This window comes from Pseudomonas sp. 2FE (genome assembly GCF_005503735.1).
GTDB lineage: Bacteria > Pseudomonadota > Gammaproteobacteria > Pseudomonadales > Pseudomonadaceae > Aquipseudomonas.
The window spans coordinates 114,140-168,412 of record NZ_SCMO01000002.1 but is presented as its reverse complement, the minus strand read 5'-3'; the positions used below and the strand labels follow the sequence as shown (position 1 = coordinate 168,412).

Below are 54,273 nucleotides of genomic sequence, written 5' to 3'. Positions count from 1 at the left end.
GACGACCCCGAGCGCGATGCCGGCTTGTTCGTCCGAGACCTGTCCAGTCTCGACTTCGACCAGCGCAGCGGCCATCTGCTAGCGCTGTCCGATGAGTCGCGGCTGGTGCTGGAGCTGAATGCCGACGGCCGGCCGATCAGCAGCCTGTCGCTGCTGCGCGGTCAGCACGGGCTGAAGAAATCCGTGCCGCAGGCCGAAGGCATTGCCAGCGACGATGCCGGTACTATCTACCTGGTCAGCGAGCCGAACCTGTTTTACCTGTTCAAGAAGAAGCCCGAGTGATCGGCTGCGGTCGATCAGCGGCGCAGGGTTCTTACCCCGTCCGCGGTGCCCAGCAGCAGCAAGTCGGCTGGGCGTGCGGCGAATAAGCCATTGCAGACCACGCCGACTATGGCGTTGATCTGCGCTTCCAGCTCGCGGGGGTTGCCGATCTGCAGGTTGAACACGTCGAGGATGATATTGCCGTTGTCGGTGGTCACCCCTTCGCGATACACCGGATCGCCGCCGAGCTTGACCAGTTCGCGGGCGACATGGCTGCGGGCCATGGGGATGACTTCCACCGGCAGCGGGAAGGTCCCGAGCAGCGGCACCAGTTTGCTTCCGTCGGCGATGCAGACGAAGGTCTTGGCCACCGCGGCGACGATTTTCTCGCGAGTCAGTGCCGCGCCGCCGCCCTTGATCAGTTCCAGGCGCTCGTTGCTCTCGTCGCAGCCATCCACGTAGAACTCCAGGTCGCTAACGGTGTTCAGCTCGTAGACTGGAATGCCGTGGCCTTTCAGGCGCTGTGCGGTGGCTTCCGAGCTGGCCACGGCGCCGTCGAAGGCGGCTTTGTGCTGGGCCAGGGCGTCGATAAAGCAGTTGGCGGTGGAGCCGGTGCCGACCCCGACGATGCTCTTGTCATCGAGTTGCGCAAGGATGAAGTCGACAGCGGCCTGCGCCACTGCTTGTTTGAGCTGATCCTGAGTCATGCGGGCTCCACGGCGAACGGAAAAACTGAAGGCGCGGATTATAGCGGCATGGCGCGGCAAAACCCCGGGATTCGTATGGTCGTTCGGCGGACGCCTGGGGTAGACTCCGTGATCCCTGCAAGCCTGCCTGCGATGCCTCCCGATGCTCGAACAGTACGTCAAAAAAATCCTTACCTCGCGGGTCTATGACATCGCGGTGGAAACCCCCCTGCAATCTGCTCATCAGCTGTCCGAGCGCCTCGGCAACCAGGTTCTGCTCAAGCGCGAAGACCTGCAGCCGGTGTTCTCCTTCAAGATTCGCGGCGCTTACAATAAGCTGGCGCAATTGACCGCGGTGGAGCTGGCGCGCGGCGTGGTGACGGCCTCGGCGGGTAATCACGCCCAGGGCGTGGCCCTGGCGGCGAAGGAGCTGGGCATCAAGGCGACTATCGTCATGCCCAAGACCACGCCGGAGATCAAGGTGCATGGCGTGCGTTCGCGCGGCGGCAAAGTGGTGCTGCATGGCGATTCCTTCCCCGAGGCGCTGGCCTATTCGCTGAAGCTGGTCGAGGAAAAGGGCTACGTCTACATCCACCCCTACGACGACCCGCACACCATCGCCGGCCAGGGCACGGTGGCCATGGAAATCCTGCGCCAGCATCCCGGCCAACTGGACGCGATCTTCGTGCCGGTCGGCGGCGGTGGGCTGATCGCCGGGATCGCCGCCTACGTCAAATACCTGCGCCCGGAGATCAAGGTGATCGGCGTCGAGCCGGACGACTCCAACTGCCTGCAAGCGGCGATGGCCGCCGGCGAGCGCGTGGTGCTGAGCCAGGTCGGCTTGTTCGCCGATGGCGTGGCGGTGGCGCAAATCGGCAAGCACACCTTCGATATCTGCCGCGACTATGTCGACGAGGTGCTGACGGTTAGCACCGACGAGATCTGTGCGGCGATCAAGGACATCTACGACGACACTCGCTCGATCACCGAGCCGGCCGGCGCCCTGGGCGTGGCCGGGATCAAGAAATACGTCGAGCGTGAAGGCTGCAGCGGCCAGGTGCTGGTGGCCATCGATTCGGGCGCCAACGTCAACTTCGACCGCCTGCGGCATGTCGCCGAGCGCGCCGAGCTGGGCGAGGGCCGCGAGGCGATCATCGCCGTGACCATCGCGGAGAAGCCGGGCAGTTTCAAGGCGTTCTGCGAGGCCATCGGCAAGCGCCAGATCACCGAGTTCAATTACCGCTACCACAGCGACAAAGAGGCGCACATCTTCGTCGGTGTGCAGACCCACCCGGAGACCGACCCGCGGGAGGCGCTGGTGAAAAACCTGCAGGTGCAGGGTTTCCCGGTGCTCGACCTGACCGACAACGAACTGGCCAAGCTGCATATCCGCCACATGGTCGGCGGCCATGCGGTGCGGGTCAGCGATGAGGTGGTGTATCGCTTCGAGTTCCCCGAGCGGCCGGGTGCGCTGTTCAACTTCCTGCACAAGCTCGGCGGGCGCTGGAACATCTCGATGTTCCACTACCGCAACCACGGCGCCGCCGATGGGCGTGTGGTGGTCGGCCTGCAAGTGCCGACGGGCGAGCGCCATCTGGTGCCGACGGCGCTGGGGGAGATCGGCTATCCGTACTGGGATGAGAGCGATAACCCGGCCTATCAACTGTTTCTCGGTTAAGCACCTGCGGGCGGCCTTCTAGGCTCAATAAGATTATTGACAGGGATGCAATGATGGATCACTACCTGCTGCTGAAGATTCTCCACAGTCTGCCCGCCGCCCTGCTGCCGCTCGGTGTGATTGCCCATCTCGTGCTGCTGTGGAAGGCCCGTCAGCGTGCCGAGCCGGGCGTGCTGCCCCGCAAGCTGCGCCGCACTCGCCTGATCAGCCTGCCGGTCATGGGCGTATTGGCCCTGACGCTGCCCGTCAGCGGCTGGCAGTTGGTGCATGGGGTCGGCTGGCCGCTGGGCCAGTTCTGGCTGCTCGGCAGTGCCGTGCTGTTTGGCCTGCTGATCCTCTTCGGCCTGCTGCTGGCCGGTCGCCTGGCCGCCTGGGAAGCGCTGGGCGATACGCCGGCGCCGCAGCGGCTGCTGCGTTTCAATCTGGCTTACGCCGCGGTGATCCTGCTGCTCCTGCTGGCGATTCTCGGCCTGATGGGGGCGAAACCGGCCTGATCTAGCGCAGGGAGATCACCGGCCAGCCACGGCGCTCGGCCTCGGCCCGCAGCTTCGGGTCGGGGTCGACGGCGATCGGCCGGCTGACTTGCTCCAAGAGCGCCAAATCGTTCATCGAATCGCTATAGAAGCAGCTGCCTTCCAGGTCAAAGCCGTTTTCCTGCAGCCAACGGTTGAGGCGGGTGACCTTGCCTTCGCGAAAGCACGGCACGTCAGTCATGCGCCCGGTATAGCGACCGTCGGCCAGCTCGCACTCGGTCGCCAGCAGGGTGTCGACGCCCAGGCGCGCGGCGATCGGCGCGGTGACGAAGCGGTTGGTGGCGGTGATGATCAGCAGCTGGTCGCCGGCCGCGCGGTGTTCGGCCAGCAGCGCTTCGCCCTTGGCCAGGATGATCGGCTCGATGCAGTCGCGCATGAACTCGCGATGCCACTGCTCGAGTTGCGCCATGTCGCTACGGCCAAGAATCTCCAGGCTGAAGTTCAGGTAATCGGTGATATTCAGGCGCCCGGCCAGGTAGTCCTGATAAAACGCATCGTTGCGCGCTTTATAGGCCACGCCGTCGAGAATCCCGCGCGCGCACAGGTAATCGCCCCAGGCGTGGTCGCTGTCGCCGGCCAACAAGGTGTTATCAAGATCGAATAAAGCCAGGCGCATGTTAGATTCTCGCTGCACTAGTTGAAGCCGGGGGCTGGAAAAGGCCCACAGAATACGAGCTTTCGCCCAGCCTGCCCATAAGGTGGGCAGTCGCGTTGCTGCTGTCACGACCTTTGTGAAAGAATGCCGAAACAAGCGTTTACGAGGTCGTGTGCCGTGATCGATTCTGATGGTTTTCGCCCGAATGTCGGCATCATTCTGACCAATGATGTCGGTCAGGTGCTGTGGGCGCGTCGTATTAATCAGGATGCCTGGCAGTTTCCGCAAGGCGGGATCAATGATCACGAGTCGCCGGAAGAGGCGCTGTATCGCGAATTGAACGAAGAAGTCGGCCTGGAACAGCACGATGTGCAGATTCTTGCCTGCACCCGCGGCTGGTTGCGTTATCGTCTGCCGCAACGTTTAGTCCGTACCCATAGTCAGCCGTTGTGCATCGGGCAGAAACAGAAGTGGTTCCTCCTGCGCCTGAAGTCCGCCGAAGAGCGGGTGCGCATGGATCTGACCAGCAAGCCGGAGTTCGATGGCTGGAAGTGGGTCAGTTACTGGTACCCGCTGGGCCAGGTGGTGACATTCAAGCGCGAGGTCTACCGCCGCGCGCTCAAGGAACTAGCGCCGCGCCTGTTGGCGCGCGACTGACTACGACGCACTACTGACTAAGGAGCCGACCCCGAGCCATGCTCAACACGCTGCGCAAGATCGTCCAGGAAGTAAACTCCGCCAAGGATCTCAAGGCGGCGCTGACGATCATTGTGCAGCGGGTCAAGGAGGCCATGGGCAGCCAGGTCTGCTCGGTTTACCTGCTCGACCCGGAAACCAATCGCTTCGTGCTGATGGCCACCGAGGGTTTGAACAAGCGCTCGATCGGCAAGGTCAGCATGGCTCCGAGCGAAGGCCTGGTCGGCCTGGTCGGCACCCGCGAGGAGCCGCTCAACCTGGAAGACGCCGCCAGCCACCCGCGCTTCCGCTACTTCGCCGAAACCGGCGAGGAACGCTACGCCTCCTTCCTCGGCGCGCCGATCATCCACCATCGGCGGGTGGTGGGCGTGTTGGTGATCCAGCAAAAGGAGCGCCGGCAGTTCGACGAGGGCGAAGAAGCCTTCCTGGTGACCATGAGCGCCCAGCTCGCCGGGGTCATCGCGCACGCCGAGGCCACCGGCTCGATCCGCGGCTTGGGCAAGCAGGGCAAGGGTATCCAGGAAGCCAAGTTCATCGGCGTCGCGGGCTCGCCGGGTGCGGCCGTGGGGACTGCGGTGGTCATGTTGCCGCCGGCCGATCTGGAAGTGGTGCCGGACAAAACCGTCGAGGATATCGCAGCCGAGCTGCTGCTGTTCAACAACGCCCTCGAAGCGGTGCGCGCGGACATGCGGGCGCTGTCGGCCAAGCTGGCGACCCAGCTGCGCCCGGAAGAGCGCGCGCTGTTCGACGTCTACCTGATGATGCTCGACGATGCCGCCCTGGGTAGCGAAGTGACCACGGTGATCAAGACCGGTCAGTGGGCGCAGGGCGCATTGCGCCAGGTGGTCGGCGAGCACGTCAGCCGCTTTGAGTTGATGGACGACGCCTACCTGCGCGAGCGCGCCTCGGACGTCAAGGACCTCGGCCGCCGGCTGTTGGCCTATCTGCAACAGGCGCGGCAGCAGACCCTGGTCTACCCGGATAACACCATTCTGGTCAGCGAGGAGCTGTCGCCGGCGATGCTTGGCGAAGTGCCGGAAGGCAAGCTGGTCGGCCTGGTCTCGGTGCTCGGTTCGGGTAACTCGCATGTGGCGATTTTCGCCCGTGCCATGGGTATTCCCACGGTCATGGGCGCGGTCGACCTGCCGTATTCGAAAATCGATGGCATTCAACTGATCATCGATGGTTACCACGGTGAAGTCTTCACCAACCCCAGCGAAGTGCTGCGCAAGCAATACGCCGAGGTGGTCGAGGAAGAACGCCAGCTGACCCAGGGCCTGAGTGCGCTGCGCGCGCTGCCGTGCGAGACCCTGGATGGCCACCGCATGCCGTTGTGGGTGAATACCGGCCTGCTCGCCGATGTGGTGCGTGCCCAGGAGCGGGGTGCCGAAGGCGTGGGGCTGTATCGCACCGAAGTGCCGTTTATGATCAAGGACCGCTTTCCCAGCGAGAAAGAGCAGCTAGCGATCTATCGCGAGCAGCTGGCGGCTTTCCATCCGCTGCCGGTGACCATGCGCAGCCTGGATATCGGCGGTGACAAGGCACTGTCGTATTTCCCGATCAAGGAAGACAACCCTTTCCTCGGCTGGCGCGGCATTCGTGTGACCCTCGACCACCCGGAAATCTTCCTGGTGCAGACCCGCGCGATGCTCAAGGCCAGCGAGGGGCTGAATAACCTGCGCATCCTGCTGCCGATGATCTCCGGCACCCATGAGCTGGAAGAGGCGCTGCACCTGATCCACCGCGCCTGGGGCGAGGTACGCGACGAAGGCACCGATGTGCCGCTGCCACCGGTCGGGGTGATGATCGAAATTCCCGCGGCGGTCTATCAGGTGCGCGAACTGGCGCGCCAGGTCGACTTCCTTTCGGTCGGCTCGAATGACCTGACGCAATATTTATTGGCGGTGGACCGCAACAACCCGCGGGTCGCCGATCTCTACGATTTCCTGCATCCGGCGGTGCTGCAGGCGCTGCAGTTGGTGGTCGATGGCGCCCATGCCGAAGGCAAACCGGTGAGCATCTGCGGCGAGATGGCCGGCGACCCGTCGTCGGCAGTGCTGCTGATGGCCATGGGGTTTGACAGCCTGTCGATGAACGCCACCAACCTGCCCAAGGTGAAATGGCTGCTGCGGCAGATCAGCCTGAGCAAAGCCAAGGAACTGCTGGCACAGCTGATGAGCATCGACAATCCGCAGGTCACCCACAGCGCCCTGAACCTGGCCTTGCGCAATCTCGGCCTGAGCCGAGTACTCAATCCCGCGGCGATGATTCAGGCTTAAGCGGCGTACTGTCTTGATGGAACAATCGGTTTTGCTGGGGCAGTCGGCTTTGCTGGCGCAAGCGGCTCAGCCGTTGCCGCTGTGCTTGCTGGCCAAGCTGCGGCTGTCGGCGGCCAGCGCGCTGGTCTGTCAGGGGCCGAGCCTCTGGCTGGTGGCCGACGATGCGTTGAGCCTGCAGCGCTACAGCCTGACCGGTGACTGGTTGGCTGAGCAGGCGCTGCTACCGGGCGAGCTGCCCGAAGACGCCAAGCTGCGCAAAAAACTCAAAGCGGATTTCGAGGCGTTGCTGCTGTTGCCCGATGGCGCCTTGCTGGCGCTCGGCTCTGGTTCGACCAAGCGGCGCCGTCGCGGTTGTTTGATCCGGGGCGGAGTCGTTCGCGTCATCGACCTCGGCCCGCTGTACCTGAAGCTCGCCGAGCATTTCCACGAGCTGAATCTGGAAGGCGCCGTGGTGCACGGCGGGCAGTTGCTGTTGGCGCAGCGCGGCAATGGGGTGGGTGGGGAAAATGCCCTGGTGTTTCTCGACCTGCAACAAGCCCTGGACGACCTCGACAGTGGCCAGTTAAGCGCGAGCGCTCTGTTGCGCATCCTGCCGTTGCAGCTGGCGGAATTGGACGGCGTGCCATTGAGCCTGACCGACCTCAGCGTGGATCCCGCCGGACGCCTGTATTTCAGCGCCGCAGCCGAAGCCACCGACTCCAGCTACCTGGACGGCGCCTGCGTCGGCAGTGTGCTCGGACGTTTCGATCAGGACTTCAACATCGTGCAGCTGGCTCGACTAACGCCGCGGGTGAAGATCGAAGGCTTGGCCTTCCAGGCCGACGGCCGTTTGCTGCTGGTAGCCGATGCCGACGACCCGAGGATTGCGGCGCCGCTGTTTGCCCTGGATGGCCTTGGCGACAGGCTGCTCTAACACTCCAGGCTGACCTCGCCCAGATGCGCGCCATAAGGCCCAAAACTCCGCTCGACCAGCTGCCGCCGGCCATCGGCCTGGACGATCAGCGCGCTGCTGGCGCGCGTGCCGTAGTTGGGGCCGGCGATGAAAATGCTCGAGAGCAGTCGTTCGGTGGCCAAGCCGAGGCCGGTGTCCGGTAGGGAGGCTTCCGGTGCCTGCTGCGGATCGCCCAGAATCTCCAGTAATGTCGGCGCTTGCGGCGGGTCGAGGCATTCGGCGAGCGCCGCCTTGGCGCGCCGCACCTTCGGCCAGGGCGTATTCAGATTGGCATTGGACAGCCCGTAGATACCGCTGCCCAGGCGCAGTGGCGCGCCTTCCCGGGAGTTGAAATGCCAGAGTTCGTGGGTGCTACCGACCAGCAGATTGAACCCGGCGTAGTCGCTCGCCCGTTGGGCGAGCTCGGCTAAAAAGGCTTCAGGCGATTGCGGGCCGCGAAGAAACTGTGCCACCAACTCTCCCCGCGAGCGGCCGATCTGTGGCTGGCGCGCGACGCGGATATTGGTCAGCGCGGCGAAACGGCCTTGCGGACCGATGCCCAGCCAGGTGCCGCCGGCCTCCAGGTCGCGCCCGGCGATCACCCCGAGGGCATCCTCCCAGGCGCCGAGCGGCAGGCTCGGACGGGCATAGAATTCGTCACGGTTGGCGGCGAGCACCAGGGGGATGGCATGCCCCGGGCGCCAGGCGAATACGATCAAACACATAAAGACTCCTTGAACGCACCCCACTGTACGAGAAGCGCGTCGTGGCATCCATAGTCGCGGTGGAGGGGTGGGGGCGCATCCGTTACCATGCCGCATGGTTTTTCGGGGGTGCCGATGGAATTTCTGCTCTATTTGCTGCTGGGGGCCGGCGCTGGCGTGCTCGCCGGGCTGTTCGGCGTGGGTGGCGGGCTGATCATAGTGCCGGTGCTGGTGTTTAGCTTCACCGCCCAGGGCTTCGATGCGTCGATCCTCACCCACCTGGCGGTCGGTACCTCCTTGGCGACCATCATCTTCACCTCGATCAACGCGGTGTTGGAACATCAGCGCAAGGGCGCGGTGCGCTGGCCGATCTTCGCCTGGATGACCCTCGGGATTCTGCTCGGCGCCGGTTTCGGTGCGCTGACGGCGACGGCGATCAAAGGCCCGCTGCTGCAGAAAATCATTGGTGTGTTCGCGATCATCATCGCGCTGCAGATGGCCCTGGAGCTGAAACCTCAAGCCAGTCGCGGTGTCCCGGGCAAGCTCGGTTTGAGTGCAGCCGGTGTGCTGATCGGTTGGGCCTCGGCAATTTTCGGCATCGGCGGCGGCTCCTTGACCGTGCCCTTCCTGAGCTGGCGCAGCGTGCCGATGCAGCAGGCGGTGGCCACCTCGTCCGCCTGTGGCTTGCCGATCGCCGCGGCCAGTGCACTGAGTTTTATGCTGTTGGGCTGGCACGATCCGCTGCTGCCGCCGTGGAGCCTGGGCTTCGTCTATCTGCCGGCGCTGGCCGGGATTGCCATCACCAGTATGCTGTTTGCCCGCTTTGGCGCGCGCCTGGCGCATAAATTGTCGCCGCGCTTGCTCAAGCGTTTGTTCGCCCTGCTGCTGTTCTGCGTGGGCACGAGTTTCTTGATTTAAGGAGTCCACATGCTGGCTTACCCGCAAATCGACCCGGTGGCGCTGGCCATCGGCCCGCTGAAAATCCACTGGTACGGGTTGATGTACCTGGTCGGCATCGGCGGCGCCTGGCTGCTGGCTTCGTACCGGTTGCAGCGTTTCGACCCGGGCTGGAGCAAGGAGAAACTCTCCGACCTGGTGTTCTGGGTGGCCATGGGCGTGATCGTCGGCGGGCGGTTGGGCTATGTGTTGTTCTACGACTTGCAGGCCTATATCGCCAATCCGCTGCTGATCTTCGAGGTCTGGAAGGGCGGCATGTCGTTCCACGGTGGCTTTATCGGCGTAATGCTGGCGACTTGGTGGTTCGGTAAGCGCAACGGCAAGAGCTTCTTCGAGCTGATGGACTTTATCGCGCCGCTGGTGCCGATTGGGCTGGGCGCCGGGCGGATCGGCAACTTCATCAATGCCGAGCTGTGGGGCAAGGCCACCGATGTACCCTGGGCGATGATCTTCCCGACCGACCCGGCGCAGCTGCCGCGCCATCCGTCGCAGCTCTATCAATTCGCCCTCGAAGGCGTGGCGCTGTTCCTGGTGCTCTGGGCGTTCTCGCGCAAACCGCGGCCGACCATGGCGGTCTCCGGCATGTTCGCGCTGTGCTACGGCTTGTTCCGCTTTATCGTCGAGTTCGTCCGAGTGCCGGATGCCCAGTTGGGTTACCTGGCCTTTGGCTGGCTGACCATGGGCCAGGTGCTCTGTGTGCCGATGATTCTCGCTGGCATAGGCCTGCTGGTCTGGGCCTATCGCCGAGGCCGTCCGCAATAGCTGCGGCGCTCGGTCATACGGCGTTGGAAGTAGGCTCAAAATGCTCATTTACTAAAGTAAACTGCGCTTTTGACTCGCTACGCTCGCCCTGCGGGCCAGCCTACGGCTGTTACTCCGCTTTGCTGCGTTGCGCCTCCTTCCGCCTTGTCTGGCCTTCGCTCGCGACGCTCTTGGGGTCGCCCTGATTACTTGGAGTTGGAATGAAACAGTACCTCGAGCTGATGCGCCTGGTGCGCGAGACCGGCACCTTCAAGCCCGACCGCACCGGCACCGGCACCTACAGCCTGTTCGCCCACCAGATGCGCTTCAACCTGGCCGATGGCTTTCCGCTGGTGACTACCAAGAAGTGCCACCTGAAATCCATCATCCATGAGCTGCTGTGGTTCCTCCAGGGCGACACCAATATCAAGTACCTGCAGGACCACGGCGTGCGCATCTGGGACGAATGGGCCGACGAGAACGGCGACCTCGGCCCGGTGTACGGCTACCAGTGGCGCAACTGGCCGGCGCCGAACGGCGGCTCGATCGACCAGATCAGCACGCTGATCGAAATGCTCAAGACGAACCCGGACTCGCGTCGGCTGATCGTCTCCGCCTGGAACCCGGCGCTGGTCGAGCAGATGGCCCTGCCGCCGTGTCATGCGCTGTTCCAATTCTACGTCGCCGACGGCAAGCTCAGCTGCCAGCTGTACCAGCGCTCGGCGGATATCTTCCTCGGCGTGCCCTTCAATATCGCCAGCTACGCGCTGCTGACGCTGATGGTGGCGCAGGTCTGCGACCTTAAGCCGGGCGAGTTCATCTGGACCGGCGGCGACTGCCACCTGTACGCCAACCATCTCGAGCAGACCGATCTGCAGCTGTCGCGCGAGCCGCTGCCGCTGCCGAGCATGCGGCTGAATCCGGCGGTGAAGGACCTGTTCGCCTTCAGGTTCGACGACTTCGAACTGCAGGGCTACCAGGCTCATCCGCACATCGCCGCGCCGGTCGCGGTCTGACATAGTGCTGGCGGCCGAGCTCAAGGCTTTCCACAGGGTCGCCCGCCTGGGCAGCAGCACCTAGGCGGCGAAGACGCTCGGTCTCAGCCAGCCTGCGGTTACCACATAGATCCGCAACTACGGCGTCGAGCCGTTCTAGCGCGCCGGCCGCAACCGGTCAGCGGCGAGCGCCCTCACGGCTTGCCGGAATGCCGTTGCCGATAGAGGTTCGCGCTCTGTCCCGTCCAGCGGCGAAAGGCATGGCGAAAACTCGAGCTGTCCGCGTAGCCGAGTAGCGCCCCGATCTGCTCGATGCTCAGCTGGGCATTGGCCAGCAGCCGCTGGGCCCGCGCCTGGCGTGCCTGGTCGATGATCTCCCGGTAGCTGCAGTTCTCCTCCGCCAGGCGGCGGCGCAGGGTGCGCTCGGTCATCTTCAGGTGCTGCGCGGTCCAACGGATATCCGGGTAACGCTCCGGCAGCGAATCGAGCAGGGCGACGACGCGCTGCTTCAGCCCGCCCATTTCCCGCTCCAGCAGGTCGTTGAAGCTTTCGCCGGCGAGCGCCAGGGCCGTCTGGAACACCGCCGGGTTGGCCGTTGGAATGGGTGTCTTCAGCAGTTGCGCGGGCAGGTGGAAGACTATGCCGCTACCGCGAAAGCGCACCGGCTGACGGAAGTACTCCTGATAGGGGCGGACGTCGCCTGGGTTGGCTGGCAGTGTTAGGGCCAGCAGCTCGAAGTCGTCACGCAGCAGATCCTTGAACAGTTTGAACGAGGCGGAGGCCAGCACGTTGGCGTGAAACAGCCGCGCCTGTTCTGACCAGCCTGGCCGGGAGTTGAGACCGATGGCGATCCGTACTTCGTCCGGGGTGGACTGTTCGATGCGGATTTCGGCTATGTCCTTGTTGAACAGCAGCATGTAGGTCTTGACGACCTTGAGCGCGTCGTCCACGCACTCGGCGCTGAGCAGCGCCAGGCCGGCCACACCGTAGTCGGAGATACGGTAGTGCTCGCCCAGGCGCAGCCCGTCGGTGGCGTCCCGGCTGTTCAACACCATCCAGTCATAGAGCGTTTCGCTGGGTAACTGCGGGGTTCCCTCGCCCGCCACCTGGGGCAGCGCGGGTGGCGCTATGCCCTGGGCCTTCAGGTAGTTGTGCAGCGGCCGCCACTCGAAGTCGAACTCGATGATGGAGGCGGCCTGCATCTCTCAACCCTCGCGGCCGGCCACTTGCCGGGCGATGGCGCGGAACGCCGCCAGGGACTCGTACTCCATGCGGGTGCCGTCGTGGTGGTAGTCGGCATAGGCCGAGCTCTTGGCGATCACCACTTGGCGGGCCGGGTTCACGTAGATGAACTGCCCGTAGACGCCTATAGCCATGAACTCGCCCTCCTCGCTCTGCGGAATCCACCACTGATAGCCGTAGCCCAGGTTCGGCTGGCCTTCCTCCTGGAAACGGCCGGGTTGCAGATACGCCTGCCTTGGCCGCACCGAATCCTCGACCCATTGCTCGGGCAGCAACTGCTCGCCGGCCAGGTTACTCCCGCCGTGCAGATAGAGTAGGCCAAAACGGGCGTAATCGCGCAGCCGCAGGTTGAGGCCGCCGAAGGCCAGTTCCATGCCTTGGGCATCGGTCAGCCAGCGGCCGTCACCCTCGACGCCCAGACGTGACCAGAGCTTCTCCTGCATGTACTCGGTCAGGCTCTTGCCGGTGGCGCCCTTGAGCACCATGCCGAGCACCTGGGTGTCGACGCTGAGGTAGTCGTGTTTGCGGCCAGCGGGCTGGTCGCGTTGCAGTTGGGCGATCCAGTCGTCGGTCGAGCGGCCGAGGGCGATGGTGCGGCCGAGCTGGTTGATGCCCGCCTCGGGGTCGGCGTAGTCCTCGCTGAAGTCGATGCCGGAGGCCATCTCCAGCACATCCTGCAGGGCGACCCCCTCGTAGCCGCTGCCTTTCAGCACCGGGGCGTAGTCGCTGACCGGATCGCGCAGGCTGCGGATCGAGCCGTCCGCCAGCGCCATGCCGACCAGCGCCGAGACGAAGGATTTGCCCACCGACCAGGAGATCACCTGGGTCTCGGCGCTGTTGCCCTGGAAGTAGTCCTCGTAGGCGACCTGGTCGTCGGCCAGTACCAGCAGCCCGGTGGTGCCGGTGCGCTCCAGCCACTCGTTCAGCACGACCCGCTGGCCCTGGAACTCGAAGCCGCTCGGCAACGCCTGTGGCGCCGCGGCGAGCGGCAGCACCGGGCCGCTGCGGTGGATGTCGTGGAAGTCGAACAGCGCTGGCAGCGAGCGGAAGTTCTCGACTATCCGCTCGGGGGCGAACAGCGTCTGCAGCTGCCACAGGCGCAGGGCCTTGTGGCCGGCGAACAGCAGGCACAGGCAGGCCAGGGCGGCGGCACCGACCTGCAGCAGGCGGCGCAGGGAAGGGTGTTTCATGTGGTTAACCTCGATGAACTCAGTTGGTGCCCATGCGGCGCAGGTTGGCGGGTTTCCAATAGCTTTCCGGCGGTACCGACAGGTGGAACTGGCGCGGTGACTTCTCTTGGCTGCGCAGGCCGAGGGCGCTGTAATCGCGGTTGATCAGGTCGTGGTAGACGGTCATCTCGGTGGTCAGGGTCGGCACCTGGTAGGCCTGCTTGGCCAAGGCCAGGTTGACCCGCCAGAGCTGACCGCGGCTGTCGTAACTCTCCGCCATCAGCACGCTCCAGCTGTCCTCGTCCAGATAGAAGCGGCGCTTGGCGTAGACGTGCCGCTCGCCCGGCTTGAGCTGCGCCTCGACCACCCAGACCCGGTGCATCTCCCAGCGGGTCAGGTCCGGGTTGATGTGTCCCTTGTGCAGGATCTCGTCATGCGCGGTGCCCGGCTGGCCGAGGCGGTAGTTGTTGTAGGGCACGTACAGTGCCCGGCGGCCGAGCAGCTTCCAGTCGTAGCGATTGGGCGAGCCGTTGTACATGTCGGCTTCGTCGCTGACGTAGCCGTCGGCCGGGTTGTCGTAGGCCACCGTCGGCGCGCGGCGCACGCGGCGCTGGCCGGGGAAGTAATTCCAGGCCATGCGCGGCATCGCCACCTGGTTGATGGGCTCGTGCACCAGCAAGGTCTCGCCGGCGGAACGCGACGGCGGCAGCTGTTTGTTGACGTAGCGGAAGAGGATGTTGTCGAGGCTGTCGGCGTCCTTGCCCGCTGCGTAGTAGTTGGAGAACAGCTGGTTCTCCTCGCGGAAGCCGGAGTAGCTGCCGTTGGCCTGCACCCTGGCGGTGCTGGAGACCTCCTCGAAGTAGCGGCCCTGCCAGCGTGCGATGTGGTTCCAGATGGCCTCCAGGCCGTTCTGCGGGATAGGGAAGGGAATCCCCGCGTAGGCCTGCGCGAAACCGTTGCCGTCCTCGACCAGCTCGGCGCTCAGGGCATTGCGGTAGGTATTGGCGTAGATCTCTTCGGGCGCGGCGAAACTGCGTTGGCTGGGGTAGACCGGCATCTTGAAACTGTCCGGATAGGTGGCGAACAGCGCCTGCACGCCTTCGCCGAGGTGGGCGGCGTATTGGCTGCGATTGCCGGCATCGATCACCAGCAGTGGCGCCTGGTCGGCATAGGGATCGACCTCGAAGTTGCCCGGCCCACCATAGCCGGCAGGCGCGCTGTGCAGACCGCCGTTCCAGGCCGGAATGCCGTTGGCGGCATCGCCCTCGCGGAGGGCGCCGAAAGGCGTGAGATCGGTGTTGAGGCGAGCGGCCTGTTCGGTCGGTACCTTGGCCTGGGCGCCTAGTGAAAGCAGTGTGCAGAGCAAGGCGCCGGTCGCGCACCGGCCTGTTGAGTGAAGTTTCATAGCAGAGCTCCCGGTCAGAAGGAGTAGGAAAGGTTCAGTGCGAGGTTGTCGCGGTCGACCAGCGGGTTGTTCTTGCGGGCGCCCCAGAACGCCGTGTAGCTGAGCTTGGCGCCGAGGTTCTCGCCGTACCTCGCCCCCAGTTCGAGGGTCGACGACTTGCGCCCCTCGATGAAGTTCTGGTTCAGCGCGGGCGAGGTGCCGTAGACGTCTTGACGGAAGGTCAGGCCGGGCAGCAGGTCGATGCCGGACCAGACGTTCTCGTAGCTGCCTGACAGGTTGAGGGTGTAGCCCCAGGAGAACGACGACAGGTACTGGTAGTTGGCCGTATCGAGCAGGCTGCCGGGCACATGGTTGGCCGCCACCTCGGCGACCAGCAGCAGACCGTCGAGGCCGAGCGCCGGGCCGAAGCTGTGCACCGCCGAGAGCGAGCCGGTGTACAGCTCGTGGCGGCGGTACAGGTCGATGGCGCGGCCGTCCACCGTGCCGAATTCGCCCAGGTCGATGGGCTGGCCACTGGCTCCACCGCCGAGTAACGCACCGCTAGCCAGCTGCTCCAGCTCGTGGGTCATCGACGGCTCCAGGGGCGCGTTGGGCCTATAGGTCAGCTCCAGCGCCAGGTTGCTGTCGCCGACGTTGCCGGAGACGGTGAAACCGAACAGGCGGATGTCCTCTGGATAGATCAGGTCGTAGTCAGTGCCATCGAGCAGTGCGAGGCCATCGACCAGCGGTACCGCCGTGGGATCGAACACCTTCGCCAGGCCGCAGAGATCGGCGAAGCGCCCGCCGTCGCCCGCGCTGCAACCGAAGGAGCTGCCGGGACGCAGGCTGAGGAACGGCACCTTGCTGTGGTAGTTGAGGTAGTAGAGGCTGAACTCGGTGCTGTTCCACTGTTCGGCCATGTAGCGCAGGGCGAAGCCGAACTGGCCGTTGTCACTGGCGTCGCGGTCTCGCCCGTAGCGGGCGCCGGCCACCACCCCGTCGACGCCGTTCACTCCGGGCACCAGGGCCTCGGGAACGCCCAGCTCGGCCAACTGCGAACGCAGGTCGATGATCACGCCGTTGGTGCCCTTGCCGAAGATGTCGTTGTCGCTGAGGAAGGCGCCGGTCGGCATCAGCTGGTTGCGCTGCCATTCCAGGCCATAGAAGCTCTCCAGGTTCAGGCTGTCGCTCAGGCCGAGCTGCAGGGCGACCATGTTGGTCGGCAGCAGCGCTTCCTTGAGGCTGGCGCTGGGCAGCACCAGGCGGCCGACGTCGACCGGGTTCACCACGTTGAGGCCGTCGCCGTAGTAGATGCCCTCGCCCCAGTTGATCACCTGCCGCCCCAGGCGCAGGTTGACCGGCATCCCGCCCAGCTCGCGATTGCCGTAGAGGTAGGCGTCGAGCAGGCGCGTGCCGTGGCCTACGCGGTTTTCCAGATCGGACGGATAGCGCCGGTCGCTGTCGGTGTTGTGCAGCGGGTTGTCGCCGCCCGTGGGGTTGTGATCCATCAATCGGGTGTCGTACCAGGCGCTGCCGCGCACGAACAGGCCATCTTCATGGAGCTTGAGGTGCAGCTCCGAGCTGAGCTTGTACTCGTTGGCGACCAGCCCGCGGCTGTAGTATTCGCTGCCATCGTTGGCGTTGGCGAAGATGTTCTGACCATCGCGGACGATCCGCTCGGTCTCGCTGGTGCGGTATATCGCGTTGTATTCGACGAGGTTGTCGAGGGAGGCGCTGAAGCCGTCGGCTTCGGTATCGAATTGAAACGCGCCAGCCTGGTGCGAGGCGGCTAGGATGCCCCAGGTCAAAAGCCGTACAGTCTGTTTTCTCATTGTTATCTACCAGTTTAGGGTGGTTTTCCCCTGAGCGGCATGACAACAGTGGCAGTACGTCTACACGAGCGTAGTTGCGGACAAAAAACGGCTGGTTCCGGCCAGCCTGCCGAGCGGCCTCGCCATCGAGTGCTCCCCCGGCGCAAGATAAGTTGCGGTTATCTACGGGGTGGCCTTTTAGTCTAGCCATCTGCAGGCGGTGCGGCCCTTGAGTCCCAGGCTCACCCCTCAAGCCCGTCGCAGGCCGCGCCCTGGTAGGCGCCGGTGTAGCGCCAGTCGGGCAGCACCTGCAGCAGCCGGCCCTCGGCCAATGCCTGTGCGGCGGTGAAGTGCGCAGGCCGGCGATGCTCGGGTCATGCAGTGCGCCGTGCGGGCGCAACGAGGTGCTGCTGTTGCCGACTCAGCAGAATGACATTTCGCTGTTCTTCTGCGCTCGTACAGACAAGGGCCAATGGCAGGTGGCCGGGCGCTTCGAGCAGGCCTATTCCACCGAGGAACTGATCGAGGCTGCGCGGATGGGTAGGGTGCAGAAGGTGATGCCGCGCTACCAGAGCCTGCAGGTCGGTCAGCAGCTGTTCGTGCCGCTGCCGCCCGAGGATTGAACGCCCGCCTGCTGCGAGCAGCAGCTCGGCGATCCGTCGTGTGCCGCCATTGCGGCGGGGCTGACGCTACGCCTAGTGGTCGTCGATCAAGGGTTGCAACTGCGGACGGGCTTGCTCCTGCAGCAGCGCCGGGTTGTCTTACAGGCGGGCTCGCCACCCACAGGCGGCGCCGCGCTGTCGAACCGCACCAGGCATGCAGGCCCGGGCGGGCTAGGGCCCAGGCGCGCACCGTCCAGCGCCTCGCACAGCCACAGGCGCTGCAGGCGATTGCTTGAGGTTTTGTCAGTCGGGGGCACGCGCTGTTCCGCTGGCGGCTGGAGTACAGAGCATAACCGCAGTGCGGCCGGCAGGGCTAAACCCTGGATAGGTGTATGGACTCGGCTGTGCGGGCTAGGCTGCAAGGCAGAACAAGAATAAAGCGAGCGGTCATAGTGAAATTACCCCATCTGGATTGGGTCAATCAGGACTCCCCTTACCTGCGTCAGCACCTGCAGGGGTTCCGCCTGCTGAATTTCGCCGGGGAGCTGGAACAGGCCTTCAAGCGTTATCACATCGATGTCTTCCTCCTGCGCATGCGCTGGGCCCTGCATGGTGGCCATGCTGCTGATTCTGCTGTTTGCCGTGCTGGATGCGCTCAGCCTGCCGCCGACTATTCGCAGCAAGGTATTGGCCCTGCGCCTGGGGCTGATCCTGCCGATGCTGTCGATCACCTGGCTGGCCACCTACAGGCGCGAGCTGCGCCCTTACTTGCAGCTGATCGGCGGCGTGGCGGCGCTGTTTGCCGGGCTGGGCGTGGTGGGCATCATCTGGATCGCCCGCAGCCATGCCTTCCCGCTGCCCTACGAGGGCATCATCCTGGTCACGGTGTTCTTCTACTTTCTCACCGGGCTACGTTTCACCACCGCCGCGCTATGCGGCTGGCTGACCTTTCTCGCCTACCTGGCGATCGAAGTGATCAGCGGCTCGCCGGGGGCAGTGCTGCTGTATACCGCCTTCTTTCTCGGTTCGGCCAAGGTGATCGGCTCGGTGGGTTGCTACTTTCTGGAGTACGCCACGCGGCAGAACTTCCTCGCCCAGGGACTGCTGCAGGATATGGCGGAGAAGGACTTCCTCACCGGCCTGCTCAACCGCCGCGCCTTCAGCTGGCGCCAGGCCCTGCGCGAGAAGCATGGGCTGGGCGTGGTGATGATGGATGTGGATTTCTTCAAGTGCTACAACGACCACTATGGCCATGCCGCCGGCGATGAGGCCCTGCGCAGGATCGCCCAGGTGCTTGGCGAACACGCGCGGCGACCGCTGGACATAGTCGCGCGCTATGGCGGCGAAGAGTTCGTCGGCCTCTGGTACAACCTCAGCGAGGAGCCTATGCAGGGGATACTCGAGAGGCTGCGCAGCGACATCATCGCCTTGCAGCTGCCCCATGCGCAGTCCGACGCGGCCGCGGTGGTCAGTATCAGCATCGGCCTGGCTTATCTGGTGCCGCAGGCGCACCAGCGCCTGGAAGACACCCTGCGCCTGGCCGATGTCGCCCTCTACCTGGCCAAGGAGCAGGGGCGTGACCGCGTGGTCTGCAAGAAGCCCTGAACGGATAGAAGACTTCATTCATAACCGCTGAGCCGTTATCCTCGCGGCCATGAAAAAATCACTCCCCCTCTGCCTCATCGCCGCCCTCGCGGAAAACCGCGTGATCGGCCGTGATAATCAATTGCCCTGGCATCTGCCGGCGGACCTCAAACACTTCAAGGCGCTGACCCTGGGCAAGCCGATCATCATGGGCCGCAAGACCTGGGACTCCCTCGGTCGGCCTTTGTCGGGGCGGCTCAATCTGGTGGTCAGCCGCCAGCCGGGCTTGCAGCTGGAGGGCGCGGAAGTCTTCGCCAGCCTGGAAGCGGCGCTCGAACGGGCCGAAGCCTGGGCCCGCGCGGAAGACGCCGAAGAGCTGATGCTGATCGGCGGTGCGCAGCTGTATGAATTGGGCCTAGCCATGGCGGATCGCCTGTACCTGACCCGCGTCGCGCTGAGCCCGGAGGGTGACGCCTGGTTCCCGCAAGTGGCGGAAGCCGATTGGCAGCTGTCCTCGGCCATCGAGCATCCGGCGGGGATGGAGACGCCGGGCTATGTGTTCGAGGTATGGAACAGGCGCTGATCCTGCCCACGCATAACGAAAAAGCCCGGCATCTGCGCCGGGCTTTTTCGTTGCAGCTAAGGCTTAGTCATCCAGCAGCGCCTTGTCGCGTACCGCACCCTTGTCGGCGCTGGTGGCGAGCAGGGCGTAGGCCTTCAGCGCGGTGGTCACCTTGCGTGGGCGTTTTTCCACCGGCTTCCAGCCCAGCTTGTCCTGCTCGTGACGGCGGTGGGCCAGTTCCTCGTCGCTGACCAGCAGGTTGATCGAGCGGTTGTGGATGTCGATCAGGATCTTGTCGCCTTCACGCACCAGGCCGATGGCGCCGCCGGCTGCCGCTTCCGGCGAGGCGTGGCCGATGGACAGGCCCGAGGTGCCGCCGGAGAAGCGCCCGTCGGTCAGCAGTGCGCAGGCTTTGCCCAGGCCCTTGGATTTCAGGTAGCTGGTCGGATAGAGCATTTCCTGCATGCCCGGGCCGCCTTTCGGGCCTTCGTAACGGATGATGACGATATCGCCGGCTTTCACCTCGTCGGCGAGGATGCCGCGTACGGCGCTGTCCTGGCTCTCGAAGATCTTGGCGTTGCCTTCGAAGACGTGGATCGACTCGTCGACGCCGGCGGTCTTCACCACGCAGCCGTCGCGGGCGATGTTGCCGTAGAGCACAGCCAGGCCACCTTCTTGCGAGTAAGCGTGCTCGACGCTGCGGATGCAGCCTTCGGCGCGGTCGTCGTCGAGGGTTTCCCAGCGGGTCGACTGGCTGAACGCGGTCTGGGTCGGGATGCCCGCCGGGCCGGCCTTGAAGAAGGTATGCACGGCTTCATCGGCGGTCTGGGTGATGTCCCACTGGGCGATGGCATCGGCCATGCTCTTGCTGTGCACGGTCGGCAGCTCGGTGTGCAGCAGGCCGCCGCGGGCCAGTTCGCCGAGGATGCTCATGATGCCGCCGGCGCGGTGCACGTCTTCCATATGGTACTTCTGGATGTTCGGCGCCACCTTGCACAGCTGCGGGACTTGGCGCGACAGCCGGTCGATGTCGCGCAGGTCGAAGTCGATCTCGGCCTCCTGGGCGGCGGCCAGCAGGTGCAGGATGGTGTTGGTCGAGCCGCCCATGGCGATATCCAGGGTCATGGCGTTTTCGAACGCCTTGAAGCTGGCGATATTGCGCGGCAGGGCCGACTCGTCGCCGTCCTGGTAATAGCGTTTGCACAGCTCGACTATGGTGCGGCCGGCTTGCAGGAACAGCTGTTCGCGGTCGCTATGGGTGGCCAGGGTCGAACCGTTGCCGGGCAGGGCCAGGCCGAGGGCTTCAACCAGGCAGTTCATCGAGTTGGCGGTGAACATGCCGGAGCAGGAACCGCAGGTCGGGCAGGCGCTGCGCTCGTACTCGGCGACCTTTTCGTCGGAGGCGCTGCTGTCGGCGGCGATCACCATGGCATCGACCAGGTCCAGGCCATGGCTGGCCAGTTTGGTCTTGCCGGCTTCCATCGGCCCGCCGGAGACGAAGATCACCGGGATGTTCAGGCGCAGGGAGGCCATCAACATGCCGGGGGTGATCTTGTCGCAGTTGGAGATGCAGACGATGGCGTCGGCGCAGTGGGCGTTGACCATGTATTCGACGGAGTCGGCGATGATCTCGCGGCTCGGCAGCGAATAGAGCATGCCGTCGTGGCCCATGGCGATGCCGTCGTCGACGGCTATGGTGTTGAATTCCTTGGCGACGCCGCCGGCCCGCTCGATCTCGCGGGCGACCAGCTGGCCGAGGTCCTTCAGGTGCACGTGGCCGGGCACGAACTGGGTGAAGGAGTTGGCGATGGCGATGATCGGCTTCTTGAAGTCCTCGTCCTTCATCCCGGTGGCACGCCAAAGGGCTCGGGCGCCGGCCATGTTGCGGCCGTGGGTGGAGGTTTTCGAGCGATAGTCAGGCATGGTGGATTCCTGGAGCTAAGCAGGTGCGGTTATAGGCCTATGGTGAGCGTCGCTTGGATCGGAAGCAAACAGCAGTCGCTGTGTGGTCGGATTAAGGCCGGGAGACGTAGCGGGATCACCGCATGCTGGGCCTGGGCTCACATGCCCGCCGGGGATAGCTGGCGAGAGATGCCCGGATTCTACCCCTCACGCCTTCGCCGAGGAAAGGCTGGCGGTCGGCCGGGAGGGCGTAGGGTGCGTTACCCGTAGGGCAACGCACCGGCAGAAGGTTAATGGTGCGTTGCAACGCACCCTACAAGAGCGGCTTAGCTCGGCAGCAAACGGCAGGTCAGGCTCTTGATATAGCGGGTCTCGACTATCGCCGGGTGCACCGGGTGATCCGGGCCTTGGCCGCCACGTTCGAGCAGCTGCATATTGCGATCCAGGTGACGGGCGCTGCTGAGCAGGATGTTCTGCAGGTCATCTTCCGGCAGGTGCATGGAGCAGGAAGCGCTGACCAGGATGCCGTCCTTGTTCAGCAGGCGCATGGCTTGTTCGTTGAGGCGACGGTAGGCGGCCTCGCCGTTTTTCAGGTCTTTCTTGCGCTTGATGAAGGCCGGTGGGTCGGCGACTATCACGTCGAAGCGCTCTTCGGCGGCTTTCAGTTCCTTGAGCGCTTCGAAGACATCGCCTTCCACGCAGGCCACTCGCTCGGACAGGCCGTTCAGCGTGGCATTGCGCTCGACGCCGTCGAGGGCAAAACCGGAGGCGTCTACGCACATCACTTCGCTGGCGCCAAACGCCGCCGCCTGCACGCCCCAGCCGCCGATATAGCTGAACAGGTCGAGCACGCGCTTGCCTTTGACGTAGGGTGCCAGGCGCGCGCGGTTCATCCGGTGGTCGTAGAACCAGCCGGTTTTCTGGCCTTCCATGACCGGCGCTTCGAACTTCACGCCGTTCTCTTCCAGGGCCACCCACTCCGGCACCGTACCGAACGCGGTGTCGACGTAGCGGCTCAGGCCTTCGGCGTCACGGGCGGCGGAGTCGTTCTTCCACAGTACGCCGCTGGGTTTGAGCACTTGGATCAGCGCGGCGAGCACGTCGTCCTTATGTCGCTCCATGGTGGCGGAGGCCAGCTGGACCACAACGATATCGCCGAAACGGTCGACCACCAGACCCGGCAGCAGGTCGGAATCGCCATAGACCAGGCGGTAGTAAGGCTTGTCGAACAGACGCTCGCGCAGCGACAACGCCACATTGATCCGGTGCACCAGCAGGGACTTGTCCAGCACATGCTTGGTATCGCGGGAGATCAGGCGGGCGCAGATCAGGTTGTTCGGGCTCAGCGCGACTATGCCCAGCGGTTTGCCGCCCGCCGCTTCGAGGATGGCCTGGTCGCCGGCATTGAAGCCGTTCAGCGGGGTGGCGACGACATCGACTTCGTTGCTGTAGACCCACAGGTGTCCGGCGCGCAGGCGGCGATCGGCATTGGCTTTGAGGCGCAGGCTGGGCAGGGACATGGGTCGCTCTCCGGAAAAAGAGCGGGATTATAGCCCAGGCGACACGCTAGCTGGTTGCAGCGGGTGACCGTGCAGCGGCGAGTATGTGGCTAGGCCGTGGCGGGTTGCGCTCGGCGCGACTCGTGGGCGTTGGCCTTTCCTGCTAAGGTGGCCGTCTGCTCTTCAATTTGCCGTTGCCGTGCCCGCCTTTTATGCCTGAGCTACCCGAAGTCGAAACCACCCGCCGCGGCATCGCGCCCTATCTCGAGGGCCAGCGCGTCAGCCGGGTGATAGTGCGTGAGCGGCGTCTACGTTGGCCGATCCCCGAGGATCTCGACGTGCGCCTGTCGGGGCAGCGCATCGAGTGCGTCGAGCGGCGCGCCAAGTACCTGCTGATCAAGGCCGAGGCGGGGACGTTGATCAGCCACCTGGGCATGTCCGGCAGTTTGCGCCTGGTGCCTGCCGATACGCCGGTGGCCAAGCACGAGCATGTGGATATCGTCCTGGAGTGCGGGCTGGCGCTGCGTTACACCGATCCGCGGCGCTTCGGTGCGCTGCTCTGGAGTACGGACCCGCTTAACCACGAGCTGCTGCGGCGCCTGGGGCCTGAGCCGTTGACCGAGCTGTTTGACGGCGAGCGGCTGTATCAGCTGTCGCGCGGCAAAAGCATGGCGGTCAAGCCGTTCATCATGGATAACGCGGTGGTGGTCGGGGTCGGCAACATCTACGCGACCGAGGCGCTATTCGCCGCCGGTATCGACCCGCGCCGCGAGGCCGGCTCGATCTCGCGGGCGCGTTATCTGAAGTTGGCGCAGGAGATCAAACGCATCCTCGCCGCCGCCATCGAATGTGGCGGCACCACATTGCGGGATTTCGTCGGCGGCGATGGTCAGCCGGGTTACTTCCAGCAGGAGTTGTTCGTGTACGGGCGCGGCGGTGAGTTCTGCAAGACCTGCGGCAGCACCTTGCGCGAGATTCGTCTGGGCCAGCGCGCCAGTGTCTATTGTCCGCGTTGCCAACGCTGAAGTTATCGGCCGGCTTTCTGGCCCAGTGGCAATGAGCGCTTCCATTCGCCTTATCTGCCGAAAAAGCCGCAATGCGCGTTCTACGGCGATTGACGGCCGTCACGCTGACAATCGCCCGAGCGCTGTTATAGTTAGAGCCACCGCACCCTGAATAGCTGAAGGATCGCACTCATGAACCTGTTTCGCTCAACCGCTGTTGTCTTGGCGCTGACCACTGGCCTCCTGGCGCTGCCGGCACAGGCGGAAATGGTGCAGCAGAATGCCAGTGGTGATCCGACGTACGTCGTCGAGGCCCCTCCGGCCTATTCGATGATCGGTGATTTGCTGATTGCCCGCCCATTGCTGATAGGCGCCACGGCGATTGGCGTAGTGGCCTTTGTCGTCAGCCTGCCGTTCACGGCGTTGGGTGGCAATGTCGGTGAAGCCGCGCAAGAGCTGATTGCAGTACCGGGTAAGGAGGCGTTTGTGCGCTGCCTGGGTTGCACCACCAGCGGCTACAAACAAGACTGATCAGGTAGTACTGAACAGGTAGTAACGCTGAAGAAGCCGGTCAATCGACCGGCTTTTTGGTCTCTGCGTTTGGCGTGAAGAGTGCAGCCTGGCCAATCCCGCGTGGATCGCTGGCGGCCTCGACGCTAGCGCTGTCCTTGTTCCACAACAGCACCTGCTGATTCCCGTAACGGCGCTCCACGGCTTTGAGCCGATAGCCGCGGGCTTGCAGGGCGGTGAGTTCTGCCGGGGTGAAGGCCGCGGGCTCGTACTCGATCTGGTCTGGCAGGTATTGATGGTGATAGCGCGGTACGGCCGGCCAGCTCGCCAGCGGCTGACCGTCCAGGTACTCGAGAATCGACAGCAACACCATGCTGGGGATGCGGCTACCGCCCGGGGTGCCGAACGCGCTGAACTGGCTGGGGCTCTCGATAAAGCTCGGGCTCATGCTCGACAGTGGGCGTTTACCGGCGGCGATGGCATTGGCCTGGCTAGCGCTCAGGCCGTAGGCATTGGCGCCTTGGAGATTGGCGGCGAAGTCGTCCATCTCATCGTTGAGCAGCACACCGGTGCCCGGCACGGTGAAGGCGGCGCCAAATGGCAGGTTGACCGAGAGGGTGGCGGCGACGGCGTTGCCGGCGCTGTCGAGCACCGCGAAATGGGTGGTGTGCTCGCCTTCGCGCCACGCCGGAGCCGGCGGCAGGCGGCTGCTGGGTGTGGCTTGCAGCGGGTCGATGCCGCGCGCCAGCTGCTGCAGGTAGCGACTGTCGAGCAACTTGGCGATGGGGTTGGCGATAAAGTCCGGGTCACCGAGCAGGCCGCGGTCGCGATAGGCGCGGCGTAGCACTTCCACCACATAGTGACTGCGCTGCAGCTTGTCGGCCTGGCGCCAGGGCAGCTGTTGCAGCATGGCCAGGCTTTGCGCCAGGGCGATGCCACCGGCGGAGGGCGGCGGCGCGCTGATCAACTCACGTCCCTCGGCCAGCGGGTAGCGCAACGGCGCGCGCTCCACCACGCGGTATTGCTCCAGGTCAGCGAGGCTCCAAATCCCGCCGGCCGCCCTGACTCCGCTCACCAGTTTCTGCGCCGTTTCGCCGGCATAGAAGCCGGCCTTACCGTAGCGGGCCAGGCGTTCCAGGGTGGCGGCGAGTTCCGGCTGACACAGCAGGCTCCATTGCTCGGGGACGGCGCCCTTATCGAGGAAGATCCGCGCGCTTTCCGCATCGTCGCGCAAGGCCGCCAGGCGCCAGGTGGCGCGCTCGCGGTAGACGCGGTCGATGGACACGCCGTCGCGCGCCAGGCGGATCGCCGGAGCCAGGGAGTCGATCAGGCGTAAGCGCCCGAAGCGCTGGGCCAACTCCACCAGGGCCGCGGGCAAGCCAGGAATGGCCGCCGCCAGGCCGCCCTCCAGGGATAAGGCCGGCTGCACCTGGCCGCCGCGCCGGTACAGGTCGGGGTGGGCGGCCAGCGGTGCCCGTTCGCGGGCGTCGAGAAAACGGTAGGTCGGCGGTTCGCCCGCCTCGCGCAGCAGAAAGAAGCCGCCACCGCCGAGGCCCGAACCATAGGGCTCGACCACGGCGAGGGCGGCGCTGACCGCCACGGCGGCGTCGAAGGCGTTACCGCCCGCCGCCAGAGTTTCCAAACCCGCTACTGTGGCGGCGGGATGGGCGCTGGCGATGGCGGCTTGCTTGGGGGTTGGCGCGGCCTGGGCGAGCAGGGCACAAAACAGCAGCAGGGCGCCGAACAGCGCCCTGGCCGGCGAGCTGCCGCGGATCAGGCGGCTCACGGGTTCAGGCTTTGCCGGTGAGGATCAGGTATTTCTGCATCAGCTCGTCTTTGCTCTCGACATGGGCCGCGTCGAGCGGGATGCAGTCGACCGGACAGACCTGCTGACATTGCGGCTCGTTGTAGTGGCCGACGCATTCGGTGCACAGGTTGGGATCGATGACGTAGATCTCTTCGCCCTGCGAGATGGCGCCGTTCGGGCACTCCGGTTCGCAGACGTCGCAGTTGATGCAGTCGTCGGTGATGATCAGGGACATGGAACAACTCCTGCCGTGGCGGTTGCCGCGACATTGGGGAACTATGCGGTGAATTGTGCCGCATCGGCGCCCGCAGTGCACGCGCCCGCCACGGATGGTGGAAATGCCGAAAATGCAGGGAGCATTTTTCGGCCGGGCGCCTTACCGGCGGGCGGACTTAGCGCTTGAAGCGTTCGGTCAGGGCCTCGGCCACTATCGGGTGGACGAACTTGGTGATATCGCCACCCAAGGCGGCGATTTCACGCACCAGCGTGGAGGAAATAAACGAATACTTCTCCGATGGCGTGAGGAACAGGCTTTCCACGTCCGGCACCAGTTGCCGGTTCATATTGGCCAGCTGGAACTCGTACTCGAAGTCGGAGACGGCGCGCAGGCCGCGCAGGAAGACATTAGCGTTCTGCTCCTTGGCGAAGTGCGCGAGCAGGGTGGAGAAGCCCACTACCTCGACGTTCGGCAGATGTTTGGTGACCTCGCGGGCCAGCTCTACGCGTTGTTCCAGAGGAAACAACGGGTTCTTCTTCGGGCTGGCGGCTACCGCGATGACCACTTGATCGAACAGGCGCGAAGCGCGCTCGACGAGATCGCCATGGCCCTTGGTGATGGGGTCAAAGGTACCTGGGTACAACACTCGATTCATCGCGACGTCCTGGCGGAGTCCGTAGGGGATTCGGATGGTAGCGCAGCAGGGTCCCGCCGGCCAAGTCAGGAGGTGCAGGCGCGCATCTTGGTGGCCAGGGTGAAACCCAGCTGGGTTTCACCCTGGCGGCTTCCAGTCAGGCGTAGGGTGGATTCAGCGAAGCAATCCACCAATGCCGGCGCAGGCTATACCTCGGGTGCCGATGGCGGGTTACGCCGTTACGCGGCTAACCCGCCCTACGCTTTGCCGAGCCGCTCGGCGAGGCCCGTGGCCAGCTTGGCGGTGAGGCCATAGACCGACAGCTGCGGGTTGGCGCCGATGCTGGTGGGGAACAGCGAGCCGTCGTGGATCGACAGGTTGCTCAGTTGGTGGTGGCGGCCGAGGCTGTCGGTAACGGCCTGCTGCGGGTCTTCGCCCATGGCGCAGCCGCCCATCACGTGGGCGCTGCCGAGGCGGGTGCGATACAGCTCCAGGCTCAGATTGTCGATCAACGCATGGGCTTGCTTGGTCGTTTTCACGTAGTCGGCGTCGGCGTGCATCGGCAACACTGCCTTGGCCCCCGCGGCGAACTGGATCTCGGCCATGGTGTGAAAGGCGCGGCGCACGCCGTCCCAGGTGTAGTCGGTCATTCGGTAGTCGAGTACCGGGCTGCCGTCGCCGCGCAGCTCCACCCTGCCTTCGGCGCTGTCCGGGTGGAAGCCGTCGCGCAGCAGCGCCAGCATCATGTTGGTGTGCGGTAGCTGTTCCATGCGCAAGGCGTTGTCGACGCCGAAGCGGCCGAGCAGGGTGGCGGTCAGCGCCGGGTGCAAGGGCGGAACTTCCAGTTTGTAGGACATGCGCCCGGTCGGGCCCTCGTCCCACTGGAAGTGGTCGGAATAGATCGACTGCGGTGCGCCGTAGAACGGGTTGATCACCTGCTCGAACTGCGCGGCGGAGAAGTTCACCAGGTGCAGGAAGGTGCGCTTGCCGGCCCGCTGGTGCGGGTCCGGCGCCTTGGAGCGCAGCAGGATCGCCGGGCTGTTGATGCCGCCACCAGCCAGCACGTAATGCTTGGCCTTGACCCTGATGGTGCGGCCGTTCGGCGCCACGCAGCGCTCGTCCATGCCCACGCATTCGATGCCGCTGACCCGCTCGCCGTCGAGCAGCAGACGCTCGGCGCGCGCCAGATAGAGCAGCTCGCCGCCTTTCTCCAGGGTCGCCGGAATGCTGGTGACCAGCATCGATTGCTTGGCGTTGGTCGGGCAGCCCAGGCCGCAGTAACCGAGGTTCCAGCAGCCGCGGACGTTACGCGGGATGACCTTCCAGTGGTAACCGAGCTTGTCGCAGCCGGCGCGGATCACCTCGTTGTTGGCATTGGGCGGCAGCAGCCAGGGCGCGACGCCCAGGCGCTGTTCCATCTGCTCGAACCAGGGGGCCATCTGCGCCGGACTATGGCCTTTGACGCCGTGCTCCTTGGCCCAGTGTTCCAGGGTCGGGTCGGGGGTGCGGAAGCTCGAGGTCCAGTTGACCAGCGTGGTGCCGCCGACTGCGCGACCCTGCAGGATGGTGATGGCGCCGTCCTTGCTCATCCGCCCTATGCCTTCCTGATACAGGCTGGGATAGGCCTCGGCCTCCTGCATCTTGAAGTCGCTGCTGGTCTTCAGCGGCCCTTCTTCGATCAGCAGCACCTTGAGCCCGGCGGCGCTGAGAATTTCCGCGGTGGTGCCGCCGCCGGCGCCCGTGCCGATGATGGCGACGTCGGCTTCCAGGTTCAGGTCATGCTCCAGGCGCGAGCCGTTATGGGTTTTCCAGCCGCGGGCCAGGCCTTCGGCGAACAAATCGGGGACGGGCATAGGTCATTCCTCGGAGTCACTGAAACCTACTGCGCGACTCGATTGCGGCGTCAGGTTCTCGTCCGCAACTCGGCGTACTTCGAGTACTGCCTCGCTGCGTGCTGCGATCCTTCCTTGCACTCAAGCCGCTCGCTACGGTTTCAGAGGACTCTTGATGATTTTTTGTTGTAAAGGCGGCGCGCTCAGACCGTCGGCGGCCCTGGATAGCCGCAATGCGCCCAGGATTCCGGGCGCCCGTACCAGGCCATCATCACCAGTTGCAGTAGCGAGCTGTGGCCCATCTTCAGCAGGCCGATGGAGCTGTTTTGCCAGCGGTTGAGGAAGTTGCGCACCTCTGCGCCAGACGCGTTTTCCCAGCTACCCCAGACCCCGGTCAGCGGCCCGCGGGTGATCGGCAGGGCGAGTACATCGAACAGCTGCACGGTGAGCTTGAGCAGCTCCGGCGACAACCGATTGAGGCTGTAGTCGAGGCTCTGCAGCGTGCCGTCGATGGCGTTCGGCATCTGCTCCGGGGCGACGGCGCCTTCGAGCAGTACCGGGATCAGGGCCTTAAGGAACGGCAGGTCGGAGGCCCGCAGGACGCTCAAGCCGCTGGCCGGAGTACTGGCCGAGCAACCGCTGAGGGTCGCGGTGATCCCGGCGGTGGCGAGCAAGGCTGTGCCGAACAGGCCAACCTTGAGCAGGCCGCGGCGGGACAGGCCCGGCGCGTCGAAGCTGGTGTCAGTCATTGTGGTTATGCACCTCGCTCTAATGGTGACTTAACGGATAAACAGCTTGTACACCAGCTTCTGCAGCGCCTTGCCGTAGGGGGGGTAGATCAGCTTGGCGGCGTTGAAACGCTGTTTGATAAACACACCTTTGGCCTTGCTGAAGGTCAGGAAGCCTTCGTGGCCGTGGTAGTGGCCCATGCCGGACGGGCCGACACCGCCAAACGGCATGTCGTCTTGGGCCACATGCAGCAAGGTGTCGTTCAGGCACACACCGCCGGCGTGGGTTTCGTGCAGCACGCGTTGCTGTTCGCCCTTGTTGTAGCCGAAGTAGTAGAGCGCCAGCGGCCGTGGGCGGTGGTTGATGTAGGCGAAGGCCTCCTCGATGCGCTCGTACGGCACGATCGGCAGCAGCGGGCCGAAGATCTCGTCCTGCATGATCTTCATCTCGTCGCTGACGTTCAGCAGCAGGGTCTGCGGCATGCGTCGGCCCTGGCCTTCGGCGAACAGGGGGATCAGCTCGGCGCCTTTGCTTTCGGCGTCGCTCAGGTAGCTCTGCAGGCGCTGTAGCTGCCGCTCGTTGATGATCGCGGTGTAGTCCGGGTTGTCCTTCAGGCTCGGGTAGAAACCCTGCACCGCCTGGCGATAGGCGGCGACGAAGCCGTCCACGCGATCTTTCGGCACCAGCACGTAGTCAGGCGCCACGCAGGTCTGCCCGGCGTTCATGGTCTTGCCGAAGGCGATGCGTTCGGCGGCATCCTGCAGCGGCACTTCGGCCGAGACGATCGCCGGCGACTTGCCGCCCAATTCCAGGGTGACCGGGGTCAGGTTTTCCGCGGCGGCGCGCATCACGTGCCGGCCTATGCTGGTGGCGCCGGTGAACAGCAGGTGGTCGAAGGGCAGTTTGGAGAAGGCCATGCCGACCTCCGCTTCGCCCAGCACCACGGCGACCAGGTCTTCCGGAAAGATTCGCGCCAGCAGGTCTTTGAACAATTGCGAGGTGACCGGCGTCGACTCGCTCATCTTGATCATGACCCGGTTGCCGGCCGCGAGGGCACCGACCAGCGGGCCGACGGCGAGAAATAGCGGGTAGTTCCACGGCACTATGACGCCGACCACGCCCAGTGGCTGGTACACCACCTTGGCGCTGGCCGGTTGGAAGGCCAGGCCGACCGCGCGCCGCGAGGGTTTCATCCACTTCTTGATGCGCTTGTGGGCGTAATGGATGCCTTGCACGCTGGGCATGATCTCCGCCAGCAAGGTTTCCTCGGCGGCGCGGTTGCTGAAGTCCTGAGAAATCGCCTGGATCAACGCCTCCTGCTCGCCGAGCAACAACTCACGCAGGGCGTTCAGCCACTGCCTACGCTGCTCTGCCGCGGGCATCGGGTTGGCGCGGAAGGCCTCGCGCTGGCGGCTGAACAGGTCATCCAGTTGGGCGATCTGTTGCTGGCTCTGTTGTAGGTAAGCGATGTCGGCGACCATGCTGCGGCTCCTCGGCGATCCGGCGGGGGAAACCCGGAAACCGTTTGCATAGCGGTTTGGGGCTTCATGGAAAGTGCGTGCTGGATTTTTAGAGCAATTACTCTAATCTGTCAAATGGCATGCTGCTCGACGCGCAGTACGTAGGCTGGGTTAGGCCGCAGGCCGTAACCCACCGTCCCAGCGTGGCCAACTCGGGCTACAGCGCTGTGGCGGCCGGAACAGCCAACGAATAGCTAGCCAGTGCCATAGCACCGTGCGGGGGGTAACACTTGCGCCGTTTCCCCGTGTACCTTTGCCGGGCGCCGCTCCGCTCGGTGCCCTCCGCAAGCCAATCGAGGCGAGTCATGGCCGCGCCGATCAAAACCCGCGAACGCATCATCCAAGCCAGCCTGGAGCTGTTCAACGCCCAGGGCGAGCGCAACGTGACGACCAATCATATTGCCGCGCACCTGGGGATTTCCCCGGGCAACCTGTATTACTACTTCCGCAACAAGCAGGCGATCATCGCCGAGCTGTTCAGCCAGTATGAGCGGCAGGTGGACGTCTTCTTGCGCCGCCCGCAAGGCCGTGCCATGACGGTGGAAGACAAGACCTTCTACCTGGAGGCGCTGCTGGCGGCCATGTGGTACTACCGCTTCCTGCATCGCGATCTCGAGCATCTGCTGGAATCCGATGCTGAGCTGGCGGCGCAGTATCGGCTGTTCTCCCAGCGCTGCCTGAGCCATGCGCAGGCGATCTATCAGGGTTTCGTCGAGGCGGGGATTCTGCTGATGGATCGTCAGCAGATCGAGGCGCTGACCCTCAACAGCTGGATCATCATGACGTCCTGGGTGCGCTTTCTCTGCACTTCACGCGGGGATCCGGGCGATCTCAGCGAGGACATGCTGCGGCGTGGCATCTATCAGGTCTTGGCGCTGGAGGGCGGCTATGTCGCGCCGGATGCGCAGGCGGCCGTGCAGGCGCTGTACCGGAAGCTCTATGTGCCGCTGGAGCTGGTGATTCCGAGCTAGACGCGCCGGGCGTGATTTATTCGCCCGACGCCTGTTCCGCCAGCCAGTCTGGAATGCGCCGCTCCAGGTAATAGCCGGGACGTACTAAGGAGCCTTCGATAAAACCAACGTGGCCACCGCGCGGGTGCAGCTCGAGCGTGGTGTTGGCGGCCAGCTCCGAGGCTTCCGGCAGGCTGTGGCGGAATACGAAGGGGTCGTCGGTCGATTGGATCAGCAGAGTCGGGATCGTGATCGTGCCGAGGTAGTAGCGGCTCGACGCGCGCCGGTAATAATCCTCGGCATCGGCAAAACCGTGCAGCGGCGCGGTGATGCGGCCATCGAAATCCCAGAAGGTGCGGATGCCGTCCAGTGGCCCGAGCTGCTCCAGGGTGGCCAGGCGCTCGGCTTGGCCGTCCTGCTTGAAGCGCTTCTGCTTGTCGCGCACATAGGCGAGCATTTCGCGCATAAAGTGCGTTTGGTAGACCTTGGAAAAGCCGATGCCGATGCGGTCGGCGCATTGATCCAGGCGAAACGGCACCGATACCGCCACCGCCGCCTGTAGCGCGCAAGCCGCGCCGGTTTCGCCGAGGTGTTTGAGCAGCACATTGCCGCCCAGCGAATAGCCGACGGCATACAGCGGCGCCAGCGGCCGCTGGCTGCGCAGGTGCTCGATGGCGGCGGCGAGGTCTTCGCTGACCCCGGAGTGATAGCCGCGGGGTAACAGGTTCGGCTCGCCGGAACAGCCGCGCCAATTCAGTGCCGCACTGGCCCAGCCCTGGGCGGCCAGGCTTTGCTGCAAGCCGAGGACGTAGAGCGAACTGGAGGAACCGGTCAGCCCGTGCAGGATCAGCACCAGCGGCGCCTCGGCAGCATGGGGGCCGTGCCAGTCCAGATCGAGAAAGTCGCCGTCGGCCAGCCACAGGCGCTCGCGCCGCCGCTCAAGCACGGGTGGCCGCCGGCACATGGCGCTCCACAGGGTTTGCAGGTGGGCGCCGGGCAGCCACCAGGCGGGTTTGAAGGGGGTGCTCATAGCCTTGTTTATAAACCAGTCGTAGGTTGGTTAACCTAGGTGTTTGGCCCGGACACATGGGTAACGCCAGTCTGGGTTACGCCGCTGCGCGGCTAACCCGCCCTACGACGTGCGTTGCCATAGCGCGTAGTAGACCTGGCCGGCCTTGTTCTCCCGGTGCAGTCGCCAGTTGCCCGGCAGGCCAAGCCCCGAGGGTGCGGTTTCGCTTTCGGTGTAGACCCAGGCGTCGTCGGCCAGCCAGCCTTTTTCTTCCAGTAGGGTGCAGGCCGGCAGCAGCAGGCTCTGGCCGAACGGCGGGTCGAGAAACACCAGGTCGAAGGCGCTGCTCGGCTGAGTTTCCAGGTAACGCAGGGCATCGCCGTGCAGCAACTGGCCGTTGCCGCATTTGAGGGTGTCCAGCGCCTGACGCAGGCTGGCGATGGCCGCCGCATTCAGGTCCAGCGCCAAGGCCATGCTGGCGCCGCGCGACAAGGCTTCCAGGTACAGCGCGCCGCTGCCGGCGAACAGGTCGAGCACGCGGGCGCCGGCGACATAGGCGGCAAGCCAGTTGAACAGGGTCTCGCGCACCCGGTTCGGGGTGGGCCGCAGGCCATGCGCCATCGGGAAGCTGAACTGGCGACTACGCCACTCGCCAGCGATGATCCGCAGCTGGCCTTGGCCGCCGTGGGCTGGAACGTTGCTGGGTTTCACGGGACGGCTCATCAGTGCTCCGGTACGCCGAGCGGTGGCTCGACGGGATGCTCGGTGGGTGGCGGCAGTGGTTTCTGTGGCACGTTCGGGCCGGCGCTGACGATCACCAGGGCGTCCGGCTGCAGATGCTTGGCCATCGCGGTTTTGACCTGCGCGACGTCGAGCGCCTGGATCTGCCGCATAAAGTCTTCCAGATGGGTGAGCGGGAGGTCGTAGAAGCCAATGGCGCCCAGCTGACCGACTATGTCGGCATTGCTCGCGGTGGACAGCGGGAAGCTGCCGGCCAGTTCGCGCTTGGCGTCATCCAACTCCTTCTGCGTCGGGCCGCTGACCAGGTAGTCGCGGAGGATGTCCTGCACCAGTTTCAGGGTGCCTTCACTGAGTTCGGCGCGGGTCTGCAGGCTGATCATAAACGGCCCGCGCGCCTGCATGGCACTGAAGCCGGAGGATATGCCGTAGGTCAGTCCGCGTTTTTCCCGTACTTCCTCCATCAGGCGGGTACCAAAACCGCCACCGCCGAGGATCTGATTACCCAGGTACAGCGCCGCGTAATCCGGGTCGCGGCGGTCGATACCCAGTTGGGCCAGCAATAGGGTGGTTTGTTTCGAGGGGAACTCGATACGGCTGGGGCCGGCTTTCGGCTCCTGCGGCTGGGCCACTTTGGCCAGCGCCGGACCTTTCGGCAGTGCGGCGGAAACCTGCGCCGTCAGGGCTTCGGCTTCGGCGCGCGAAAGGTCGCCCACCAGCGCGATCACCACATTCCCGGCGGCGTAGGCCTTGCGGTGGAAGGCACGCAGCTGCGCGACGCCGATAGCTGGAATCGACTGCGCGTTGCCTTCGCTGGAATAGGCATAGGGATGCTCGCCATAGAGCCGCTTGAACAGCTCCAGGCTGGCCAGCTTGCCGGGGTTCTGCTTCTGATATTCGAAGCCGACCAGCATTTGGTTCTTGATCCGCGCCAGGGAGTCGGCGGGGAAGCTCGGCTGGCCGATGACCTGGGCGAACAGTTGCAGCGCCGCTTCGCGTTTGTCGCCGGCGGTCAGGCTGCGCAGGCTGGCGACGGCCATGTCGCGATAGGCGCCGTTGCCGAAGCCGGCACCCAGGTTTTCAAAGCCTTCGGCGATGGCGCTGACGTCCTTGCCGGCCACGCCTTCGTTGAGCATGGCGTTGGTCAGCATGGCCAGGCCGGGGGTGTCGGCGTCCTGGCTGCTGCCGGCGGCGAAGGTCAGACGCAGATCGAACATCGGTAATTGGTGCGCCTCGACGAACAGCACCTTGGCGCCCTCGGCGGTCTGCCAGGTCTGAATCTCCAGGTCACGGTGGCTGGGCGCCTGGCCGTTGAGGGTGGCCAGCGATTGCAATTGAGTGCTAGGCGCCGCTGCCGGGGCGGTCGGGCCTTGGGCTGGGCGGCTGATAAGGAAGGCCAGCATTGCCAGCAGCACCATCAAGGCCAGGCCGAGCAGGCCGTAACGCAGACCGTTGCGTTCACTCATGGGAAGCTTCCTTCGGCAGAATCTCGGCGACGCTCAGGCGCTCGCGGGTGAAGTAGGTGCGGGCCGCTTGCTGGATGTCGGCGGCGGTCACCGCCTCCAGGCTGGCAAGATCTTCATCCATCAGCTTCCAGGACAGGCCGACGGTTTCCAGTTCGCCGATGGTGGTGGCCTGGCTGGTGATGGAGTCGCGCTCGTAGACCAGCCCGGCAATCACCTGGGCGCGCACGCGCTGCAGTTCCTCGGCGGACGGCGGGTTCTGCTTGAGGTCGTCGAGTTGCCGCCAGAGGCCGGCTTCGGTGTCTTGCAGGGTTTTGCCGGTTTGCCCATTCGGGGTGGCGGACAGCACGAACAGGCTGTCGCCGCGGGTATAGGCGTCGTAATAGGCCGAGGCGCCGGACACCAGCTCTTCGCCGCGTTCCAGGCGGGCCGGTAAGCGCGCACTGTAGCCGCCGTCGAGCAGCGCGGAGATCAGCCGCAGGGCATGCACAGCGCGGGCATTCTTGGCGCTCGCCAGGCCCGGCACGTTAAAGCCCATCAGCAGGCTCGGCAACTGGGTCTGCAGGTGCAGGCGAATGCGCCGCTCGCCCGGTTTGGCCAGCTCTACCGGCGGCTTCGCACTCGGCACTGCGCGGCGGGGGATGGGGCCGAAATAGCGTTCGGCGAGGGTCTTCACCTCGTCGCGGGTGACGTCGCCGACCACCACCAGGGTGGCGTTATTCGGCGCGTACCAGGTTTCGTACCAGGCGCGCAGTTCCTCCACCGTCATGCGCTTGAGGTCGGCCATCCAGCCGATGGTCGGCGTGTGATAACCGCTGGCGGGGTAAGCCAGGGCCTTGAAACGTTCATAGGCCAGCGCGCTGGGCTTGTCGTCGGTGCGCAGGCGCCGCTCTTCCTTTATGACCTCGATCTCGCGGCTGAACTCCTCCGGTGGCAGGCGCAGGCTGGCCAGGCGGTCGGCCTCCAGCTCGAAGGCCACGCTCAGGCGGTCGCGCGCCAGCACCTGGTAATAGGCGGTGTAGTCGTCGCTGGTAAAGGCGTTCTCCTCGGCACCCAGCTCGCGCAGCACGCGCGAGGCTTCACCGGGGCCGAGCTTGCGGCTGCCCTTGAACATCATGTGTTCGAGGGCATGGGAAAGGCCGGTCTGGCCCGGCGTTTCGTAGCTGGAGCCGACCTTGTACCAGATCTGCGAAACCACCACCGGGGCGCGGTGATCCTCGCGGACTATGACCTTGAGGCCATTCTCCAGGCTGAATTCGTGAGTCGGCTGAGGTTCTGCGGCCAGTGTCGTCAGCGGCACGCAGAGGACCGCGAGCAGCAGACCGGCGGCGCGGCGGGCAAGCATTTTCATGTAAGAGGTCGACCTGTCGGGCGGCCCGCGTGGTCTTAGCGTCGGCGGGCGCGGAGGTGCTAGGATACTCATCCGTTTTACTGGCGGCCACGGCTGTTGGGTTTTTGCCCTGTCGGCGCGTCGCTCCTTTGAGATAGCCGTCCTCCATGTTTGGTTCCCACGACGATAAGAAGACTCCAGCCGCGGCTGGAGAGCAAGCTCCGGCCGAAGCCGGAGAGAAGAAGAGCCTGTTCGGCTGGCTGCGTAAAAAACCGCAGGAGACTGCTGCCGAGGCGGCGGCCCAGCCACGGCCCGCCACGCCCGAGCCGGTTGTAGTGGTGCCTGCCAGCAGCCCGGTTGCGCCGACCTTGACGGCCGAGTCGCCGCCAGCGGCTGAACCGAGCCTGGCGCCAGAGCCGCCGGCCAGCCCGCCGCCGCTTAGCCCTGCCGAGCCGCCCGCCGCCGCTCCAGTGGTGCCCGACAGTCGCGTGCCAACGCCGGCCCAGCCCGCTCTCGCAACCGCAGAAGAGGCCGCCAAGCCAGGCTTTTTCGCCCGCTTCAAGGCGCCCGAGAGCCAGGCACCGAGCCCGGCAGCAGCGCCGGCAACAACTGCGCCGGCAATGCTCGCAACGCTCGAAACTGCTCCGCCGGTTGCGCCGCCGGTGCCGCTAACGCCCGCACCGGCTAGCGTCACCAGCCCGGCCGCCAGTGTCGAGGAAACTAAAGCCGGCTTCTTCGCGCGTCTGAAACAGGGGCTGTCGAAGACCAGCGCCAACCTCGGCGAGGGCATGGCCAGCCTGTTCCTCGGCAAGAAAGCCATCGATGACGAGCTGCTCGACGAGATCGAAACCCATCTGCTGATCGCCGACGTGGGCGTCGAAGCCACCACCGCGATCATCCAGAGCCTGACGCAAAGGGTCGCGCGCAAGCAGCTGACCGACAGTGGCGCTCTGTATAAAGCCTTGCAGGAAGAGTTGACGGCCTTGCTCAAGCCGGTCGAACAGCCGCTGCGGATCAATCCGCAGCAGAAGCCATTCGTGATTCTGGTGGTCGGCGTGAACGGTGCCGGGAAAACCACCACCATCGGCAAGTTGGCGAAAAAACTGCAGCTGGAAGGCAAGAAAGTCATGCTCGCCGCCGGCGATACCTTCCGCGCCGCCGCCGTCGAGCAATTGCAGGTCTGGGGCGAGCGCAACCAGATCGCGGTGATCGCCCAGCACACCGGCGCGGACTCCGCGTCGGTGATCTTCGATGCGGTGCAGGCCGCCACGGCACGCGGCATGGATGTGCTGATCGCCGATACCGCCGGGCGCCTGCACACCAAAGACAATTTGATGGAAGAGCTGAAGAAGGTCCGCCGAGTGATCGGCAAGCTCGATGAGGCGGCCCCGCACGAAGTGCTGCTGGTGCTGGACGCCGGCACCGGGCAGAACGCCATCAACCAGGCCAAGCAGTTCAACCAGACCGTGAGCTTGACCGGTCTGGCGCTGACCAAGCTGGATGGCACGGCCAAGGGCGGGGTGATCTTCGCCCTGGCCAAGCAGTTTGGCCTGCCGATTCGCTATATCGGCGTCGGTGAAAGCATCGACGATCTCCGTACCTTTGAAGCCGAGGCCTTCGTGCAGGCCTTGTTCGCCGAGCGGGAGCACGCATGATTCGCTTTGAGCAGGTCGGTAAACGCTATGCCAATAGCCATGTCGGCCTGCACGAGCTGAGTTTCCGCGTGCGGCGTGGCGAGTTTCTGTTCGTCACCGGGCACTCCGGTGCCGGCAAAAGTACCTTGCTGCGGCTGATCCTGGCGATGGAGCGGCCGACCACCGGCAAGCTGCTGCTGGCCGGACAGGATCTGGCGCAGATCACCACCGCGCAGATTCCCTTCCTGCGTCGGCAGATAGGCGTCGTATTCCAGAACCATCAACTGCTGTTCGACCGTACCGTGTTCAACAACGTCGCCTTGCCGCTGCAGATTCTCGGCCTGTCCAAGCCGGAGATCGCCAAGCGGGTCGATGCGGCGCTGGAGCGCGTGGCGCTGTCGGACAAGACGGATTTGTTTCCCGGTGATCTATCCACCGGCCAGCAACAGCGGGTCGGTATCGCCCGTGCGGTAGTCCATCGCCCGGCCTTGCTGCTGGCGGACGAACCCACCGGTAACCTCGACCCGCGGCTGGCGGCGGAGATCATGGGCGTATTCGAAGACATCAATCGCTTGGGCACCAGCGTACTGATCGCCAGTCACGATCTGGCGTTGATCGCCCGCATGCGCCATCGCATGCTGACCTTGCAGCGCGGCCGTTTGATTGGCGATGGGGAGGCCGGCTAATGAGTGCGACTCGCAACCCACAAGAGCCGTCGTCCGCGGCCGAGCGCGTAGGCGCTGCGCCGAAGAAAGCCGATAGGAAACACGACGGCGGCCCGGACTTCCGCACCCTGCTGCACGCCTGGTTGGAAAGCCATCGTTTCAGCCTGGTCGATAGCCTGCGCCGGTTGGGCAAGCAGCCGATCGGCAGTTTCTTCACCTGCTTGGTGATGGCCATCGCCCTGAGCCTGCCGATGGGGCTTTCCCTGCTGCTGAATAACGTCGAGCGCCTCGGTGGCTCCTGGCAGCGCGCCGCGCAGATTTCCCTGTTCATGCAGATCGATGCCAGCGATGCCGAAGGCGAACAGCTGCGGGCGCAGATCGCCGAGATGGCGGATGTCGCCGAGTCCGAGTGGATCAGCCGCGAGCAGGCGCTGGCGGAGTTTCAGCAGCAGTCGGGCCTCGGCGAGGCGCTCAAGGAGTTGCCGCAAAATCCGCTGCCGGGGGTGATTCTGGTCACGCCGAAGGAAGTCGATAAAGCCGGGTTGGAGGCCTTGCGTCTGCGTCTGGCGGAGTTGCCGAAGGTGCAGCAGGCGCAGCTCGATCTGCTCTGGGTGGAGCGCCTGAGCGCGATCCTCAAGCTCGGTGAGCGCTTCGTCTTCGGTCTGACCCTGTTGCTGGTGATGGCGCTGCTGTTGGTCATAGGTAACACCATTCGTCTGCATATCGAGAACCGCCGCACGGAGATCGAGGTGATCAAGCTGGTCGGCGGTACCGACAGCTATGTGCGCCGGCCCTTCCTCTATATGGGCGCGCTCTATGGTTTGGGCGCCGGGTTGCTCGCCTGGGCGGTGCTGGCCTTCGGCCTGGACTGGCTGAATGGCGCCGTGGTGCGGCTGGCAGGGCTCTACGGCAGTGATTTTGCCCTCGGCGGGGTGCCATTCGCCGATGGTCTATCTCTGCTGCTGGGCGCACTATTGTTGGGGTATATTGGCGCCTGGCTAGCGGTCGCTCGGCACTTGAACGAGCTCGCGCCAAAGTAGTAAGAGTTTGTTTCTATTTGTGTTTTCGTGCTTTTTGAACTTTTGAGTCAACTGTATAGTCTTACTCGCAGTGCTTGAAAGGCACACGTTTTTCGTGAGTCGGAGGATTCGCATGAGCAATTCTTTGCAACCTGTCTATGCCTTGGTTCCGGGTGCCAACCTGGAGGCCTACGTGCATGCGGTTAACAGCATTCCGCTGTTGAGCGCCGAGCAGGAGCGCGAACTGGGCGAGAGTCTCTATTACCATCAAGACCTCGAGGCGGCCCGGCAAATGGTGCTGGCGCACCTGCGTTTTGTCGTACATATCGCCAGAAGTTATTCCGGTTACGGTCTGGCCCAGGCCGACCTGATCCAGGAAGGCAACGTCGGCCTGATGAAGGCGGTCAAGCGCTTCAACCCGGAGATGGGTGTGCGCCTGGTGTCGTTCGCCGTGCATTGGATCAAGGCCGAGATCCACGAATTCATCCTGCGTAACTGGCGCATCGTCAAAGTCGCCACCACCAAGGCGCAGCGCAAATTGTTCTTCAACCTGCGCAGCCAGAAGAAGCGTCTGGCCTGGCTGAATAACGACGAAGTGCAGGCGGTGGCCGAGAGCCTGGGTGTGGAGCCGCGTGAAGTGCGCGAGATGGAAAGCCGTCTGACTGGCCACGACATGGCCTTCGATCCGGCGGCCGAAGCCGACGACGACAGTGCGTTCCAGTCGCCGGCGAACTACCTGGAAGACCATCGCTACGATCCGGCCCGGCAGTTGGAAGATTCGGATTGGAGCGACAGCGCCACCGCCAATCTGCACGAGGCGCTGGAAGCTCTGGACGAGCGCAGCCGCGACATCCTGCACCAGCGTTGGCTGGCCGAGGAGAAGGCAACCCTGCATGAGCTGGCGGCCAAGTACAACGTCTCCGCCGAGCGTATCCGCCAGTTGGAGAAGAACGCCATGAATAAGCTGAAAGGTTCGATTGCGGCCTAAGAGCCTGTCAGTCACCCTCGAAAAGCCGCACCCTGGTGCGGCTTTTTTCTGTCCGATCTTTTTGCCTGGAGTAAGCCTATGTCCATGCCGCCGCTGCGTCTGCAGCATTGGCTGTTGTTTGCCCTGGTGGCGCTGCTGTTCTTTGCCTGGGGCGGCTGGTTGATGCGCGCGCCGGACAAGGTCGCGCCACTGGCCGGTTTGGCCGAGTGGCAGAGTCAGCTGCTGACGCCTTTGGCCGAGGATCGACTGACCTTGACTCGTTTGAGCGCGGCGGCCGCGGGCGAGCTGTGGCTGCAGCCGCGTGTGGACGGGCCGCGCCTGCTCTATCGCGCGCAACTGGCGGCTGCCGGTGAAGCTTGGCGGCTGGAGGCCGAGCTGGCGTTGACTGACAGCGAACGCGCCAGCCTGATGGCGGCGACGAGGTTGGGGCTGAAGGATGCCGAGCAGCCGCTCGGTCAGCAGTTGCTGGCGCAGTTAGGCCAGCATGCGCTGACGACCTTGACCCTGACGCCGCTACAGCCAGTGAGCGGCGAGCGAGTCGCCGCGAGTCTGGGCCAACCGCGGTTGCGGCTGGAGTTGGCCGAAGGGGAGGCCTGGGTCTATCCGCAGCAAGGCTTGACCGCGCATGTGCAGGGCGATCAGTTGCAGCTGTTGCGCGTCGTGCCGCGGCGGGTGCTGGAGCAGCACTGAGCGCTACTCCGCTGGGGGCAGCCTTCAACCCGTTCGCTCACCAGGCGGAGCGCTACGCTTACATCTGGTTGAGGTAGTGGCTGCCGCCCAACTGGCGCATTTGTCGGCGAATCCAGCCGGCACGGCGGCTGACGTAACCACCCGGGTGGCCGGCGCTCCATCCCCGTGGGTTGGGCAGCACGGCGGCGAGCAGGCTGGCCTGTTGACTCGACAGATAGGGTGCGGCGATCCCGAAGTGCTTGTGCGCGGCAGCTTCGGCGCCGAACACACCATCGCCCCATTCGACACTGTTCAGGTACACCTCGAGAATCCGCTGTTTCGGCCAGAGCAGCTCGATCAGCCCGGTAAACCAGGCCTCCAGCCCCTTGCGCAGCCAACTGCGGCCGGACCAGAGGAACAGGTTTTTCGCCACCTGCTGGCTGAGGGTGCTGGCCCCGCGCAGCGAACCGCCGCGTTCGTTATGGGCCAGGGCGGCCTGGATGGCGTTGAGGTCGAAGCCCCAGTGCTCGGCAAATTTCTGATCTTCGCCGGCAATCACGGCGATCTTCAGGTCGTCCGGTAGTTCGCTCCAGGGGCGCCAGTCGCGCTTGAGGTCGATTGGCTTGCCGGCGACCCAGGACTCGATCTTGCGCTCGACCATCAGCGCCGTGCCGGGCGGCGGAATCCAGCGCAAGAGCAGCACCAGCAGCGCCGAGCCGGCCGCGAACCAGAACAGCGGTTTGAACAGGCGGGGAAACAGTGATCTAAGCATGCGCGGCTGGGCCTGGCAGTTGAGGCGGCCATTATAGCCAGGGGGATGGCCAGTCGCGGATATCTGTCGGGGATGAGCCATGCCGCGCTGCCACCGTTATCGCCAAGCGGCGGCAGCGCGAGTGCCGAGGATCAGGCAAACACAAAGTACTTCCTGACGGTTTCTACTACTTGCCAGGTGCCGCGCATGCCGGCTTCGACGATGAAAATATCGCCGGCCTTGAGGTGGATCGGCTCTTTGCCTTCCGGGGTGATGATGCAGTAGCCCTCCTGGAAGTGGCAGTACTCCCAGCGGTCATAGTTCACTTCCCAGGTGCCCGGCGTGCAGATCCAGGTGCCCATGATCTTTTTGCCGTCTTCCGAGGTGTAGGCATTCAGGTTCACGGTGTGCGGGTCGCCGGCGATTTTCTTCCACTTGCAGGCATCCAGAACGGGGAGTGGCTGGGTGTCTCTGAGTACGGTGATCGGATTCGGCATGGGGCATTCCACTGGCAGTTAATGGGCGCGGTTTGGGTCTTCACTATAGGGCGCCGGGTGGCGGCGGGGTTGTCTGCAGCCGACCTGGTATGGCCTGGTTCCCGCCACTATTTTTGCCGCTGCGGGTTTCTGCGGGCATGATGCTCGGTACCAACTGCGAATTGGTCATTCTGGAGCTCTGCGCATGCTGCGTGTATTTGTCCTGCTGGCCGCGTTGTTCGGCTTCAGCGGCGTAGCCCTCGGTGCCTTCGCCGCCCACGGCCTGAAAAACCGTTTGTCCGCCGAGTACCTGGCGGTGTTTCAGACCGGTGCGCATTACCAGTTGATTCATGCCCTGGCGCTGCTGGCGGTGGCGGTGCTGACGCTGCACCTGCCGGGGCGCTGGCTGACGGCGGCGGGCAGCCTGTTCACGCTGGGCATCCTGCTGTTTTCCGGCAGTCTCTATCTGTTGACGCTGACCGGCGTCAGCAAGCTCGGCATCCTCACGCCATTCGGTGGCCTGGCGTTTCTCGCCGGTTGGGCCTGCCTCGGTGTCGCGGCCTGGCGTTTAACCTGACTTTGGCGTCAACTGTAAGACGAATGGCGCGCCTTTGCCTTGGTCATCGCCAGCGATAGGGCTAGAATGCCGGCCCCCCTCAAATTGTGAGTGCCCCGTCATGCGCATTCAGTTGAACGGTGAATCTTTCGAGCTGCCCGCTGGCCAGACGGTCGCCGACTTGCTGGTTCGCCTCGAGCTGACTGGCCGCCGTGTTGCGGTCGAGCTCAATCTGGATATCGTGCCGCGCAGCCAGCACGCCGCCACGACCCTGCGCGAGGGCGACCAGCTGGAAGTGGTGCACGCCATCGGTGGCGGCTAGCGTTTAGCCGCGACAGTGCAGCCCCGACAGCAACAGAACTGGCGGCAACAGCGCCAAAGCCCAAGAGGATTTCCGATGAGCCAAGTTCGCAGCGATAAGCCCTTTACCCTGGCCGGTCGTACTTACCAGTCACGTCTGTTGGTCGGTACCGGCAAGTATCAGGATCTCGACGAAACCCGGCGTGCCATCGAGGCCTCGGGCGCGGAGATCGTCACGGTCGCGGTACGCCGCACCAATATCGGCCAGAACCCGGATGAGCCGAATCTGCTCGATGTGATTTCGCCTTCGCGTTACACCATTCTGCCGAACACCGCTGGCTGCTATGACGCCATCGAGGCGGTGCGCACCTGCCGCCTGGCGCGCGAGCTGCTGGATGGGCACAAGCTGGTCAAGCTAGAAGTGCTGGCCGATCAGAAGACCCTGTTCCCCAACGTGATCGAGACCCTCAAGGCCGCAGAGGTATTGGTGCGGGACGGTTTTGACGTGATGGTGTACACCAGCGACGACCCGATCATCGCCCGGCAACTGGCCGAGATGGGCTGCATCGCGGTGATGCCGCTGGCCGGCTTGATCGGCACCGGGCTGGGCATCTGCAACCCGTACAACCTGCGCATCATCCTCGAAGAGGCGAAGGTTCCGGTGTTGGTGGATGCCGGTGTCGGCACCGCGTCCGACGCGACCATCGCCATGGAGCTGGGCTGTGAGGCGGTGCTGATGAACAGCGCCATCGCCCACGCGCAGAACCCGGTGCTGATGGCCGAAGCGATGAAGCACGCGATCATTGCCGGGCGCCTGGCCTATCTGGCCGGTCGGATGCCGAAGAAGCTGTATGCCAGCGCCTCTTCGCCCCTGGATGGTCTGATCCGCTAAAAAGCTGCGGGAAAACCTGTTGCCGTCGCTCCCGCGCCGGTGGGAGCCCGGGTGCCAGGGTGTATCTGGATAGCCGCCTACGCGGGTATGACGATGACTGCAGCGCAGCGTTAATTAAGTTAAGAGTTCGCCATGATCGAATCGCAACAGCCGTCCGCCCCGGCCGACGAAGAGCGCCATCTGCGCACCATCAAGAGTTTTGTCATGCGCGCCGGGCGGATGACGGACGGCCAACAACGCGGCCTCGACCAGGGCCTGCCGCGGTTTGGCCTGGAGCTGACGGCCGGGGCGGCGGATTTCGATGCGCTCTTCGGCCGTAGCGCGCCGCGGACTTTCGAGATCGGCTTCGGCATGGGCCATTCGCTGTTGGAGATGGCCGCCGCCGTGCCGGAGCAGGACTTCATCGGTGTCGAGGTGCACCGGCCGGGCGTCGGGGCGCTGCTCAATGGTTTGCTGACGCAGAACCTGAGCAACGTGCGCGTCTATCAGTGCGATGCCCTGGAGGTGCTGCGCAACTGCATCGCCGATGCCAGCCTGGATCGCCTGCTGCTGTTCTTTCCCGACCCGTGGCACAAGTCGCGCCACCATAAGCGTCGCATCGTGCAGCCGGAGTTCGCCCAGTTGGTGCGGCAGAAGCTGAAAGTCGGCGGTGTGCTGCATATGGCCACCGACTGGCAGCCCTATGCCGAGTACATGCTGGAGGTCCTGCAGGCGGCGCCGGGTTATCGCAACCAGGCGCAAGACGGCGGTTGCGTACCGCGTCCGCCAGAGCGCCCGACCACCAAGTTCGAGCGGCGTGGCGAACGCCTCGGCCACGGGGTCTGGGATCTGAAGTTTCAGCGCATCGACTGAGTCGATCGCGCGCGGTTATTTCTCTAGGGATTTGCACCTCGAATGGCTTTGGCGGCAGCGCCAGGGCTGCTCTTGGCGTGACCGGCAATAGCGCAGCACTGGCCGCTCGGCGGCGCAGGGATATTAAAAAAGACCGGCAGCAGCCGGCGCCAGGACGGCTCCTCACCACACCAAACGGCAACGACAAGGCTCGGTCTAGACTGGCCAGATAAATAAAAAACGGCGTGGTTTTGCTGCGCTGCGAGGAGAAAGCTGTGTTGAGAAGTATTGCAGTTCTGCTGCTGACGGTTTTTGCGCTGCAGGCGCAAGCCAAGGTCGATGCTGTCCAGGCCAGTCGCCTGAATGGCGATCTCACCCCGCTGGGCGGTGAGCGTGGCGCTAATGCCGCGGGCACTATCCCGGCCTGGGCGGGTGGTTTAGCGCAACCCATCGCCGGTTACCAAGCCGGCATGCACCATCCCGATCCCTATGCCGGCGATGCCGTGCAATATGTGGTCAACAGCAAGAACCTCGGCCAATACCAGGCGCTGTTGCCGCTGGGGCTGAAGACGCTGCTGGAGACCGACCCCGACTACTTCCTGCGGGTATTCCCCACTCGCCGCAGTGCGGCGGCGCCGCAACGCATCTATGACGCCACGCGTCTCAATGCGCTTAACGCCGAGCTGATTTCGGGTGGTAACGGCGTGCAGGGCGTTGCCGCCGGGGTTCCCTTCCCGCTGCCGCAAACGGGGCAGGAAGCCATCTGGAACCACATCATGCGTTACCGCGGCGAGCAGATTCACTTCGTCACCAATCAGGCGGCGGTACTCTCCAGCGGCGGTTACAACCTGCTCAAGCTCGAGCGCGACGTCTACTTCCGTTACGGTCGCGAGGGCGTCAGCCCGAAGGATCTGGATAACACCCTGTTCTTCTACAAGTACAAGGTGATCGCCCCGGCCAAGCTGTCGGGTTCGGCCCTGGTGGTGCAGGAAACCCTCGATCAGGTGCTGTCGATCCGTAAGGCCTGGCGCTTTAACCGGGGTGAGCGGCGCGTGCGGCGTCTGCCCATGCTGGCGTTCGATAGCCTGCAGCCGGATACCAATGGCATGGCCACCGCCGACATGGTCGACTCCTACAACGGCGCGCCGGATCGCTACGACTGGCAACTGCTCGGCAAGCAGGAACTGTTGGTGCCCTATAACAGCTACGCGGTGCACCAGAAAGGCATTCCCTACGCGAGCATTTTGCAAGCCAAGAGCGTCAACCCCGAGCTGCTGCGTTACGAGTTGCACCGCGTCTGGGTGGTCGAGGCGGCTCTACGCACGGGCTTCAGCCACCCTTACGCCAAGCGCCGCTTCTACCTGGATGAGGACAGCTGGCAGATCCTTGCGGTCGACCTCTACGACAAGAACGGCGAGCTGATTGGTCTGCAAGAGAGTCATCCGATCAGCTATTACGACGTGCCGATGTTTGGCAGCACCCTGGAGACCATCTACGACTTCCAGGGCCAGCGTTATTTCGCCGATGGCCTGGATAACAACGAGCCGATGTACGATTTCCACGCGCCGCTCAGCCCGGGCGACTTCACCCCGCAGGCGCTGCGTCGCGAAGGTAACTGAGGCCGCGTCGACTGAATGAAAAAACCGCCTCTCGAGGCGGTTTTTTTATGGCCGAGGGTTTGCGGTCGGGGCCTTAGTCGACCAGTTCGGCGCCAATGATGGTCGGTTCCGGCAGGGCTACGGGGGCGGGGCAGACTTGCAGATACTTGATGCTTTCCCGCGGGATGAGCAGCAGATCGCCATCCACCTGGATGCTGAGGAACGGCGACTCCAGCTGCTTGCGTAGGTTGCGGGCGATGCTGCCGGGGTCGTCACTTTGTTGCGGGAAGCGCAGGATCAGGCGCTGGCCGTCCTGGAAGTGCAGGTAGAGGTGTTTGAGTGGCTTCATGGTGTCTCCTGCTGGTGGCTATCGGCCGCCAGCAGGAGCCGTCAGCCTAGTTGCGATCCGCGATCACGCCGATCAGGAAGAAGACTAGTAGCAGTACCGGCGCCAGGCTGTAGTTATTGAAATACCCCAGCCCTTTGGCCAGCCAGGGGGTGAGAAACACCATCGCCAGGCCGTAGCCGAGCGCGCAGATCAGCACGAACAGCAGGGTGCGGAAGATGAAATTCAGCCCACCGAGGCGTTGCTGCACCCAGGCGTTGATCCCCGGGCCGAACAGCACCAGCAGGGTGGCCATGATGGCCAGGGCGATGTCGTACAGATGCCCGCGGCTCCAGCGCGACAAGGTGGCAATCAAGTCGAGTAGCAAATCCATCCGGTGTCCTTAGCCCGTTCAGGGCAGAAAGTGTTGCAGGAGGTCGTTAAGAAACAGCTGCCCTTCACGGGTTGCGACTAAGCGCGTGGGGTCGGCCAGGAGTAGGCCGCGGGCTTCGGCTGCGCGGCGCGCGCCGGCCAGTTCCGCCAGCGGCAGGCCGGTGCGTTGCGTGAATAGCTCGGCCGCCACGCCGTCCGTGAGGCGTAGCACATTCATCAAAAACTCGAACGGCAACTCCTCGCGGCCGAGTATCCGCTCGCCCGCCTGGAAGGCTTTGCCAGGGTCCAGGTAATCCTTCGGCAGGCGGGTTTTCCAGCTGCGGACGATCTGCCCATTCGGGCTGCTCAGTTTGGCATGCGCGCCGGCGCCGATGCCGAGGAAGTCGCCGAAGCTCCAGTAATTCAGGTTGTGCCGCGCGCGCAGGCCATCACGCGCGTAGGCGGAGACTTCATACTGCGCATAACCGTGCGCGGCCAGCAGCGCCTGGCCGGCTTCCTGGATATCCCACAGGGTGTCGTCTTCGGGCAGCGCCGGTGGCTGGTTCCAGAACACCGTGTTCGGTTCCAGGGTCAGTTGGTACCAGGACAGGTGGGTCGGCGCCAGGTCGATGGCCTGGCGCAGGTCGGCGAGGGCGTCGTCCAGGGATTGCTCGGGCAGGCCGTGCATCAGGTCCAGGTTGAAGTTGTCGAAGCCGGCACGGCGCGCCATGTCTGCCGCGCGGATCGCCTCAGCGCCGTCGTGGATGCGCCCCAGCGCCTTGAGTTTGGCTTCCTGGAAACTCTGTACGCCGATCGACAGGCGGTTGATGCCGAGCTGGCGGTAGGCTCGGAATTTGGCTTGTTCGAAGGTGCCGGGATTGGCCTCCAGGGTGATCTCGATAGCGCGGGCGAACTTGATCCGCTGTTCGACCCCGTCGAGCAAGCGGCCCAAGGCCTCGGCGCTGAACAGGCTGGGGGTGCCGCCGCCGAAGAAGATCGAGGTCAGCTCACGGCCGTGGACGTGCTGCAGATCCTGTTCGAGATCGGCCAGCAGCGCATCGACATAGGCCGTTTCCGGCAGCTCGGGGCTGGCGGCATGGGAGTTGAAGTCGCAGTACGGGCATTTGCGCACGCACCAGGGGATGTGGATGTAGAGGGCCAGCGGCGGCAATTGCAGCAACCCTGCGCCCTCGGCCGAACGCGGAGGGACGATCAACCCGCGCTCGGTCATGCCAGCCCCAGACGCTGACGCAGCAGCGCCATGGCGCGGGCGCGGTGGCTCAACTGGTTCTTTTCGACGGGAGACAGTTCGGCACTGGAGCAGTCGCGCTCGGGCACCCAGAACAGCGGGTCGTAACCGAAGCCCTGTTCGCCCCGCGGCTCTTCCAGGATGCGGCCGTGCCAGAGGCCTTCGCAGATGATCGGCAGCGGATCATCGGCATGCCGCACCAGCGCCAGGGCGCAGACGAACTGCGCGCCGCGCTCGGCTGGCGGCACGCCTCGCAGGGCGGCCAGCAGCTTGGCGTTGTTCGCCGCATCACCTTGACCCTCGGCATAGCGGGCCGAGTGGATGCCCGGGGCGCCGCCGAGGGCGTCCACCGCCAGGCCCGAATCGTCGGCCAGGGCCGGCAGGCCGGAGACTCTGGCGGCGTTACGGGCTTTGAGAATGGCGTTCTCGATGAACGACAGGCCGGTCTCTCGCGGTTCCAGGCTGCTGAACTCGCCCACCGAGCGTACGCGGATGGCGTCCCCGAGCAGGGCTTGGAGTTCTTTAAGTTTGCCGGCGTTGTGGCTGGCCAGTACCAGTTGGGTGAAAAGCATCATTCGTCGGGGAAAAACTCTTGGCTGAAATCGAGGCTGTTGGTCGCGCCGTCGCCGGCTTGCACCTTGATGCTGAAGCGCAGCACTTCCTGCTGGTCGAAGGGGAACTGCGCCAGGTAGTAGATGGCGCCGCTTTCATTGACCTGCTTGAAGGTCAGGGTGCGCACCATGCCGAGCAGGTTCTTGACCTCGCCGCTGACCTTGGCTGTGCTGGCCTTGCCGGCTTTCAGCACGGCGATATTGAGCACTCCCAGGGTCTTGCTGCGGGTCAGGCCGGCCGCCGCCGCGATATCGGGCTGCAGGATGCCGGAGTTGAAGGCGCTGTAATGCACATCCAGGTCTCCGAAGCTTTGCTTGCGTTCGGCTGCGACGGGCAGGGCCAGGCACAGGGCGAGGATGAATAGAGCGAAGCGGCGCATGATGGCTCTCCTTAAACTTATGGGCCTCGAGGCGGCAGGCAGTTAAACGGCGCTGCGCTGATCCGGCACGCCGGGGCCGCTGACGCGATAGATGCCGATCTCACCTAATAGATTAGGCCAAACCCGGCGGGTCCAGCCGTGTCTGTGCTGGTGATCCACCGCCAGACGGTCGAGCACTCGCACCTTGCGCTCGCGGCACAGCGCCTCGAAGTCCTGGAAGGTGCAGAAGTGGATGTTCGGCGTGTTGTACCAGGTGTACGGCAGGAACTCGGAAACCGGCATCCGGCCTTTGCTGGCCAAGTACCAACGGCAACGCCAGTGGCCGAAGTTGGGGAAGGTGATGATGCATTGGCGGCCGACCCGCAGCATCTCTTCGAGGATCTTGTCCGGGTATTGCACGGCCTGCAGGGCCTGGGTCATCACCACCACATCGAAGCTGTTGCTGGCGAAGTTGCCGAGGCCCTTGTCCAGATCCTGCTCGATGACGTTGATGCCCTTACGCACACACTCGGCGATATTCTCCGGGTCGATTTCCAGGCCATAGCCGCTGACCTGCTTGTGGTCACGCAGCCAGGCGAGCAGCTCGCCGTCGCCGCAACCGAGGTCGAGCACCCGGCTGCCGGCGGGTATCCAGTCTTGGATGATGTCCAGATCGGCTCTCACGGGAATCCTTAGATGCTGATGCGGTTCATGTAACTGCCGAAGGCGTGCAGGTAGCGCGCAATCGGCATGAGGAAGGCGTCATGCCCTTGCGGCGCATCGACTTCCAGGTAGCAGACGTTCTTGCGCGCGGCCATCAGCGCGTCGACGATTTCGCGCGAGCGCGCCGGCGAGAAGCGCCAGTCGGTGGTGAAGGAGATCACGCAGAAATCGGCCTTGACCCCTGCCAGGGTCTTGGCCAGGTCGCCGTCATGGGCCGCCGCCGGGTCGAAGTAGTCCAGCGCCTTGGTCATCAGCAGGTAGGTGTTGGCGTCGAAGCGCCCGGAAAACTCCTCGCCTTGGTAGCGCAGGTAGCTTTCCACCTGGAATTCCACGCTGTGGAAGTCGTAGTTGAGTTTCTCGCTCTTCAGGCCGCGGCCGAATTTCTCGCCCATGGCGTCATCCGACAGGTAGGTGATGTGGCCGACCATGCGCGCCAGCATCAGCCCGCGCTTGGGGATCACGCCCTGTTCCTGGAAGTGCCCGCCGTGGAACTCCGGATCGGAGAGGATCGCCTGACGCGCCACTTCGTTGAAGGCGATGTTCTGCGCCGAGAGTTTCGGCGCCGAAGCGATCGCCAGGCAGTGGCGAATCCGTTCGGGGTAGCTGATGGCCCACTGCAGGGCCTGCATGCCGCCGAGGCTGCCGCCGACCACCGCGGCCCATTGCCCGATACCGAGCCGGTCGGCCAGCAGCGCCTGGCTGTGCACCCAGTCCTCCACTGTCAGCACTGGGAAGTCCGCGCCGTAAGGCTTGCCGCTGGCCGGGTTGAGGCTGGAGGGGCCGGTCGAGCCGTTGCAGCCGCCGAGGTTGTTTAGGCTGACGACGAAGAATCTGCGGGTGTCGATGACCTTGCCGGGGCCGATACAGCTGTCCCACCAGCCGGGTTTGCGCTCGTCCAGGCTGTGGTAGCCGGCGGCATGATGGTGACCGGAGAGGGCGTGGCAGATCAGCACCGCGTTGCTGCGCGCAGCGTTCAGTTCGCCGTAGGTCTCGTAGACCAGCTGGTAGTCGGCCAGGCTGCGGCCACAGGCCAGCGCCAGCGGCTCGGCAAAGTGCGCGACCTGGGGCGTGATCAGACCGACGGAGTCTGCGGGAAAGGCGGTGGGCATCGACCCTGCTCTCGCTGAAAGGAGGCGTCAGTCTAAAGAGCACCGCCCCAGGCGGCAAGCGCATGGGGCGATGGGGCAAGGCCTTGAAATGCCAGGCCTATCGCCGGCCCATGGTTTACCTCGGGCTCAATCGACCGTGCTGTGCTGGCGGCTGGCGAGCGGCAGCGTGACCACCTTGCCCAGGCGCTGGATCGGTGCGGGGCGGCGCAAGGTGCGCAGCATCTCGTTGGCCTGACTCAACTGCTGTTCCAGCTCCTGGGTATAGCGCTGCATGTGCTGGCCGCGCAGGCGTGCCTGCTGGGTGTCTTGGGCCAGCGCCTTGAGCCGCAGCATATGGGTTTCCAGCAGTTGCTTGTGCTCCAGGGTGTGCTGCATCAGGGGCATCAGCGCATCGCTGGCCCATTGCTCGGTCTCCTGGCGCAGACGTTGGTGCAGGCCGATGACTTCCTGCACCTGGGTGGCGAAGAAGCGTCGGGTCAGGCTGCGTTGCTCGGTCAGCAGGGTCTTCAGGTGCAGGCGGAACTGATCGGCCTTGTCCTGCTGTTGCTGCAGTTCGCGCAGGTAGCGTTTGACGTTGAACTGCGGCGCGTCCACCCCGTGCAGTGGATTCTCTTCGTTGTGCCGGCGGTAGATGGCGGCGACCATCTTGTTGGCCATCTCGGCTTCTTGCCCGAGGTTCTGCAGGTCGCCCTCTATCGAACGGAAGAAATGCAGAATGGCCTGGTTGATGCCGAGGGTGGTCCAACTGCCGGTGAGGTTCTTGCGCACCTTGAGCAGATGTTCCTCCAGGCGCTCGGGACGCGCCGCGGCACGCAGCAGATCGCCCTGGCGCTTGAGCAGGCGCTGGTTGGTCTTCAGTCCGAGCAGGCGCCGATGGTGCTGGCTGTGATCGTCCTTGGTCTTGGCGGTCAGTTCGAACAGCAGCTGGCCGTTGTCCTGCTGGTGGTTGGCCAGCAGGCTTTGTTGCTCGCGGACTTTTCCCAGGCGCAGATTGAGCAGGTGCTGGCTGTTTTGCAGCAGGGCCAGCACCTGATTGACCACGCGCTCTTCGAGCAGGCGCTCCTTCTGCGCGACGATGCGCTCGCACAGCAGGTTTTCCAGGTCGCCGATCTGGCTGCGCGTGAGCAGTGGCTGATCCTTGCGCACTTTGGCCAGCAGGGCCTGTTTGGCCGACAGCGGCAGCACGTCCGCGCGGGCGATGCCGAGCTGTTTGGCGGTCGCCGCCTGGATCTGCTGGATGGCATTGTGCACGAAGGTGTCGCCGGCCAGGTCGTCCCACAGCACGTCGATCTTGTTCAGCACGGCGAACAGGCTGGTCTGGGTGTCCTCGTCGAGCTGGCGGATGTGCGTCTGCCAGACGGCCATGTCGCTGGCGGTCACCCCAGTATCGGCGGACAGCAGGAAGATGATCGCCTGGGCGCTGGGCAGCATCGACAGGGTCAGCTCGGGTTCGCTGCCGAGGGCGTTCAAGCCGGGGGTGTCGAGGATGCGCAGGCCTTGGCGCAGCAGCGGGTGGTCGAAGTTGACGATGGCATGGCGCCAGGCGGGCACCAACACCTGGTCGGGCTTGCCGGCGCTTTCCAGCATGTCCGGGTGGAAGCCCAGCTGAATCGCCTGTTCCACCGGCATGGGTTTGGTCTTCGCGACTTGGGTGAAGGCCTGCACCATATTGTCGGGATCGCTGATATCCAGCGGGATGTTCACCCAATGCCGGGGAATGCGCTTGAACTGGGCGATGCTGGCCTCGGCCAGGCGCGTTTCGATCGGCAGTAGACGAATATAGGAGCGTTCCGAGCGCGGGTCGAAGAACAGCTCGGTCGGGCACATGGTGGTGCGCCCGGCGTGCGACGGCAGCATGCGCTGGCCGTATTCGGAGAAGAACAGGCTGTTGATCAGCTCGGTCTTGCCGCGGGAGAACTCGCCGATAAAGGCCAGGGTGATGTGGTCGGTGCGCAGCAGGCGCAGTGCGCCCTCGAGCTTGGCCTCCACGGCCTCGGAGGTGAGGCGGTTAGTGGCCAGCCAACTGCGATAGCGGGTGATCTCGCGCATCAACTCGCGCTTCCAGGTGACGTAAGCGCTCACCTGTTGACTGAGACGTTCCATGCTCATCCGTGCTCTCCTTTCGGCAACGCATCCTGCGGGTCATTAAGGAAGATCAGTACACAGCGGCCGAGCAAGCTCTGGTGAGCCGCTGAGCGACATCCTCGCTTGCGCCGAACGCAAGGCATATGGCCGCTTGCCACTGTGGTGCATTATGCGGGTCGTGGCGCGCGCGTCAATCAGGCGGGCTCAGCGGCCCGTCTTAAGGTCGGTCAGCCCGAGCTCGGGCGGGAGGCGCTTGGGGTTGTGGATGCGCACGCGCTTCTGCCGGTTCAGCTCGCCACTTTCCAGGCTGACCTGGCGCTTGGCGACGCCGAAGGCACTGGCGAGAAAGGCCAGCAAGTGCGCATTGGCCTTACCTTCCACCGGCGGGGCGGTGAGGCGAATCTTCAACCGCTCGCCATGCAGCCCGGCGAACTCGTCGCAACTGGCCTTGGGCTGCAGGTGGCAGTCGAGGAGCAGGTCATCGCCATCCCAACGGTAGAACGGCAT

Annotated in this window: 56 protein-coding genes (1 of these 56 running past the window's edge); 25 read left to right on the top strand and 31 right to left on the bottom strand. The window is 64.5% G+C overall.

The genetic code is table 11. The features are described 5' to 3' along the window. Positions 1-282 carry the 3' portion of an SdiA-regulated domain-containing protein gene (locus FFS12_RS05910; RefSeq protein WP_137885980.1) on the top strand. It extends 639 nt beyond the left edge of the window, so only the last 282 of its 921 coding nucleotides appear in the window; the start codon falls outside the window, past its left edge; its stop codon occupies positions 280-282. 14 nt (positions 283-296) lie between these two features. On the opposite strand, the gene rpiA is transcribed toward FFS12_RS05910, so the two are convergent. Then, complete coding sequence (gene rpiA / locus FFS12_RS05905) at positions 297-968, bottom strand: ribose-5-phosphate isomerase RpiA (protein ID WP_137885979.1); 672 nt, start codon at positions 966-968, stop codon at positions 297-299. 142 nt (positions 969-1,110) lie between these two features. Between rpiA and ilvA the strand changes: the two genes are divergently transcribed. Then, a complete protein-coding gene (ilvA, locus tag FFS12_RS05900; protein ID WP_137819259.1) occupies positions 1,111-2,625 on the top strand; it encodes a threonine ammonia-lyase, biosynthetic in 1,515 nt (504 codons plus the stop codon). A 53-nt stretch (positions 2,626-2,678) separates the two neighbouring features. After that, positions 2,679-3,119 (top strand): DUF2269 family protein, encoded by a 441-nt coding sequence (locus tag FFS12_RS05895; protein WP_137885978.1) that lies wholly within the window; start codon positions 2,679-2,681, stop codon positions 3,117-3,119. Position 3,120: 1 nt separating this feature from the next. Here the strand turns inward: FFS12_RS05895 and FFS12_RS05890 are convergent, their stop codons facing one another. Beyond that, positions 3,121-3,774: an HAD family phosphatase gene (locus FFS12_RS05890; RefSeq protein ID WP_137885977.1), complete on the bottom strand. Its 654-nt coding sequence runs from the start codon at positions 3,772-3,774 to the stop codon at positions 3,121-3,123. A 156-nt stretch (positions 3,775-3,930) separates the two neighbouring features. Here FFS12_RS05890 and FFS12_RS05885 point away from each other — a divergent pair, with 156 nt between their 5' ends. From FFS12_RS05885 to FFS12_RS05875, 3 genes are read left to right on the top strand one after another with little or no spacing between them, the layout of a single operon-like run. Further along, the gene (locus FFS12_RS05885) at positions 3,931-4,410 is read left to right on the top strand and encodes an RNA pyrophosphohydrolase (protein ID WP_119952845.1); all 480 of its coding nucleotides are present in this window, start codon (positions 3,931-3,933) and stop codon (positions 4,408-4,410) included. A gap of 38 nt (positions 4,411-4,448) precedes the next feature. Continuing rightward, positions 4,449-6,728 (top strand): phosphoenolpyruvate--protein phosphotransferase, encoded by a 2,280-nt coding sequence (gene ptsP / locus FFS12_RS05880; RefSeq protein WP_137885976.1) that lies wholly within the window; start codon positions 4,449-4,451, stop codon positions 6,726-6,728. 16 nt (positions 6,729-6,744) lie between these two features. After that, positions 6,745-7,641 carry an SMP-30/gluconolactonase/LRE family protein gene (locus tag FFS12_RS05875; protein ID WP_137885975.1) on the top strand — a complete coding sequence of 299 codons (897 nt, stop codon included), beginning with the start codon at positions 6,745-6,747 and terminating at the stop codon, positions 7,639-7,641. Here FFS12_RS05875 and FFS12_RS05870 read toward each other — a convergent pair. Then, positions 7,638-8,384, bottom strand: coding sequence for an NRDE family protein (locus FFS12_RS05870; protein ID WP_137885974.1), 747 nt, complete (start codon positions 8,382-8,384; stop codon positions 7,638-7,640). The two genes, FFS12_RS05875 and FFS12_RS05870, sit on opposite strands and share 4 nt — an antisense overlap. Positions 8,385-8,498: 114 nt before the next feature. Here FFS12_RS05870 and FFS12_RS05865 point away from each other — a divergent pair, with 114 nt between their 5' ends. The 3 genes from FFS12_RS05865 to FFS12_RS05855 all read left to right on the top strand — a co-directional run bounded on the left by FFS12_RS05865 (position 8,499) and on the right by FFS12_RS05855 (position 11,077). Next, complete coding sequence (locus tag FFS12_RS05865) at positions 8,499-9,281, top strand: sulfite exporter TauE/SafE family protein (RefSeq protein ID WP_137885973.1); 783 nt, start codon at positions 8,499-8,501, stop codon at positions 9,279-9,281. Positions 9,282-9,290: 9 nt separating this feature from the next. Continuing rightward, complete coding sequence (lgt, locus tag FFS12_RS05860) at positions 9,291-10,082, top strand: prolipoprotein diacylglyceryl transferase (RefSeq protein WP_137885972.1); 792 nt, start codon at positions 9,291-9,293, stop codon at positions 10,080-10,082. 200 nt (positions 10,083-10,282) lie between these two features. Further along, positions 10,283-11,077, top strand: coding sequence for a thymidylate synthase (locus FFS12_RS05855; protein ID WP_137885971.1), 795 nt, complete (start codon positions 10,283-10,285; stop codon positions 11,075-11,077). 173 nt (positions 11,078-11,250) lie between these two features. Here FFS12_RS05855 and FFS12_RS05850 read toward each other — a convergent pair whose 3' ends face one another. The 4 genes from FFS12_RS05850 to FFS12_RS05835 are packed head-to-tail and all read right to left on the bottom strand — an operon-like array spanning position 11,251 to position 16,683. After that, positions 11,251-12,258: an AraC family transcriptional regulator gene (locus tag FFS12_RS05850; protein WP_137885970.1), complete on the bottom strand. Its 1,008-nt coding sequence runs from the start codon at positions 12,256-12,258 to the stop codon at positions 11,251-11,253. A gap of 3 nt (positions 12,259-12,261) precedes the next feature. Continuing rightward, on the bottom strand, positions 12,262-13,488 hold the full coding sequence (locus FFS12_RS05845; protein WP_137885969.1) for a serine hydrolase: 1,227 nt from the start codon (positions 13,486-13,488) through the stop codon (positions 12,262-12,264). A 19-nt stretch (positions 13,489-13,507) separates the two neighbouring features. Next, positions 13,508-14,872, bottom strand: coding sequence for a DUF1329 domain-containing protein (locus FFS12_RS05840; RefSeq protein ID WP_137885968.1), 1,365 nt, complete (start codon positions 14,870-14,872; stop codon positions 13,508-13,510). A gap of 14 nt (positions 14,873-14,886) precedes the next feature. Continuing rightward, positions 14,887-16,683 (bottom strand): DUF1302 domain-containing protein, encoded by a 1,797-nt coding sequence (locus FFS12_RS05835; RefSeq protein ID WP_137885967.1) that lies wholly within the window; start codon positions 16,681-16,683, stop codon positions 14,887-14,889. Between the two features lie 344 nt (positions 16,684-17,027). On the opposite strand from FFS12_RS05835, the gene FFS12_RS05830 reads away from it, so the two are divergent. Further along, on the top strand, positions 17,028-17,285 hold the full coding sequence (locus FFS12_RS05830; RefSeq protein ID WP_137885966.1) for a hypothetical protein: 258 nt from the start codon (positions 17,028-17,030) through the stop codon (positions 17,283-17,285). A gap of 437 nt (positions 17,286-17,722) precedes the next feature. On the opposite strand, the gene FFS12_RS19865 is transcribed toward FFS12_RS05830, so the two are convergent. Further along, complete coding sequence (locus FFS12_RS19865; RefSeq protein ID WP_171011825.1) at positions 17,723-17,884, bottom strand: hypothetical protein; 162 nt, start codon at positions 17,882-17,884, stop codon at positions 17,723-17,725. Between FFS12_RS19865 and FFS12_RS05825 the strand changes: the two genes are divergently transcribed. After that, positions 17,883-18,869, top strand: coding sequence for a diguanylate cyclase (locus FFS12_RS05825; protein ID WP_171011824.1), 987 nt, complete (start codon positions 17,883-17,885; stop codon positions 18,867-18,869). The genes FFS12_RS19865 and FFS12_RS05825 overlap by 2 nt on opposite strands. A 49-nt stretch (positions 18,870-18,918) precedes the next feature. Next, positions 18,919-19,431, top strand: a complete 513-nt coding sequence (locus FFS12_RS05820; protein WP_171011823.1) for a dihydrofolate reductase — start codon at positions 18,919-18,921, stop codon at positions 19,429-19,431. 63 nt (positions 19,432-19,494) lie between these two features. On the opposite strand, the gene ilvD is transcribed toward FFS12_RS05820, so the two are convergent. Next, the gene (gene ilvD, locus FFS12_RS05815; protein WP_137885963.1) at positions 19,495-21,333 is read right to left on the bottom strand and encodes a dihydroxy-acid dehydratase; all 1,839 of its coding nucleotides are present in this window, start codon (positions 21,331-21,333) and stop codon (positions 19,495-19,497) included. Positions 21,334-21,638: 305 nt separating this feature from the next. After that, on the bottom strand, positions 21,639-22,832 hold the full coding sequence (locus FFS12_RS05810) for a class I SAM-dependent rRNA methyltransferase (RefSeq protein ID WP_137819274.1): 1,194 nt from the start codon (positions 22,830-22,832) through the stop codon (positions 21,639-21,641). A 191-nt stretch (positions 22,833-23,023) separates the two neighbouring features. On the opposite strand from FFS12_RS05810, the gene mutM reads away from it, so the two are divergent. Next, positions 23,024-23,836 (top strand): bifunctional DNA-formamidopyrimidine glycosylase/DNA-(apurinic or apyrimidinic site) lyase, encoded by an 813-nt coding sequence (gene mutM / locus FFS12_RS05805; RefSeq protein ID WP_137885962.1) that lies wholly within the window; start codon positions 23,024-23,026, stop codon positions 23,834-23,836. A 171-nt stretch (positions 23,837-24,007) separates the two neighbouring features. Then, positions 24,008-24,346 (top strand): multidrug transporter, encoded by a 339-nt coding sequence (locus tag FFS12_RS05800; RefSeq protein ID WP_137885961.1) that lies wholly within the window; start codon positions 24,008-24,010, stop codon positions 24,344-24,346. A 40-nt stretch (positions 24,347-24,386) separates the two neighbouring features. Here FFS12_RS05800 and ggt read toward each other — a convergent pair whose 3' ends face one another. The 6 genes from ggt to FFS12_RS05770 all read right to left on the bottom strand — a co-directional run bounded on the left by ggt (position 24,387) and on the right by FFS12_RS05770 (position 31,025). Then, the gene (ggt, locus tag FFS12_RS05795; protein WP_372239451.1) at positions 24,387-26,111 is read right to left on the bottom strand and encodes a gamma-glutamyltransferase; all 1,725 of its coding nucleotides are present in this window, start codon (positions 26,109-26,111) and stop codon (positions 24,387-24,389) included. 4 nt (positions 26,112-26,115) lie between these two features. Next, the gene (locus FFS12_RS05790; protein WP_137885960.1) at positions 26,116-26,367 is read right to left on the bottom strand and encodes a YfhL family 4Fe-4S dicluster ferredoxin; all 252 of its coding nucleotides are present in this window, start codon (positions 26,365-26,367) and stop codon (positions 26,116-26,118) included. 157 nt (positions 26,368-26,524) lie between these two features. Beyond that, a complete protein-coding gene (gene coaD, locus FFS12_RS05785) occupies positions 26,525-27,004 on the bottom strand; it encodes a pantetheine-phosphate adenylyltransferase (RefSeq protein WP_137885959.1) in 480 nt (159 codons plus the stop codon). 236 nt (positions 27,005-27,240) lie between these two features. Then, entirely contained in the window at positions 27,241-28,836 is a 1,596-nt protein-coding gene (locus FFS12_RS05780) for a GMC family oxidoreductase (RefSeq protein WP_137885958.1), read from the bottom strand. Between the two features lie 182 nt (positions 28,837-29,018). Further along, the gene (locus FFS12_RS05775) at positions 29,019-29,564 is read right to left on the bottom strand and encodes a twin-arginine translocation pathway signal protein (protein WP_137885957.1); all 546 of its coding nucleotides are present in this window, start codon (positions 29,562-29,564) and stop codon (positions 29,019-29,021) included. 30 nt (positions 29,565-29,594) lie between these two features. Beyond that, on the bottom strand, positions 29,595-31,025 hold the full coding sequence (locus FFS12_RS05770; protein ID WP_137885956.1) for a coniferyl aldehyde dehydrogenase: 1,431 nt from the start codon (positions 31,023-31,025) through the stop codon (positions 29,595-29,597). 344 nt (positions 31,026-31,369) lie between these two features. On the opposite strand from FFS12_RS05770, the gene FFS12_RS05765 reads away from it, so the two are divergent. Further along, entirely contained in the window at positions 31,370-32,035 is a 666-nt protein-coding gene (locus FFS12_RS05765; protein WP_137885955.1) for a TetR/AcrR family transcriptional regulator, read from the top strand. 16 nt (positions 32,036-32,051) lie between these two features. Here the strand turns inward: FFS12_RS05765 and FFS12_RS05760 are convergent, their stop codons facing one another. From FFS12_RS05760 to FFS12_RS05745, 4 genes are all read right to left on the bottom strand, one after another. Then, complete coding sequence (locus FFS12_RS05760; RefSeq protein WP_137885954.1) at positions 32,052-33,044, bottom strand: hydrolase; 993 nt, start codon at positions 33,042-33,044, stop codon at positions 32,052-32,054. 102 nt (positions 33,045-33,146) lie between these two features. Then, positions 33,147-33,746 (bottom strand): 16S rRNA (guanine(966)-N(2))-methyltransferase RsmD, encoded by a 600-nt coding sequence (gene rsmD / locus FFS12_RS05755; protein WP_137885953.1) that lies wholly within the window; start codon positions 33,744-33,746, stop codon positions 33,147-33,149. Continuing rightward, positions 33,746-35,227, bottom strand: coding sequence for a pitrilysin family protein (locus FFS12_RS05750; RefSeq protein WP_137885952.1), 1,482 nt, complete (start codon positions 35,225-35,227; stop codon positions 33,746-33,748). The genes rsmD and FFS12_RS05750 overlap by 1 nt, the downstream gene beginning before the upstream one ends. Further along, positions 35,220-36,575, bottom strand: a complete 1,356-nt coding sequence (locus tag FFS12_RS05745) for a pitrilysin family protein (protein WP_137885951.1) — start codon at positions 36,573-36,575, stop codon at positions 35,220-35,222. Before FFS12_RS05745 ends, FFS12_RS05750 begins: the two co-directional genes overlap by 8 nt. Positions 36,576-36,721: 146 nt before the next feature. Here FFS12_RS05745 and ftsY point away from each other — a divergent pair, with 146 nt between their 5' ends. The 5 genes from ftsY (at position 36,722) to FFS12_RS05720 (ending at position 41,550) form a co-directional block, all read left to right on the top strand. Further along, positions 36,722-38,209, top strand: a complete 1,488-nt coding sequence (gene ftsY / locus FFS12_RS05740; protein ID WP_137885950.1) for a signal recognition particle-docking protein FtsY — start codon at positions 36,722-36,724, stop codon at positions 38,207-38,209. After that, on the top strand, positions 38,206-38,874 hold the full coding sequence (ftsE, locus tag FFS12_RS05735) for a cell division ATP-binding protein FtsE (RefSeq protein WP_137885949.1): 669 nt from the start codon (positions 38,206-38,208) through the stop codon (positions 38,872-38,874). Before ftsY ends, ftsE begins: the two co-directional genes overlap by 4 nt. Next, on the top strand, positions 38,874-39,893 hold the full coding sequence (gene ftsX, locus FFS12_RS05730; protein WP_137885948.1) for a permease-like cell division protein FtsX: 1,020 nt from the start codon (positions 38,874-38,876) through the stop codon (positions 39,891-39,893). Before ftsE ends, ftsX begins: the two co-directional genes overlap by 1 nt. 112 nt (positions 39,894-40,005) lie before the next feature. After that, positions 40,006-40,860 carry an RNA polymerase sigma factor RpoH gene (rpoH, locus tag FFS12_RS05725; protein WP_137885947.1) on the top strand — a complete coding sequence of 285 codons (855 nt, stop codon included), beginning with the start codon at positions 40,006-40,008 and terminating at the stop codon, positions 40,858-40,860. Positions 40,861-40,938: 78 nt separating this feature from the next. After that, complete coding sequence (locus FFS12_RS05720; RefSeq protein ID WP_137885946.1) at positions 40,939-41,550, top strand: hypothetical protein; 612 nt, start codon at positions 40,939-40,941, stop codon at positions 41,548-41,550. A gap of 58 nt (positions 41,551-41,608) precedes the next feature. Here FFS12_RS05720 and mtgA read toward each other — a convergent pair whose 3' ends face one another. Together mtgA and FFS12_RS05710 are read right to left on the bottom strand one after the other, a co-directional pair. Continuing rightward, on the bottom strand, positions 41,609-42,301 hold the full coding sequence (mtgA, locus tag FFS12_RS05715; RefSeq protein ID WP_137885945.1) for a monofunctional biosynthetic peptidoglycan transglycosylase: 693 nt from the start codon (positions 42,299-42,301) through the stop codon (positions 41,609-41,611). Between the two features lie 131 nt (positions 42,302-42,432). After that, entirely contained in the window at positions 42,433-42,777 is a 345-nt protein-coding gene (locus FFS12_RS05710) for a cupin domain-containing protein (protein ID WP_137885944.1), read from the bottom strand. A 184-nt stretch (positions 42,778-42,961) separates the two neighbouring features. On the opposite strand from FFS12_RS05710, the gene FFS12_RS05705 reads away from it, so the two are divergent. The 5 genes from FFS12_RS05705 (at position 42,962) to FFS12_RS05685 (ending at position 46,954) form a co-directional block, all read left to right on the top strand. Then, on the top strand, positions 42,962-43,333 hold the full coding sequence (locus FFS12_RS05705) for a DUF423 domain-containing protein (RefSeq protein WP_137885943.1): 372 nt from the start codon (positions 42,962-42,964) through the stop codon (positions 43,331-43,333). Between the two features lie 100 nt (positions 43,334-43,433). Then, positions 43,434-43,634: a sulfur carrier protein ThiS gene (gene thiS / locus FFS12_RS20015; RefSeq protein ID WP_137819294.1), complete on the top strand. Its 201-nt coding sequence runs from the start codon at positions 43,434-43,436 to the stop codon at positions 43,632-43,634. 75 nt (positions 43,635-43,709) lie between these two features. After that, positions 43,710-44,504: a thiazole synthase gene (locus FFS12_RS05695; protein WP_137885942.1), complete on the top strand. Its 795-nt coding sequence runs from the start codon at positions 43,710-43,712 to the stop codon at positions 44,502-44,504. A gap of 180 nt (positions 44,505-44,684) precedes the next feature. Continuing rightward, a complete protein-coding gene (gene trmB, locus FFS12_RS05690; RefSeq protein ID WP_218568617.1) occupies positions 44,685-45,356 on the top strand; it encodes a tRNA (guanosine(46)-N7)-methyltransferase TrmB in 672 nt (223 codons plus the stop codon). A 254-nt stretch (positions 45,357-45,610) separates the two neighbouring features. After that, positions 45,611-46,954: a DUF1329 domain-containing protein gene (locus FFS12_RS05685; RefSeq protein ID WP_137885941.1), complete on the top strand. Its 1,344-nt coding sequence runs from the start codon at positions 45,611-45,613 to the stop codon at positions 46,952-46,954. 73 nt (positions 46,955-47,027) lie between these two features. On the opposite strand, the gene FFS12_RS05680 is transcribed toward FFS12_RS05685, so the two are convergent. From FFS12_RS05680 to FFS12_RS05640, 9 genes are all read right to left on the bottom strand, one after another. Continuing rightward, positions 47,028-47,282, bottom strand: a complete 255-nt coding sequence (locus tag FFS12_RS05680) for a hypothetical protein (RefSeq protein ID WP_137885940.1) — start codon at positions 47,280-47,282, stop codon at positions 47,028-47,030. A 46-nt stretch (positions 47,283-47,328) separates the two neighbouring features. Then, positions 47,329-47,652 (bottom strand): DUF3392 domain-containing protein, encoded by a 324-nt coding sequence (locus tag FFS12_RS05675; protein WP_137885939.1) that lies wholly within the window; start codon positions 47,650-47,652, stop codon positions 47,329-47,331. An 18-nt stretch (positions 47,653-47,670) separates the two neighbouring features. Then, positions 47,671-48,861: a radical SAM family heme chaperone HemW gene (gene hemW / locus FFS12_RS05670; protein WP_137885938.1), complete on the bottom strand. Its 1,191-nt coding sequence runs from the start codon at positions 48,859-48,861 to the stop codon at positions 47,671-47,673. Then, positions 48,858-49,454, bottom strand: a complete 597-nt coding sequence (gene rdgB / locus FFS12_RS05665; RefSeq protein WP_137885937.1) for an RdgB/HAM1 family non-canonical purine NTP pyrophosphatase — start codon at positions 49,452-49,454, stop codon at positions 48,858-48,860. Before rdgB ends, hemW begins: the two co-directional genes overlap by 4 nt. Further along, positions 49,451-49,870, bottom strand: a complete 420-nt coding sequence (locus tag FFS12_RS05660) for a DUF4426 domain-containing protein (protein ID WP_137885936.1) — start codon at positions 49,868-49,870, stop codon at positions 49,451-49,453. Before FFS12_RS05660 ends, rdgB begins: the two co-directional genes overlap by 4 nt. 42 nt (positions 49,871-49,912) lie before the next feature. Continuing rightward, a complete protein-coding gene (metW, locus tag FFS12_RS05655) occupies positions 49,913-50,533 on the bottom strand; it encodes a methionine biosynthesis protein MetW (RefSeq protein WP_137885935.1) in 621 nt (206 codons plus the stop codon). An 8-nt stretch (positions 50,534-50,541) separates the two neighbouring features. Next, positions 50,542-51,681 (bottom strand): homoserine O-acetyltransferase, encoded by a 1,140-nt coding sequence (locus tag FFS12_RS05650; RefSeq protein WP_137885934.1) that lies wholly within the window; start codon positions 51,679-51,681, stop codon positions 50,542-50,544. A 126-nt stretch (positions 51,682-51,807) separates the two neighbouring features. Beyond that, positions 51,808-53,790, bottom strand: coding sequence for a dynamin-like GTPase family protein (locus FFS12_RS05645; protein ID WP_137885933.1), 1,983 nt, complete (start codon positions 53,788-53,790; stop codon positions 51,808-51,810). A gap of 180 nt (positions 53,791-53,970) precedes the next feature. Further along, positions 53,971-54,273, bottom strand: a complete 303-nt coding sequence (locus FFS12_RS05640; protein ID WP_137885932.1) for a DUF167 domain-containing protein — start codon at positions 54,271-54,273, stop codon at positions 53,971-53,973.

Excerpts from the sequence above, each read along its gene's own strand:
- ftsX (WP_137885948.1), top strand. The coding sequence starts at position 38,874 with ATGAGTGCGACTCGCAACCCACAAGAGCCGTCGTCCGCGGCCGAGCGC.
- FFS12_RS05895 (WP_137885978.1), top strand. The coding sequence starts at position 2,679 with ATGGATCACTACCTGCTGCTGAAGATTCTCCACAGTCTGCCCGCCGCC.
- ftsE (WP_137885949.1), top strand. The coding sequence starts at position 38,206 with ATGATTCGCTTTGAGCAGGTCGGTAAACGCTATGCCAATAGCCATGTC.
- ftsY (WP_137885950.1), top strand. The coding sequence starts at position 36,722 with ATGTTTGGTTCCCACGACGATAAGAAGACTCCAGCCGCGGCTGGAGAG.
- FFS12_RS05800 (WP_137885961.1), top strand. The coding sequence starts at position 24,008 with ATGAACCTGTTTCGCTCAACCGCTGTTGTCTTGGCGCTGACCACTGGC.
- FFS12_RS05645 (WP_137885933.1), bottom strand. The coding sequence starts at position 53,790 with ATGAGCATGGAACGTCTCAGTCAACAGGTGAGCGCTTACGTCACCTGG.
- FFS12_RS05765 (WP_137885955.1), top strand. The coding sequence starts at position 31,370 with ATGGCCGCGCCGATCAAAACCCGCGAACGCATCATCCAAGCCAGCCTG.
- FFS12_RS05775 (WP_137885957.1), bottom strand. The coding sequence starts at position 29,564 with ATGACTGACACCAGCTTCGACGCGCCGGGCCTGTCCCGCCGCGGCCTG.
- FFS12_RS05810 (WP_137819274.1), bottom strand. The coding sequence starts at position 22,832 with ATGTCCCTGCCCAGCCTGCGCCTCAAAGCCAATGCCGATCGCCGCCTG.
- FFS12_RS05760 (WP_137885954.1), bottom strand. The coding sequence starts at position 33,044 with ATGAGCACCCCCTTCAAACCCGCCTGGTGGCTGCCCGGCGCCCACCTG.
- FFS12_RS05695 (WP_137885942.1), top strand. The coding sequence starts at position 43,710 with ATGAGCCAAGTTCGCAGCGATAAGCCCTTTACCCTGGCCGGTCGTACT.
- mtgA (WP_137885945.1), bottom strand. The coding sequence starts at position 42,301 with ATGCTTAGATCACTGTTTCCCCGCCTGTTCAAACCGCTGTTCTGGTTC.
- FFS12_RS05770 (WP_137885956.1), bottom strand. The coding sequence starts at position 31,025 with ATGGTCGCCGACATCGCTTACCTACAACAGAGCCAGCAACAGATCGCC.
- coaD (WP_137885959.1), bottom strand. The coding sequence starts at position 27,004 with ATGAATCGAGTGTTGTACCCAGGTACCTTTGACCCCATCACCAAGGGC.
- FFS12_RS05845 (WP_137885969.1), bottom strand. The coding sequence starts at position 13,488 with ATGAAACACCCTTCCCTGCGCCGCCTGCTGCAGGTCGGTGCCGCCGCC.
- thiS (WP_137819294.1), top strand. The coding sequence starts at position 43,434 with ATGCGCATTCAGTTGAACGGTGAATCTTTCGAGCTGCCCGCTGGCCAG.
- rpiA (WP_137885979.1), bottom strand. The coding sequence starts at position 968 with ATGACTCAGGATCAGCTCAAACAAGCAGTGGCGCAGGCCGCTGTCGAC.
- rdgB (WP_137885937.1), bottom strand. The coding sequence starts at position 49,454 with ATGATGCTTTTCACCCAACTGGTACTGGCCAGCCACAACGCCGGCAAA.
- FFS12_RS05820 (WP_171011823.1), top strand. The coding sequence starts at position 18,919 with ATGAAAAAATCACTCCCCCTCTGCCTCATCGCCGCCCTCGCGGAAAAC.
- FFS12_RS05660 (WP_137885936.1), bottom strand. The coding sequence starts at position 49,870 with ATGCGCCGCTTCGCTCTATTCATCCTCGCCCTGTGCCTGGCCCTGCCC.
- FFS12_RS05835 (WP_137885967.1), bottom strand. The coding sequence starts at position 16,683 with ATGAGAAAACAGACTGTACGGCTTTTGACCTGGGGCATCCTAGCCGCC.
- FFS12_RS05675 (WP_137885939.1), bottom strand. The coding sequence starts at position 47,652 with ATGGATTTGCTACTCGACTTGATTGCCACCTTGTCGCGCTGGAGCCGC.
- FFS12_RS05780 (WP_137885958.1), bottom strand. The coding sequence starts at position 28,836 with ATGCCCGTCCCCGATTTGTTCGCCGAAGGCCTGGCCCGCGGCTGGAAA.
- ilvD (WP_137885963.1), bottom strand. The coding sequence starts at position 21,333 with ATGCCTGACTATCGCTCGAAAACCTCCACCCACGGCCGCAACATGGCC.
- FFS12_RS05640 (WP_137885932.1), bottom strand. The coding sequence starts at position 54,273 with ATGCCGTTCTACCGTTGGGATGGCGATGACCTGCTCCTCGACTGCCAC.
- FFS12_RS05850 (WP_137885970.1), bottom strand. The coding sequence starts at position 12,258 with ATGCAGGCCGCCTCCATCATCGAGTTCGACTTCGAGTGGCGGCCGCTG.
- hemW (WP_137885938.1), bottom strand. The coding sequence starts at position 48,861 with ATGACCGAGCGCGGGTTGATCGTCCCTCCGCGTTCGGCCGAGGGCGCA.
- FFS12_RS05875 (WP_137885975.1), top strand. The coding sequence starts at position 6,745 with ATGGAACAATCGGTTTTGCTGGGGCAGTCGGCTTTGCTGGCGCAAGCG.
- FFS12_RS05890 (WP_137885977.1), bottom strand. The coding sequence starts at position 3,774 with ATGCGCCTGGCTTTATTCGATCTTGATAACACCTTGTTGGCCGGCGAC.
- FFS12_RS05790 (WP_137885960.1), bottom strand. The coding sequence starts at position 26,367 with ATGTCCCTGATCATCACCGACGACTGCATCAACTGCGACGTCTGCGAA.
- ptsP (WP_137885976.1), top strand. The coding sequence starts at position 4,449 with ATGCTCAACACGCTGCGCAAGATCGTCCAGGAAGTAAACTCCGCCAAG.
- FFS12_RS05710 (WP_137885944.1), bottom strand. The coding sequence starts at position 42,777 with ATGCCGAATCCGATCACCGTACTCAGAGACACCCAGCCACTCCCCGTT.
- FFS12_RS05855 (WP_137885971.1), top strand. The coding sequence starts at position 10,283 with ATGAAACAGTACCTCGAGCTGATGCGCCTGGTGCGCGAGACCGGCACC.
- FFS12_RS05870 (WP_137885974.1), bottom strand. The coding sequence starts at position 8,384 with ATGTGTTTGATCGTATTCGCCTGGCGCCCGGGGCATGCCATCCCCCTG.
- lgt (WP_137885972.1), top strand. The coding sequence starts at position 9,291 with ATGCTGGCTTACCCGCAAATCGACCCGGTGGCGCTGGCCATCGGCCCG.
- FFS12_RS19865 (WP_171011825.1), bottom strand. The coding sequence starts at position 17,884 with ATGGCCACCATGCAGGGCCCAGCGCATGCGCAGGAGGAAGACATCGAT.
- FFS12_RS05825 (WP_171011824.1), top strand. The coding sequence starts at position 17,883 with ATGCTGCTGATTCTGCTGTTTGCCGTGCTGGATGCGCTCAGCCTGCCG.
- ilvA (WP_137819259.1), top strand. The coding sequence starts at position 1,111 with ATGCTCGAACAGTACGTCAAAAAAATCCTTACCTCGCGGGTCTATGAC.
- FFS12_RS05745 (WP_137885951.1), bottom strand. The coding sequence starts at position 36,575 with ATGAAAATGCTTGCCCGCCGCGCCGCCGGTCTGCTGCTCGCGGTCCTC.
- FFS12_RS05680 (WP_137885940.1), bottom strand. The coding sequence starts at position 47,282 with ATGAAGCCACTCAAACACCTCTACCTGCACTTCCAGGACGGCCAGCGC.
- FFS12_RS05830 (WP_137885966.1), top strand. The coding sequence starts at position 17,028 with ATGCTCGGGTCATGCAGTGCGCCGTGCGGGCGCAACGAGGTGCTGCTG.
- mutM (WP_137885962.1), top strand. The coding sequence starts at position 23,024 with ATGCCTGAGCTACCCGAAGTCGAAACCACCCGCCGCGGCATCGCGCCC.
- FFS12_RS05750 (WP_137885952.1), bottom strand. The coding sequence starts at position 35,227 with ATGAGTGAACGCAACGGTCTGCGTTACGGCCTGCTCGGCCTGGCCTTG.
- FFS12_RS05650 (WP_137885934.1), bottom strand. The coding sequence starts at position 51,681 with ATGCCCACCGCCTTTCCCGCAGACTCCGTCGGTCTGATCACGCCCCAG.
- FFS12_RS05865 (WP_137885973.1), top strand. The coding sequence starts at position 8,499 with ATGGAATTTCTGCTCTATTTGCTGCTGGGGGCCGGCGCTGGCGTGCTC.
- FFS12_RS05840 (WP_137885968.1), bottom strand. The coding sequence starts at position 14,872 with ATGAAACTTCACTCAACAGGCCGGTGCGCGACCGGCGCCTTGCTCTGC.
- FFS12_RS05705 (WP_137885943.1), top strand. The coding sequence starts at position 42,962 with ATGCTGCGTGTATTTGTCCTGCTGGCCGCGTTGTTCGGCTTCAGCGGC.
- rsmD (WP_137885953.1), bottom strand. The coding sequence starts at position 33,746 with ATGAGCCGTCCCGTGAAACCCAGCAACGTTCCAGCCCACGGCGGCCAA.
- FFS12_RS05720 (WP_137885946.1), top strand. The coding sequence starts at position 40,939 with ATGTCCATGCCGCCGCTGCGTCTGCAGCATTGGCTGTTGTTTGCCCTG.
- rpoH (WP_137885947.1), top strand. The coding sequence starts at position 40,006 with ATGAGCAATTCTTTGCAACCTGTCTATGCCTTGGTTCCGGGTGCCAAC.